Annotated in this window: 59 protein-coding genes and 2 pseudogenes; 43 read left to right on the top strand and 18 right to left on the bottom strand. The window is 62.3% G+C overall.

Going from position 1 to position 54,161, the window contains the following annotated elements:
• Positions 1–235 precede the first annotated feature (235 nt).
• Positions 236–400, bottom strand: a complete 165-nt coding sequence (locus PY310_RS18230) for a hypothetical protein (protein ID WP_275215890.1) — start codon at positions 398–400, stop codon at positions 236–238.
• Positions 348–818, bottom strand: coding sequence for a plasmid pRiA4b ORF-3 family protein (locus PY310_RS18225; protein WP_275215888.1), 471 nt, complete (start codon positions 816–818; stop codon positions 348–350). Before PY310_RS18225 ends, PY310_RS18230 begins: the two co-directional genes overlap by 53 nt.
• A gap of 191 nt (positions 819–1,009) precedes the next feature.
• On the opposite strand from PY310_RS18225, the gene PY310_RS18220 reads away from it, so the two are divergent.
• Complete coding sequence (locus tag PY310_RS18220) at positions 1,010–1,240, top strand: type II toxin-antitoxin system Phd/YefM family antitoxin (protein ID WP_275215887.1); 231 nt, start codon at positions 1,010–1,012, stop codon at positions 1,238–1,240.
• Complete coding sequence (locus PY310_RS18215; RefSeq protein WP_275215885.1) at positions 1,237–1,530, top strand: type II toxin-antitoxin system RelE family toxin; 294 nt, start codon at positions 1,237–1,239, stop codon at positions 1,528–1,530. Before PY310_RS18220 ends, PY310_RS18215 begins: the two co-directional genes overlap by 4 nt.
• 25 nt (positions 1,531–1,555) lie before the next feature.
• Here the strand turns inward: PY310_RS18215 and PY310_RS18210 are convergent.
• Positions 1,556–2,067, bottom strand: a pseudogene (locus PY310_RS18210) (plasmid pRiA4b ORF-3 family protein).
• Positions 2,037–2,204: an IS1096 element passenger TnpR family protein gene (locus tag PY310_RS18205; RefSeq protein WP_275215884.1), complete on the bottom strand. Its 168-nt coding sequence runs from the start codon at positions 2,202–2,204 to the stop codon at positions 2,037–2,039. The pseudogene PY310_RS18210 and the gene PY310_RS18205 overlap by 31 nt, the downstream one beginning before the upstream one ends.
• A gap of 289 nt (positions 2,205–2,493) precedes the next feature.
• Here PY310_RS18205 and PY310_RS21590 point away from each other — a divergent pair, with 289 nt between their 5' ends.
• The 3 genes from PY310_RS21590 to PY310_RS18195 all read left to right on the top strand — a co-directional run bounded on the left by PY310_RS21590 (position 2,494) and on the right by PY310_RS18195 (position 5,012).
• Positions 2,494–2,730, top strand: a complete 237-nt coding sequence (locus PY310_RS21590) for a DUF2188 domain-containing protein (protein ID WP_342755759.1) — start codon at positions 2,494–2,496, stop codon at positions 2,728–2,730.
• A 682-nt stretch (positions 2,731–3,412) separates the two neighbouring features.
• Positions 3,413–4,363, top strand: a complete 951-nt coding sequence (locus PY310_RS18200) for a manganese catalase family protein (RefSeq protein WP_275215883.1) — start codon at positions 3,413–3,415, stop codon at positions 4,361–4,363.
• A 370-nt stretch (positions 4,364–4,733) separates the two neighbouring features.
• On the top strand, positions 4,734–5,012 hold the full coding sequence (locus tag PY310_RS18195; protein ID WP_275215881.1) for a CBS domain-containing protein: 279 nt from the start codon (positions 4,734–4,736) through the stop codon (positions 5,010–5,012).
• 40 nt (positions 5,013–5,052) lie between these two features.
• On the opposite strand, the pseudogene PY310_RS21690 reads toward PY310_RS18195, so the two are convergent.
• A pseudogene (locus PY310_RS21690) lies at positions 5,053–5,703 on the bottom strand (transposase); the annotation flags it as partial.
• Positions 5,704–6,085: 382 nt separating this feature from the next.
• Between PY310_RS21690 and PY310_RS18185 the strand changes: the two are divergent.
• The 7 genes from PY310_RS18185 (at position 6,086) to PY310_RS18155 (ending at position 12,386) form a co-directional block, all read left to right on the top strand.
• Positions 6,086–7,315 carry an MFS transporter gene (locus PY310_RS18185; RefSeq protein WP_275215880.1) on the top strand — a complete coding sequence of 410 codons (1,230 nt, stop codon included), beginning with the start codon at positions 6,086–6,088 and terminating at the stop codon, positions 7,313–7,315.
• A 7-nt stretch (positions 7,316–7,322) separates the two neighbouring features.
• Positions 7,323–8,027, top strand: coding sequence for a FadR/GntR family transcriptional regulator (locus PY310_RS18180; RefSeq protein ID WP_275215879.1), 705 nt, complete (start codon positions 7,323–7,325; stop codon positions 8,025–8,027).
• A gap of 122 nt (positions 8,028–8,149) precedes the next feature.
• Entirely contained in the window at positions 8,150–8,347 is a 198-nt protein-coding gene (locus PY310_RS18175; protein WP_275215878.1) for a ferredoxin, read from the top strand.
• 2 nt (positions 8,348–8,349) lie between these two features.
• Positions 8,350–9,603, top strand: a complete 1,254-nt coding sequence (locus PY310_RS18170) for an NAD(P)/FAD-dependent oxidoreductase (protein WP_275215876.1) — start codon at positions 8,350–8,352, stop codon at positions 9,601–9,603.
• A 155-nt stretch (positions 9,604–9,758) separates the two neighbouring features.
• A complete protein-coding gene (locus PY310_RS18165) occupies positions 9,759–11,168 on the top strand; it encodes an aromatic ring-hydroxylating oxygenase subunit alpha (RefSeq protein WP_275215874.1) in 1,410 nt (469 codons plus the stop codon).
• The gene (locus PY310_RS18160) at positions 11,168–11,707 is read left to right on the top strand and encodes a 3-phenylpropionate/cinnamic acid dioxygenase subunit beta (RefSeq protein ID WP_011689767.1); all 540 of its coding nucleotides are present in this window, start codon (positions 11,168–11,170) and stop codon (positions 11,705–11,707) included. Before PY310_RS18165 ends, PY310_RS18160 begins: the two co-directional genes overlap by 1 nt.
• 91 nt (positions 11,708–11,798) lie before the next feature.
• Positions 11,799–12,386: a helix-turn-helix domain-containing protein gene (locus tag PY310_RS18155; RefSeq protein ID WP_275215873.1), complete on the top strand. Its 588-nt coding sequence runs from the start codon at positions 11,799–11,801 to the stop codon at positions 12,384–12,386.
• Between the two features lie 197 nt (positions 12,387–12,583).
• Here the strand turns inward: PY310_RS18155 and phtC (PY310_RS18150) are convergent, their stop codons facing one another.
• Both phtC (PY310_RS18150) and PY310_RS18145 read right to left on the bottom strand, forming a co-directional pair.
• A complete protein-coding gene (gene phtC / locus PY310_RS18150) occupies positions 12,584–13,303 on the bottom strand; it encodes a 3,4-dihydroxyphthalate decarboxylase (RefSeq protein ID WP_275215872.1) in 720 nt (239 codons plus the stop codon).
• Complete coding sequence (locus PY310_RS18145; protein ID WP_275215871.1) at positions 13,303–14,196, bottom strand: NAD(P)-dependent oxidoreductase; 894 nt, start codon at positions 14,194–14,196, stop codon at positions 13,303–13,305. The genes phtC (PY310_RS18150) and PY310_RS18145 overlap by 1 nt, the downstream gene beginning before the upstream one ends.
• A 257-nt stretch (positions 14,197–14,453) precedes the next feature.
• Between PY310_RS18145 and PY310_RS18140 the strand changes: the two genes are divergently transcribed.
• The 3 genes from PY310_RS18140 (at position 14,454) to PY310_RS18130 (ending at position 17,623) form a co-directional block, all read left to right on the top strand.
• Positions 14,454–15,965 (top strand): tripartite tricarboxylate transporter permease, encoded by a 1,512-nt coding sequence (locus tag PY310_RS18140; protein ID WP_275215870.1) that lies wholly within the window; start codon positions 14,454–14,456, stop codon positions 15,963–15,965.
• A complete protein-coding gene (locus PY310_RS18135; RefSeq protein WP_275215869.1) occupies positions 15,962–16,513 on the top strand; it encodes a tripartite tricarboxylate transporter TctB family protein in 552 nt (183 codons plus the stop codon). The genes PY310_RS18140 and PY310_RS18135 overlap by 4 nt, the downstream gene beginning before the upstream one ends.
• An 84-nt stretch (positions 16,514–16,597) precedes the next feature.
• Positions 16,598–17,623 carry a Bug family tripartite tricarboxylate transporter substrate binding protein gene (locus PY310_RS18130; RefSeq protein ID WP_275215868.1) on the top strand — a complete coding sequence of 342 codons (1,026 nt, stop codon included), beginning with the start codon at positions 16,598–16,600 and terminating at the stop codon, positions 17,621–17,623.
• Positions 17,624–17,683: 60 nt separating this feature from the next.
• Here the strand turns inward: PY310_RS18130 and PY310_RS18125 are convergent, their stop codons facing one another.
• Entirely contained in the window at positions 17,684–18,328 is a 645-nt protein-coding gene (locus tag PY310_RS18125; RefSeq protein WP_419095521.1) for a lipoyl protein ligase domain-containing protein, read from the bottom strand.
• A 536-nt stretch (positions 18,329–18,864) separates the two neighbouring features.
• Between PY310_RS18125 and PY310_RS18120 the strand changes: the two genes are divergently transcribed.
• From PY310_RS18120 to PY310_RS18035, 19 genes are all read left to right on the top strand, one after another.
• Positions 18,865–19,863, top strand: a complete 999-nt coding sequence (locus PY310_RS18120) for an ABC transporter substrate-binding protein (protein WP_275215865.1) — start codon at positions 18,865–18,867, stop codon at positions 19,861–19,863.
• Positions 19,860–20,687, top strand: coding sequence for an ABC transporter ATP-binding protein (locus tag PY310_RS18115; RefSeq protein ID WP_275215864.1), 828 nt, complete (start codon positions 19,860–19,862; stop codon positions 20,685–20,687). Before PY310_RS18120 ends, PY310_RS18115 begins: the two co-directional genes overlap by 4 nt.
• Positions 20,688–20,710: 23 nt before the next feature.
• Positions 20,711–21,484, top strand: coding sequence for an ABC transporter permease (locus PY310_RS18110; RefSeq protein ID WP_275215863.1), 774 nt, complete (start codon positions 20,711–20,713; stop codon positions 21,482–21,484).
• Positions 21,481–22,281, top strand: coding sequence for an ABC transporter permease (locus tag PY310_RS18105; protein ID WP_275215861.1), 801 nt, complete (start codon positions 21,481–21,483; stop codon positions 22,279–22,281). Before PY310_RS18110 ends, PY310_RS18105 begins: the two co-directional genes overlap by 4 nt.
• A gap of 70 nt (positions 22,282–22,351) precedes the next feature.
• Positions 22,352–23,008 (top strand): N-carbamoylsarcosine amidohydrolase, encoded by a 657-nt coding sequence (locus PY310_RS18100; protein WP_275215860.1) that lies wholly within the window; start codon positions 22,352–22,354, stop codon positions 23,006–23,008.
• A gap of 89 nt (positions 23,009–23,097) precedes the next feature.
• Complete coding sequence (locus PY310_RS18095) at positions 23,098–24,324, top strand: MFS transporter (RefSeq protein WP_275215859.1); 1,227 nt, start codon at positions 23,098–23,100, stop codon at positions 24,322–24,324.
• Entirely contained in the window at positions 24,314–25,177 is an 864-nt protein-coding gene (locus PY310_RS18090) for an aldo/keto reductase (RefSeq protein ID WP_275215858.1), read from the top strand. The genes PY310_RS18095 and PY310_RS18090 overlap by 11 nt, the downstream gene beginning before the upstream one ends.
• A 132-nt stretch (positions 25,178–25,309) precedes the next feature.
• On the top strand, positions 25,310–26,773 hold the full coding sequence (locus PY310_RS18085; RefSeq protein ID WP_275215856.1) for a Rieske 2Fe-2S domain-containing protein: 1,464 nt from the start codon (positions 25,310–25,312) through the stop codon (positions 26,771–26,773).
• Between the two features lie 3 nt (positions 26,774–26,776).
• Positions 26,777–27,376 (top strand): 3-phenylpropionate/cinnamic acid dioxygenase subunit beta, encoded by a 600-nt coding sequence (locus PY310_RS18080; RefSeq protein ID WP_275215855.1) that lies wholly within the window; start codon positions 26,777–26,779, stop codon positions 27,374–27,376.
• Entirely contained in the window at positions 27,373–27,711 is a 339-nt protein-coding gene (locus PY310_RS18075) for a hypothetical protein (RefSeq protein ID WP_275215854.1), read from the top strand. Before PY310_RS18080 ends, PY310_RS18075 begins: the two co-directional genes overlap by 4 nt.
• A 17-nt stretch (positions 27,712–27,728) precedes the next feature.
• A complete protein-coding gene (locus PY310_RS18070) occupies positions 27,729–27,923 on the top strand; it encodes a ferredoxin (protein WP_275215853.1) in 195 nt (64 codons plus the stop codon).
• Positions 27,924–29,156 (top strand): NAD(P)/FAD-dependent oxidoreductase, encoded by a 1,233-nt coding sequence (locus PY310_RS18065; protein WP_275215852.1) that lies wholly within the window; start codon positions 27,924–27,926, stop codon positions 29,154–29,156.
• Complete coding sequence (phtC, locus tag PY310_RS18060) at positions 29,156–29,902, top strand: 3,4-dihydroxyphthalate decarboxylase (RefSeq protein ID WP_275215851.1); 747 nt, start codon at positions 29,156–29,158, stop codon at positions 29,900–29,902. The genes PY310_RS18065 and phtC (PY310_RS18060) overlap by 1 nt, the downstream gene beginning before the upstream one ends.
• The gene (locus tag PY310_RS18055) at positions 29,899–30,750 is read left to right on the top strand and encodes an IclR family transcriptional regulator (protein ID WP_275215850.1); all 852 of its coding nucleotides are present in this window, start codon (positions 29,899–29,901) and stop codon (positions 30,748–30,750) included. The genes phtC (PY310_RS18060) and PY310_RS18055 overlap by 4 nt, the downstream gene beginning before the upstream one ends.
• A gap of 608 nt (positions 30,751–31,358) precedes the next feature.
• The gene (locus PY310_RS21685) at positions 31,359–32,024 is read left to right on the top strand and encodes an NUDIX hydrolase (protein WP_419095520.1); all 666 of its coding nucleotides are present in this window, start codon (positions 31,359–31,361) and stop codon (positions 32,022–32,024) included.
• Positions 32,021–32,446, top strand: a complete 426-nt coding sequence (locus PY310_RS18050; protein WP_275215848.1) for a DODA-type extradiol aromatic ring-opening family dioxygenase — start codon at positions 32,021–32,023, stop codon at positions 32,444–32,446. Before PY310_RS21685 ends, PY310_RS18050 begins: the two co-directional genes overlap by 4 nt.
• 25 nt (positions 32,447–32,471) lie before the next feature.
• Complete coding sequence (locus PY310_RS18045; protein ID WP_275215847.1) at positions 32,472–33,425, top strand: Gfo/Idh/MocA family oxidoreductase; 954 nt, start codon at positions 32,472–32,474, stop codon at positions 33,423–33,425.
• Between the two features lie 25 nt (positions 33,426–33,450).
• Positions 33,451–34,395, top strand: a complete 945-nt coding sequence (locus tag PY310_RS18040; protein ID WP_275215845.1) for an aldo/keto reductase — start codon at positions 33,451–33,453, stop codon at positions 34,393–34,395.
• Entirely contained in the window at positions 34,392–35,090 is a 699-nt protein-coding gene (locus PY310_RS18035; RefSeq protein WP_275215844.1) for a substrate-binding domain-containing protein, read from the top strand. Before PY310_RS18040 ends, PY310_RS18035 begins: the two co-directional genes overlap by 4 nt.
• A 607-nt stretch (positions 35,091–35,697) precedes the next feature.
• On the opposite strand, the gene PY310_RS18030 is transcribed toward PY310_RS18035, so the two are convergent.
• The gene (locus PY310_RS18030) at positions 35,698–36,786 is read right to left on the bottom strand and encodes a HigA family addiction module antitoxin (protein ID WP_214865491.1); all 1,089 of its coding nucleotides are present in this window, start codon (positions 36,784–36,786) and stop codon (positions 35,698–35,700) included.
• 13 nt (positions 36,787–36,799) lie between these two features.
• Positions 36,800–37,099, bottom strand: coding sequence for a type II toxin-antitoxin system RelE/ParE family toxin (locus PY310_RS18025; RefSeq protein WP_275215843.1), 300 nt, complete (start codon positions 37,097–37,099; stop codon positions 36,800–36,802).
• Between the two features lie 585 nt (positions 37,100–37,684).
• Between PY310_RS18025 and PY310_RS18020 the strand changes: the two genes are divergently transcribed.
• A complete protein-coding gene (locus PY310_RS18020; protein ID WP_275215842.1) occupies positions 37,685–37,966 on the top strand; it encodes a DUF3892 domain-containing protein in 282 nt (93 codons plus the stop codon).
• A 228-nt stretch (positions 37,967–38,194) separates the two neighbouring features.
• On the opposite strand, the gene PY310_RS18015 is transcribed toward PY310_RS18020, so the two are convergent.
• The 8 genes from PY310_RS18015 to PY310_RS17980 are packed head-to-tail and all read right to left on the bottom strand — an operon-like array spanning position 38,195 to position 46,463.
• Positions 38,195–38,617, bottom strand: a complete 423-nt coding sequence (locus tag PY310_RS18015) for a DUF4913 domain-containing protein (RefSeq protein WP_275215841.1) — start codon at positions 38,615–38,617, stop codon at positions 38,195–38,197.
• The gene (locus PY310_RS18010; RefSeq protein WP_275215839.1) at positions 38,610–40,379 is read right to left on the bottom strand and encodes a type IV secretory system conjugative DNA transfer family protein; all 1,770 of its coding nucleotides are present in this window, start codon (positions 40,377–40,379) and stop codon (positions 38,610–38,612) included. The genes PY310_RS18015 and PY310_RS18010 overlap by 8 nt, the downstream gene beginning before the upstream one ends.
• Positions 40,379–41,998, bottom strand: coding sequence for an ATP/GTP-binding protein (locus PY310_RS18005; protein ID WP_275215838.1), 1,620 nt, complete (start codon positions 41,996–41,998; stop codon positions 40,379–40,381). The genes PY310_RS18010 and PY310_RS18005 overlap by 1 nt, the downstream gene beginning before the upstream one ends.
• Positions 41,998–43,509 carry an SCO6880 family protein gene (locus PY310_RS18000; protein WP_275215837.1) on the bottom strand — a complete coding sequence of 504 codons (1,512 nt, stop codon included), beginning with the start codon at positions 43,507–43,509 and terminating at the stop codon, positions 41,998–42,000. Before PY310_RS18000 ends, PY310_RS18005 begins: the two co-directional genes overlap by 1 nt.
• 1 nt (position 43,510) lies before the next feature.
• Positions 43,511–44,827 carry a TrbL/VirB6 family protein gene (locus PY310_RS17995; protein ID WP_472925635.1) on the bottom strand — a complete coding sequence of 439 codons (1,317 nt, stop codon included), beginning with the start codon at positions 44,825–44,827 and terminating at the stop codon, positions 43,511–43,513.
• A 2-nt stretch (positions 44,828–44,829) separates the two neighbouring features.
• A complete protein-coding gene (locus PY310_RS17990; RefSeq protein WP_264963375.1) occupies positions 44,830–45,555 on the bottom strand; it encodes a DUF8175 domain-containg protein in 726 nt (241 codons plus the stop codon).
• An 11-nt stretch (positions 45,556–45,566) separates the two neighbouring features.
• Positions 45,567–45,854 carry a hypothetical protein gene (locus tag PY310_RS17985; RefSeq protein WP_264963376.1) on the bottom strand — a complete coding sequence of 96 codons (288 nt, stop codon included), beginning with the start codon at positions 45,852–45,854 and terminating at the stop codon, positions 45,567–45,569.
• Positions 45,855–45,869: 15 nt separating this feature from the next.
• Positions 45,870–46,463 carry a DUF6668 family protein gene (locus tag PY310_RS17980; RefSeq protein WP_275215834.1) on the bottom strand — a complete coding sequence of 198 codons (594 nt, stop codon included), beginning with the start codon at positions 46,461–46,463 and terminating at the stop codon, positions 45,870–45,872.
• A gap of 167 nt (positions 46,464–46,630) precedes the next feature.
• On the opposite strand from PY310_RS17980, the gene PY310_RS17975 reads away from it, so the two are divergent.
• The 8 genes from PY310_RS17975 (at position 46,631) to PY310_RS17940 (ending at position 53,910) form a co-directional block, all read left to right on the top strand.
• Positions 46,631–46,903, top strand: a complete 273-nt coding sequence (locus PY310_RS17975; RefSeq protein ID WP_275215833.1) for a helix-turn-helix domain-containing protein — start codon at positions 46,631–46,633, stop codon at positions 46,901–46,903.
• A gap of 36 nt (positions 46,904–46,939) precedes the next feature.
• Positions 46,940–48,022: a CHAP domain-containing protein gene (locus PY310_RS17970; RefSeq protein WP_275215832.1), complete on the top strand. Its 1,083-nt coding sequence runs from the start codon at positions 46,940–46,942 to the stop codon at positions 48,020–48,022.
• Positions 48,019–48,534, top strand: coding sequence for a hypothetical protein (locus tag PY310_RS17965; RefSeq protein ID WP_275215831.1), 516 nt, complete (start codon positions 48,019–48,021; stop codon positions 48,532–48,534). The genes PY310_RS17970 and PY310_RS17965 overlap by 4 nt, the downstream gene beginning before the upstream one ends.
• 6 nt (positions 48,535–48,540) lie before the next feature.
• On the top strand, positions 48,541–50,004 hold the full coding sequence (locus tag PY310_RS17960; protein ID WP_275215830.1) for a MinD/ParA family ATP-binding protein: 1,464 nt from the start codon (positions 48,541–48,543) through the stop codon (positions 50,002–50,004).
• A gap of 72 nt (positions 50,005–50,076) precedes the next feature.
• Positions 50,077–50,322 carry a hypothetical protein gene (locus tag PY310_RS17955; protein ID WP_264963381.1) on the top strand — a complete coding sequence of 82 codons (246 nt, stop codon included), beginning with the start codon at positions 50,077–50,079 and terminating at the stop codon, positions 50,320–50,322.
• A gap of 390 nt (positions 50,323–50,712) precedes the next feature.
• Positions 50,713–52,326 (top strand): hypothetical protein, encoded by a 1,614-nt coding sequence (locus PY310_RS17950; RefSeq protein WP_275215828.1) that lies wholly within the window; start codon positions 50,713–50,715, stop codon positions 52,324–52,326.
• A 631-nt stretch (positions 52,327–52,957) separates the two neighbouring features.
• Positions 52,958–53,590 (top strand): AAA family ATPase, encoded by a 633-nt coding sequence (locus PY310_RS17945; RefSeq protein WP_015062035.1) that lies wholly within the window; start codon positions 52,958–52,960, stop codon positions 53,588–53,590.
• Positions 53,590–53,910, top strand: coding sequence for a hypothetical protein (locus tag PY310_RS17940; RefSeq protein WP_015062076.1), 321 nt, complete (start codon positions 53,590–53,592; stop codon positions 53,908–53,910). The genes PY310_RS17945 and PY310_RS17940 overlap by 1 nt, the downstream gene beginning before the upstream one ends.
• Positions 53,911–54,161: the final 251 nt, after the last annotated feature.

Here is a 54,161-nt window from a genome sequence, read left to right as displayed (position 1 = left end):
GGGCCCGCCCGAACAGATCCCTGCCACGGCAGAGTAAACAAACCGGCTGGTCAGAGTCGTTTTTACGCCTGAACACGCCGTTATCAAGAGTGGACGTATTCGCAGAAAATGCGAACAACCTTTTTACGACTTGACATAATATTTATTATCGGCCCTTTAAATCAGGTAGGGGAGAACCGTAAAAGTGGCTCCTTCCTGCCTGCTATTCATGGAGTTTTCGGCGGCAGCCCCGGCGTCAGAACAACGTAGCCAGTGTCCGATTGACATCGGCAAGGTCCAGAAAAGCCGGGTCAAAACGTTCAGTAGAGCCGGTCATATCGGCCGCCCAAGCAGAGTATCCCGCCTGGTCAGGATGAGACGGATCGGCCAAGGCGTCCATGATGTCCTCGTACCCCGGCAACCCGCCCGAGTCTTCGAGCGGGCCGCGTCGCGCCGTCGAGCAGCCGGGCCGGCGGCGCCCCTTCGTCGGCCGGCCGTCGGGACACCAGTTCAAGCCGGTGAAGCCAGCTGTCGCCGAAGTCGTATTCGTAAAAGGCCACGGCGGAGCCCAGCGCGAACAGCTGCTCGAGGGAGAGATCCTCCTCAGGTCTGTCGTCCGGATCAAGGCACTCCTGTTTCGGGAGCCACTGCAGGTCATCGGGAATCTCGCCGTGGACAGCCCGCAGCCGCACAAAAGGCTCCAGGGCTGTGTACCTGTGCAGGTGCATGTCCTCCCAGCCAAAGGCCGTCTGCAGGACCCGGTGGACTTGATCCAGGGTCATGGTGCTTCGGATCTCGAGCTGGCGCCAAATCTCAGGGTCGCTGTCGACCAGCTCCACGCGGACCTCAAGGATCGAGTCCTGGGCACCCTCGTCCCAGCTTCAAATTTGTCCATGCCACCCATTTTTACAGGCCTCATGGCCCTACTAGTTCGACGGAGGTAACCTCTCCCCCGGCGCGCCCATAGCTTGACGAAATCTCCATTATCGCTAAAAGTCCGGCTAGTCACCGGCCAGAGTTGCTTTCGGCGTTGGTCGAGGAAGCTGACAAGACGCACGAGATCATTCAGATCACCCGGCACGGGCATCCGTCTGCCGTGTTAATGTCTGCCGATGACCTAGAGTCGCTGCAGGAAACGATCCATTGGCTGTCGCAGCCCGGGATCCGTGAGGACCTGGAACAGGCCCGGCGGGATATCGCGACCGGCGAGACTGTCAGCGGTGACGAGCTGCGTCGTGAGTTCGGGCTCCCGCCGAGGTGAATGAAGTCCCGTCGGCCGTTGCAGGGCCATGGAAAGTTGAAGTTACCAGCCCGGCGCTAAAAGGATTCCGGCGGTTGCCGGAGAAGGCTGCCGCCGCGATCGTCGAGTTCGCCACCGGCGTCCTGGCCGACAATCCCTACCGGCTCAGCAAACCATTGACCAACGAACTGCTGGGCCTGCGCACGGCCCGGCGGGGTGACTACCGGGTCCTCTTCACCCTCGACGTCGAAGTTCATGTTCTCTACGTGCACCGCATCGAGCACCGTTCAGACGTCTACAAACCGCGCTGATGCTGAGACCGGCGCGAGTTTCGTGTCAGGCGTCCTTGGAAGGTGTCCGCCCGGCCTTCAGGTGCACACTCCTTTCCCGATGCAGCGCTCCGAGCCTGGTGGCCAGCAAGCGGTTAATGGCCTCGAGGTCCAGAAAGGCAGGGTCAAAGGGCTCCGTTGACCCGGTTGCCTCTGCCACCCACACCGAGTATTCAGCGTGGTCCGGATGAGACGTGTCAGCCAAGGCGTCCATAATCTGCTCGTACCCCGGCAACCCTCCGGAGTCTTCCAGAGGTCCCCGCCGGGTGCCGTCGACAGTCGCGCCGGTGGACTGTCTTCATCCGCTGGCCGGCGGGAAACCAGTTCGAGCCCGTGAAGCCAACTGTCACCAAAGTCGTACTCGTAGAATGCTCCGCCTGAACCCAGCGCCAGCAGCTGATCCAGGGAGCAATCCTCCTCATCCCTGTCTACCGGGTCTTCGCACTCCTGCCCCGGGAAGCCACTGCAGGATATCCGGAAATTTGCAGTCAACGGGCCGCAGCAGCGCGAACGGACCACTTGGTGTGAACCTCTGCAGGGTGCGCATCCTCCCAGCCAAAGGCTGCCTGAAGCACCTGGTGTACCTGATCAAGAGTCATGGAGCTCCGAATCTCGAGCGAACGCCAGATCTCAGGCTCGCTGTCGACCAGCCCCACGCGCACGGCCGGAATCGTCTCCGCGCCAGCCTCCCGGGCGCCCTACCGAGGTTTGTCCACGCGGTCTATTCTTACAAGCCCTCTGTCGTCTTCGGCCATGTCAGAGTCGTCTCCCCTGTCCTAAACGTAGCTTTAGGACAGGCCGGATATCGGCGTTTAGTTCACATTCAGAAGAAACTGAGCTTCAGGCAGAGCCAGACTGCAGTCGCACTGTAGCCGCGTTTACCGGCAGCCCTGTCAGTCGCGTTTGATACGGTGCCTTCATCGGCTACGTCTGGGGGTGATTAATATGGCTGAACGAAATTCTTACCATGTGGTGCCGGGTGATGACGGGTGGAAGGCTGAGCGGGAAGGTTCCTCTCGTGCTTCCTCTGTTCACGACACTCAGGCTGGGGCAATTGATGCTGCTCGCGGTTACCTCTCCCGCTCTGGCGGTGGTGAGTTGAATGTCCATGGCAAGGACAACAAGATCAGGGCGAAGGACACGATTGCTCCTGGTAACGATCCCCGGAACACTCCAGGCTAAGCCGGATCTGCTGGTGACATTGGACGTACCTCGCCGACCCGGGAACGTCGGCGGGGTACGTCTGGCCATTCCAGCCACGCAGAGGTACTTGGTGAACTGGAAGCGGGCCGTGCTCCCGAACGCATTTGCCCTTCAGGTCAGTTAGCGAACAATTTGGGGGCAGCGCGGATCCCTCTCAGGCTTTGGTGGACGAAATCGCTGTTATCGGCTACCGGCCCGAACGCTCATTAGACGCGAGAATTCCGCATCTTCTTAGTCCGGGAATCCCATGATCCCGGCCTGTGGAGCGTGGATTAGTGGATAACCGTTCGACCTACACCCTCGGAAGGTATCCTGCAGCGCACTGCGGAGGGATTCTTCTTATTGGCAGCAGGGGAACTGCGCCCTGATGGCCGCAAGCTCCTTTCAGCGGTAGACAATTCGGCTTCACTTCAGGCGAAACCGGGACAAAAGACGCATACCGCCTCGGTGGTTTACCCCGCATGCCGTCTCGGCCGAACAACCGGGGATGCTTGCCAAACCGATACTAAGCATGCTTATGGTACGCATGGCGGTACCGGCTACGGGATCCAGATTTGCGTGCGGGTCCCGGACTGCCTCGACTTTTCTGCCGGCAAGTAACTCAAGTACCAACCAGGTCCGGAAATCGGCCCCGGCAAAGCACGGAGAAAGAGGACATCACATGTACCTGCATACTCAGCTTTTGATCAACGAAATCGCCGCCGATGAGCCGGACCCGGCAGCCGCGAACGCCTTGCAGGAAGGCCTGGGCGGCCAGTTCGGTGAAATGCGCACCATGATGCAGTACCTGTTCCAGAGCATGAACTTCCGCGGGGACCCGGCCTCCAAGCCCTACAAGGACCTCCTCCAGGGCGTGGGGACCGAAGAAATCAGCCACGTGGAACTCATCGGTACCACCATTGCCCAGCTCCTCGACGGGTCTCCACGCTATCAGGGGAAAAAGACCGATCCCGTGGACGAGCCCGGGGCCAAAGGCGCAACGCCGCTGAAGATTGCGCTGGACACCAGCAATATCCACCACTACCTGGTAGGCGCGCAGGGCGCGCTGCCCGTGGACGCCGCGGGCAACCCGTGGAGCGGATCCTACGTGTACAACAGCGGGAACCTGGTCCTGGACCTCCTCTACAACCTGATGCTTGAATCCACCGGACGCCTGCAGAAATGCAGGATCTACGAGATGACGGACAACAAGACGGCCCGCTCCACCATTGCCTACCTGATCGTCAGGGACCAAGCGCACGAGAATGCGTTTGCCAAAGCACTGGAAAGCCTGGGCGTGAACTGGGGCAAGGTCCTGCCCATTCCCAAGACCAACGCCGAGCAGTTCCCCGAAGTAAAGAAGCTGCTGGACCTGGGACTGCAGAGCGTCCAGTACACCTTCAGCGCAGATAATCTCAGCGAAGCCGGAAAACTCTACCGGGGCGCTTCCCCCTCAAATGACGGCACTGAGCTCACTACCGATGTTATGCCCGACGGGTTCCCCATGGGCATGTCCCCGGAACGAAAGGAAGAGTTCGCCCCAGGACTGGACCCGGAATTGCTCGCCCTTATTCAGGCCACAGCCGAAGTCGAACTCAAAGACGCGGACAACCCGACAGCGACCACGAGCTAGACCCCGCGGCCGCCGGCCCGCAAAACCCCCGTGCGGGCCGGCCATTGCTCTCGCCTTGTGCTGGCTTCGCGGCCAGTGAGACGAACGTGGGGGCCGCCGTTGTCATCGGCGCCATTGCCCATCGCGTCGTCACCCTCTTCGAAGACACAGCCTCAGCAGGCGACCGGGTTCGCGAGCCCCCGACCCGCCTCGCTGAGCGTGCCCGCCCTCATCATCATCACCTCATTACCGCGCTGGGCTTATTCCTCACCAAACCAACGCGCAGATGGCCCTCTACGAGCGTACGTCCGCAGCGACGCAACCCGGGCATCACGTCGCAGCACCTTGGTGCTGCTGCACCGCACGATCCGGTTTTTCGAAGCAGTCCGCGGTGGACGTCGTGACACCCACGTTACGTATGACGGCGGTCAACGCCGATGACACCGCAGAAGACATTGTCGCTCGCGCCACCACCACCGGCCATTCCCGTCATCTGACACTGAACGCAGTAGCTATGGCAGTCTTGGGCCTTTTGGAGGTCGAAGCCTCCAACGCCTACACGCTGGACGGGGTGGCGAACATTGTGGAGCAGTCCACCCGCGACGGGATGCTCACGGATACCAGCGGAACCCTGACCGCAGCCTTCGAGTTCGCGGCCAAACAGCTATAGCTTGGGGTGTGTCCGTCAACCTTGGATCTATGGTTGGCGCTTATTTGGTTCTTCCGTCGAAACTGATGGTGAAGGCATTCAGTACGGCTTCCACCGTGAGGCCCATTAGTGGCCTGCTTCTTGCCGGTCGGGTCCAGTGTCGGGTCGTCAGGTACAGGCATTTCAGGGCCGCCTGCTCGGTGGGAAATGTGTCCCCGGGCCCGAACGCCCCGCCTGTAGTGGGCGTTGATGAATTCATGGCGTTGGCTGCAGATGACCCGCCGGATTTTTATGTCGTAGTCCAGGAACGGCACGAACTCGCTCCAGGCGTTCTCCTACAGCCGGGTGGTCGCCGGGTAATGCTTGCCCCGCTTGCGCGAGAATTCGACGAAGCGTTCTTTCGCCGCGGCCTCGAAGGGTGCTGTGACCGGGCGGAGATCCCGGACAATTCGTCCCAGTACTGCCGCATGCCGGAAGGTGGTGCGGATCAGGTGCACGATGCCGGGCTGGCCCACCGCGAGGGACCAGACGGTGTTGATGGCCTCGGGAAGGCCCTTGAGCCCATCGCAGACCGTGATGCAGAGGTCCTCGACACCGCGGTTCTTGATTTCGGTCAGCCCGAGAGCCAGAACTTTGTCACTTCACCGCAGTCCCCGGCCCACAGCCCGAGGATGTCGCGTCCACCATCCTTCGAGGGGCGTATATCGACCCAACGGCAACGCGGATCGAGTTCATCTACAGTGATGCCGCCAGTCATGGGTGGAGTGTCATGGATCTTCCCTGCATCTTGACGCTCAACGAGAGCAGTCACCGGATCCACAACCCGCTGACCACGGACAAGGTCGCCGTCCTGGGCGAATCACACCAAATTCCGTTTCATCATGCGCCTGCAACGCGGGACCCTTGATCCCGCGTTGCAGGCGCGCCGTGCTTCTTCGGCCGCTCCAGTTCGGCGCCGCCGCAGCGCCGCTGCGAAAGGCGGGCGTAGTCGTTCTGGCACTGCAATCGGTCCAGGGCGCCACGGACCTTTCATCTATAAAGAGGAATACCAACAAATGGCCTTACCATTATAGTGGTCGGAAGGAGGAGGCTGCATGTCACGTACCGACGATTCTGTATCGCCCAGCGATCCGCGGCGCCTTCGTCGCGATCACCATCTCATACAGTCCGCGAATCTCGGATTCTCGATCGCGCAGGCAATGGCGGCCGTCGCCGTGCCAATCCTGGCCGTGTACGCGGGGCACCCCATCGAGCTGATCGGGATCATTGTCGCGGTCTCTGCGGTGTCGCAGACCGTCGCGCGCCTCGGTTTGGGCTCCCTGTTGAGCCGGCTGCCCACCAAGCACTTCATTGCCGCAGCTACGGTACTGCTGTCGGCATCCTGTTTCCTCCTCGGCTTCAGCACCGAGTTGTGGGCCTTCATCATTGCCCAGCTGCTGCAAGGAGCCGCGCGCGCGTATTTCTGGACCGGAAGCCAGACGCATGTTGTCCGCGCGTCCGAGTCCGCCGTCACCGCACTCTCCCGCCTGAACGTCATTCAGGGCGTAGGCCAGCTGATCGGACCGGCACTCGCGGGCTTCATTGGTGCCTGGTCCCTGCAGATGTCCCTCTTGGCAGCGGGCGCACTCGCGGCGATCGCGCTCGCGCCGGCGATCGCACTCGTCAGATTTGCCCCGTTCCCACAGCGGAGCCGCCACGGCACCGGGCGCCCTCGGCATATCTGGCGTCAGCCAGGTGTCGGCATGGCTGCCAGCATGGCGGCGGTCGCGGGTGCGTGGCGCGGCATCCTCAATTCCTACCTGCCCGTTATCCTGACGGCGGCCGGCCACAGCATTCCCGTCGCCGGCGCGCTGATGACGGTCGCCAATCTCGCGTCCCTTTGCGGCAGTGCGTTCTCGCGCCGCATCCATGCCGCGGGTCCGCGCGTCGCTAACGCGATCGGCACGGCGGGGGCAGGCCTCGGACTTGTGCTTGCGTCGTTGTTCCCGAATCCGATCTGGGTGGTCGCTGTGGGGCTCACCATCTCGGGCCTCGGTGCCGGGATTCTGCAGACGGTTGGTCCGGCATTGGCTGTGGATTCCATCAGCGACGAGGATCGTGGCCGTGCCATCGCATCCATCGGTACGTTCCGGTCAATATCGCTGTTCGTGTCCCCTCTGGCGACCGCAGGGCTCATCCTCATCGTTCCGAGCGCTGCTATCGCCGCGGGGATCGCCGGTATCATCATTTCTACGCCAACCCTGTCTACTCTGATCAGACGCAGAGGCCAGGCGAGGACGTCCCAGGAAGGCACCCATGACCACGACGAAGACTTTGCGAACTGACCGCCCCGTGAGAACGGTTTCCACCGATCTGTTCATCCCGATCGAGGCGCAGCGTTCCTCTCAGACGGTCGCAGACCGGATCCGGACCATGATCCAGGAGGGTGTGATTGCCGTTGGTGATCGCCTGCCATCCGAACGGGACCTGTGCGATCAGCTGGGTGTGAGCCGCGTCACGGTCCGTGAAGCGCTGCGAATCCTTGAGACGAACGGGCTGGTCACCGTCAAGGTCGGCGTGAGCGGCGGTGCGTTCGTCACAGTTCCAACGATCGACGTCGTGCGCGACAGCATAGGCGACCTTCTCGCACTCTCCGCTCTGACAGCGGCAGAGATCACGGAGGCGCGGACGCTTCTCGAACTGAGTGTGGTCGCGCTGGTGTGCGAGCGTGCAACGGATTCAGACATTGCGGAGCTCTACGCCATCTGCGACCGCACCCTCGCCGAGCGCGAGCGAGGCGACTACAACGTTCACACATCCCTGAGCTTCCACCTCCGTGTCGCCGCCGCTGCGCACAACCCCGCGGTCCTCATGCTGCTCACGTCGATCCAACAGCCGATCCTCCGGTCATTGCAGGACGCGGGTCACCACGACACCAGCGGCGTCGAGGAACACCGACGCTTCACCGATGCCATCGCCGCCCGCGACGTCGAGGCCGCGATCACCATCATGCGCGACCATCTCGGACGAACGGCGGCCCGTGTAGTCCGGGCCTAAGGCCCCACACGCCCCAGCCCTTGACAAACAAAGCGATATCAAGGAAGCTCGTTATCACAAATGGTCTAACCATTACGCGGTTGTAAACATTCCCGCGTGAAGATACGTCCCAGGAGTGATCAATGCGGATCGAAGCCAAGAGACATTTATGCCAGAGCTACGGCAACTGCGTAGCCGCCGACCCGGAGCACCTCGACCTCGACGACGAAGGGCTCGTCGTGGTCACTCGGGATTCCGTCGCGGACGGTGAGGTCGCAGCCGTCCAGGCGGGAATCCGCAGCTGCCCCGTGAACGCGCTCGTCCTCGTCGACGGGAAGTGACCGTGCCCACCCCCGCCGCTCCTCCGACGCGCATAGTCATCGTCGGCGGTTCCGTCGCTGGTGCACGCACCGCACAGGCACTACGCTCGCAGGGCTTCTCCGGCGAACTCATCGTCATCGAGCCCGAGGCCGGGGAGGCGTACGACCGCCCGCCACTGTCCAAGGAGTATCTGACCGGCGTCTGGTCCCGCGCGCAGCTCGACCTGATCACCGGTGGCTGGGCGTCCGTGGACGCAACGGTCATCCCGGCGCACGCCACAGCGCTGAATGTGCAGGAACGCCAGATCACGCTCTCCGACGGAGAAGTGATCGGCTACGACGCACTGGTGATCGCAACCGGTCTCTCGCCTCGGCGCCTGGTCGCGGATGACGGTGAACCGATCGGCCACGTTATCGCCACGGCGTCCGACGCTGATGCCCTTCGCGATCAGCTCCGCCATGGGGCCCACGTCGTCGCGGTAGGCGGCGGGTTCATCGCCGCCGAAGCAGCGTCCGTGGCCCGCGAGCTCAGCCTTCCGGTCACGATCATCACCCGCGGCGGCACACTGCTCGAGGGCAGCCTCGGTGCCGTCGTCGGTGCGCACATCGCGGCCACCCACCGCGATCGCGGCGTGGACCTGCGCACGGATGCACGCATCGCCTCGATCGCCCGTGAAGGCAGCGGCGCCGTGATCACACTGGACGGCGGGGAGCGGATCCACGCCGACGTCCTCGTCGCCGGCATCGGATCAGAGCCCAACACCTCCTGGCTCCGGGACTCGGGCATACGGGTCGACACCGGCGTCATCACGGACGCCCGGTGCCGAGCCTTCGGCGCGGCCGGGGTCTACGCCCTGGGGGACGTCGCTCACTTCTACGACGTCCACTCCGCCAAGCTCCGCCGGGTCGGCCACTGGACGAACGCTGCCGACCAGGCGACCGTCGTCGCCCACAACCTCCTGCACCCGCAGGATCCGATCGGATACCGCGAGGCCCCCTACTTCTGGTCGGACCAGTTCGGCGAGAAGATTCAGGTCGCCGGACACCCTGATCAGGACGCCCACGTGGAACTCCTGACACTGGACGGCCCCATCCCGCGTCGGATCGCGATCTACACGCACGGCGATGACGACGGTTGCGGCGCGGTCGTCACCTTCGGCTGGCCCCGCGGCATGGTCGCCGTGCGCCGCCTGATGCCGCTCGAACCGACGACCGCCGAAATGCTCGGCGAGCTCGAGAAACTCGCAGCGGGCGCACGCCTTGTCGCCGCCGTCTGAAGCCGGTCCTTTTCTTCCCGTTCCGTACACGAAAGTGAGTTTTCACGATGACCACAAACATCTGCTCCAGTTCAGAAACCTGTCCCACGTCAGAAACGTGTCCCACTACCGCATCTCAGACCGAGGACCCGCGCCGCGCCCGAGATCTGGTCGACTTGGAAACCGGACAGATCAGCCGCGAGGTCTTCTTCAACCAGGAGATCTTCGATCTCGAAATGCAGAATCTGTTCCCCCGTGCCTGGCTTTTCGTGGGCCATGCCTCGCAGATCCCCAATCCGGGCGACTACTTCTCGTCGTGGATGGGCAGCGACCCGGTCCTGCTCACACGCGACGTGGACGGCGGGATCTACGTGCTGCTGAACTCCTGCCGCCACCGCGGCATGCGTGTGTGCCGTTATGACGAGGGCAACACCATGCAGTTCACCTGCCCCTATCACGCATGGTCCTACTCGATGGACGGCAGCCTGGTTAACGTCCCAGGGGACCTCTTCGGCGTCCCGCACATGAAGGCCGCCTACAGCGGGAAGCTCGAGAAGCAGAACTGGGGCCTTGTGCGCTGCCCTAAGGTCTACAACTACAAGGGCCTCGTCTTCGCCAACTGGGACGAAAACGCGGAGGACTTCCTTGACTACGCCGGCGACTTCCACTGGTGGCTGGACAACCTTGCCGACGCCTTCGATGGCACCCCCGGCGACACCGAGGTCTTCCACGGTGTACTCAAGTGGCGCATCAAGTCGAACTGGAAGTTCGTTTCTGAAAACTTTCTCGGCGACACTTACCACGGCGCATCGACGCACGCCTCGGTCGAGGCCATCGGCATCGGCCCGGGCGGCCGCGGCAAGCGCCGCCACGGCGAACGTCAGGACGAGGGCGGCCACTCGACCGGCCGTATGAAGACCTCGTTCCGCAACGGTCATGGCGCCAGTGACAACCTCGCCTATGAAATCGCCTATCCCCAGTTCGTTGAGCCGGAGATGAACGAGTACTTTGACCAGGCCTGGGCGACCCGCAAGGAGCGCCTGGACGCGGAGGGCCGCCTCCTCGGCGGTCGCGGGCCGGCCACGATGTTCCCGAACATGTCATTCGCGGCCGGCTTCCCGCGGAGCATCCTCGTGGCGCATCCGATCAGCCCCACCGAGACCGAGGTGTGGCGCTGGTTCCTCACCGATAAGAAGGCCCCCGAGCACGTGCGTGAGTGGCTGCGCCAGTACTACATGCGCTATGGCGGCCCTGCGGGCATGACCGAGCAGGACGACATGGAGAACTGGGACTACGCTACCCAGGCGTCCAAGGGCGTTGTCGCCCAGCGGTACCCGTACAACTATCAGCAGGGTCTCGGCACCGAGCAGCTCTCTGAGCTCGATCGTGCGGTGCATTCCAACCACGCGATCTCCGGTGAGGTGAACGCCCGGGCCTTCTACCGCCGCTGGTCGGAGTTCGTCGACAACCTCAGCTGGGACGAGCTCCTCGAGATCGCGAAGTCGGACGACCGGATTGACGCGATTATTCGCCGTCAAGAGGAAGACGCGGTTGCGGAAGCCGCCGCAGGGAAGGTGAACCACTGATGTCGACGCCGGACTACTCGAAGGGACAGGACCGCTGGGCGCTGCTGCAGGAGGTCTCCGAGTTTCTGTTCATCGAAGCGGACCTCCTGGACGAGCGCCGCTATAACGAGTGGCTGGATCTGCTCGCAGACGATTACCAGTACAGCGTTCCGCTGCGTATGAACGTCGAATATGCCGAGGCGGACACCCGCGGCGAGACGAAGGCCGGGTCCGAGGTCTGCTGGTTCGATGAGCCGAAATCTACTGTCGAGCTGCGCGTGATGCAGCTCGCCACCGGCGTGCACTGGGCCGAGGAACCCGTCTCCCGGGTCTCGCACCTGGTGACGAACGTCCGCATCGAGGAAGTTACCTGGCCCGAGGTCAAGCTCTCGAGCCGATTCCTCGTTTACCGTAACCGCGTGGCCGACGAGACCGACTTCTTCGTCGGCCGCCGCAAGGACACCCTCCGCAAGACGGATGACGGGTGGAAGGTCGCTAACCGCTACCTGCTGCTGGACCAGACAGTGCTACTCGCGAAGAACCTTTCCGTCTTCCTCTGATGATGGGCGCCGTCCCAGACGACGGCTCCCTCCCTCGTTCCCGCCCTGCTGAAAGTGCTCTCCCCGGCACCTTCCGCAGGGCGGGAACCTTTTGCTGAGAGAAGACTGCAGTATACGGCTGCCGAAACTCCGTCTCCTCCTGATGTTCAAAGAGCGGCAGTTCCTCCGCTTACCCGACGCCGCGCACGAGCTCGGCGTCTCGGCATCCACCGCCCATCGCTCCCTCGCGATGCTGCGGTCCTACGGCTTCATCCGGCAGGAGCCCGGGGTCCGGACGTGCGTCCCGGGCTCGGTGCTTCTGGACTTGGGCCCGTCTGCCGTGTGGAATATGGATGTTGGCTCGCTGGCACGTCCCATTCTCGCGGATCTGGCCCTAAGACTGGACGAGTCCGTCCACCTCGCCGTCCTCGAAGGCGACAACGTCCGCGACGTGTACAGCGTCGAGGGACCGCGAGCAACTGCGAATAGCGGATCGCGCAGGTCAGGTGTTCCCTGCGCATACCCGCGTCATGGGGGCGCGATGCCTGCAGATCTCCCACCCGACCACCTCGCGGGGACGCTTGCGCGGGCTCGCTGCCCAGGACGTCGATATCGCCGCCCTCGAAGTGCAGCTTGCTCAGATCCGCCAGCTGGGCTGCGCTCAACGCTCGTCCGGATGGCGTCACGTCCTTGGCGATGACCGTCCAGGATCCGCGTGGCGCAACGATCGCCGCGATCAATGCCGCCGGCCCATCGACCCGTATGGCTCAGCAGGGGCAGAAGCAGATCGCTCGCCGGCTTCACCCTGCGGCCGCGCAGTACGCGCTGCGCCCAAATGAATGTCGATGCCCGCCCGGCAGGGGTGCCGGGCGGGCATCGACCGTGTTCACGTAGCGCTCAGCGTACAGCGAGTCCGGCGTGTCCAAGCCGCGCTCGGTGGTAGTTCCAGACGAAGCCGTCGTTGAACGTTGAGCCGAGATCGGGCATCACCGCCATATCAGCTTCCGGGACCTCGTAGCTCACTGTTCCCATCGAGCTCGCGTTCACAAGCATCCGCGCCAGGATCTCCACATTCAGCGCGCGTACGACGGCCTGCTCGACCGTCGCGCCCACCGTCACGATCCCGTGTCCGCGCAGAACCAGCGCCGGTGCCGTGCCGAGGGCGGATGCGACTTCCCGTCCAAGCTCGGCCGTGTTGATCAGTAGGCTGCGCGGATAGGTCGGGATCCCCTCAGCGGCCATGCGCATTGCCGGGATGTTGTACGCGCCGACCACGGGTAGCAGGGCGAGACCGGCGAGGTCGGCCGCGATGACCGCAGGAGCGTGCGCGTGCACCACCGCCTGCGCGTCAGGGCGCGCCGCCAGCACCTCAGCATGGATCGGAAGTTCATTCGGCGCCTGGAATCCCCCCTCAAGCGCGCGCTCGGGGACGACCTCGTGGATGTCCCCCGGCTGGGTGAACAGCAGCCCGCTCTCCTGTGGCCCGCGACAGCGGATCGCGATGCCGGCCTCGGTCCGCAGGCTTACGTGGCCGAGGACATCCTCCGCTAACCCGGCGTGGGCGATAATTCGGCAGGCCTCGGCGAGTAGCTCTCGTGCCGATGCGTCGAACGCCATCAGCTCTCCCGCACGGTCGTACGCAACTGTGTCAGAAGTTCCGTGCTCTCGGGGTAGGGACGCTTCGCGTAGTCTCCTTCCGCGGCGGCTCCGAAGAATTCCGCGGCGGCCGACAGCGTTGCGCTTGTAACACCGAGCGAGTCGGCGAGAGCGGTGGCCAGCTTCATGTCCTTGGCGATCGTCGTTGCGGGCGCATGCTTTGCAACCGCTCGCTTGTTTCCGCTGTAGTACTCAACGACGCCCTTGAACCCGCCGACGACACCGCTTGACCGCTCGAGCGCATCGATCACCTTCGCGACGTCAAGACCAGCCTGCTGGGCGATGACGAGGGCCTCGGCCACAGCGAGATGGGTCGCGTACTTCACGTGCTGGTGCACGAGTTTGGTGGCGAAGCCATCCCCCAGGGCGCCCGCGTAGAGCAGCGTCCCGGCGACGTCCTGCACGATTGACTCCGCGCCGCCGAGTACCCCCGCCTCGCCGCCAATCATGACGGTGAGGTTCGGGGCCGTGCCGGACACCGGCGCATCGACGTAGCGGGCACCGTTGCCAAGCGCCGCGACACGCTGCGCGACGTCCTGCGCGAGTTCCGGGTCTCCCGTCGTCATATCCACGATCAGCGCACCCGCACGAAGCCCGGCAAGCACTCCGGCCTCCTCGTCATAGAGCACCTCACGCACTGCCGTGGGATTCGGCAGGGCAAGGAAAATTACATGGCTCTGTTCTGCGAGTTGGCGGGGACTCACCGACGGAGTGGCCCCGATCATCGCCGTTGTCGCGACGCGATCCGTATGCCGGTCCCATACCGCCACCGAATGGTCGGCCGCGATGAGACTCGCGGCGAGGGCCTTGCCCATCCCTCCGAGTCCGACTACTCCCACGTGATGTGGATCCATAACTTTCACCTTTCATGCACCATTGCCTGGAATGCACCGCTGCCGCAACCTGATTCAGGCATCTTCGTCCCGGGCGGCATCTGCTTCTCGCGGAGCGATATCGCCTCACAAACATATTGGTTAGTCCATTGACATGGCAAGACCAATGGCCATAAGCTCCTGAAGATAAGTTTTCCGGACCGCGAAAACCCCTTGCCCTGCTTTGAGTACGGGCGTTACAGGGATCGACCTGGCAAGGACGCCAGAAAGGAGCGCCAATGCTTGACGCAATCTGGAGCGCGCTCGGCGAGGCCCTCAGCCCGATGTCGCTAATCATGCTGCTTATCGGCGTTGTGATCGGCTTCCTCGTCGGCATCCTCCCGGGCATCGGCGGTGCGGTCACGCTCGCCCTGCTCATCCCCGTGACCTTCGGCATGGATCCGGTGCCGGCCTTCTCGCTTCTGCTGGGCATGTACGTCGTCTCCGCGATCGCCGGCGACTTCACCTCAATCCTGTTCGGGATCCCGGGTGAGCCAACGGCAGCAGCCATGGTGCTCGACGGCTATCCGCTTAATAAGAAGGGGCAGGCCGGGCGCGCGCTTGGCGCCTCCCTGTCCAGCTCGGCGATTGGGTCGATCTTCGGTGCGGTCCTGCTCATGGCGCTGATCCCGGTGATGCGGCCGCTCATCTTGAGCATCAGCGCGCCCGAACTGTTCGCCGCGGCCGTGCTCGGCCTGACGTTCATCGCGTCGCTCTCCGGCGGTATCATCCACAAGGGCCTGGTCATGGCCACGATCGGCGTGCTCCTCTCGCTCGTCGGGCTCGATCCGAACCTCGGCATCGAGCGGTACACCTTCGGAAGCCTGCACCTCTGGGAGGGCATCGGCATTGTCCCCGTCGTCGTCGGTCTCCTCGGCGGTGCCGAAGTGCTGCAGTCCATGCTCGACAAAGACGGTGACACCAAGACTGCTGTGCCGCCACACCTTGGCGGCATCCTCGTCGGCGTCAAGGACTCCTTCCGCCACTGGTCGTTGATGCTGCGCACCAGTGCCATCGGTGCCGTCCTGGGAATGATGCCCGGTCTCGGAGGATCGGTGTCCCAGTTCATCGCCTACGGCCACGCCAAGCAAACCTCGAAGCATCCCGAGGAGTTCGGCAACGGTTCGATCGAGGGCGTGATCGCCGCAGGTGCGACCACGACAGCGAAGGACGGGGGCCACCTCGTACCGACGATCGCCTTCGGCGTGCCGTCGGGCGCGAGCATGGCGGTGCTACTCGGCGCGTTCCTGATCCTCGGCCTGAATCCTGGCCCCGAGATGCTGGGCGAGCACCTCAACGTCACGCTCTCGCTCGTGTGGATCATTGTGCTGAGCACGATCGCGGCTGTCATCCTCGGCTACCTTCTGATCCGCCCCCTTGCCAAGCTCACCTCGGTGACCGGAAGGCTGCTCGTACCGTTTCTCATCACGATGCTCACCATCGGCGCATTCTCGAACACCAGCTCGCTCGACGACGTCTGGATCATGCTAGTCTTCCTCGCCATCGGCGTGATGTGCAGCCGCTTCAAGTGGCCCCGCATCCCGCTGCTGCTTGGCCTGGTGCTCGGCGAAATCCTCGAGCGGTACTTCACCGTCAGCTACGCGCTGTTCCAGTTCAACTGGCTCAGCCGGCCCGGCGTGATCGTCATCGAGATCATCATCGCCGGCATGATTCTGTTCACCGCGGTCCGCACCGCTCGCAAAAAGCGCGCCGATAAGCGCGAGCTCCTGGCCACCGGAGGTCTCGTATGAGCACCGAAATGATCCACTCCATCGACGGCGACGGCGAGGGCGGCTCGCGGGGGCGCCACGTGCACAAGCCCGATCTGATCATCACATCCGTGCTGCTCGTCGTGTTCGTCGCGGCGTTCCTGATGGCCACGGGCTGGAGGGACCTCGCCGCCTACTTCCCTCTCGGCGTCAGCGGCGTGGGTGTGGTTGCCAGCGCCTCCCTACTCTTACGGGTGCTGTTCTTCCCGCCCAAGCCGGCCGCCCCGAAGACCAACGTGCCCGAGGCCGCCAAGTCGGTGGCCGAGCAGGAGTACGAGTTCTTCAAGAACCTCTCGACGCGGGACTGGGTCACCTCGCTCGGCTGGCTCGGCGGCTTCTTTGTCGCACTGTCGGTCTTCGGTATCTACCTCGCCATGGTCGCCTTCACCGTAGGTTACCTGCGCTTCCAAACCGCCAAGTCGTGGTGGTTCGCCGCCATCTACGCGGCCCTGCTCGGCGGCGTCATCTACGTGGTCTTCGCGATCGCCCTCAAACTGCCGCTGCCGGGCGGGCTGCTCGGCCTCGCCTGATCGCCCGTTCCCCTACTCTCCTTCCCGCGTCACCGCCCGGCCGCCTATGGTCCGGGCGCACCAAAATCGAAAGGACCCGTCCCAATGCGTAAGCTCGCACTCGGCCTCGCTGCCCTCGCCCTCGCCGGCGGCGCACTAACAGGCTGCTCGTCGGCAGGTGCCACCGGCGCGTCAACCTCCCCGGAGGACGCCGCGGCCAAACTGAAAAACCAGACGATCACGCTGGTCGTCCCGTTCGACCCGGGCGGGGGCTACGACGCCTACGCCCGCATGCTGGCCCCGAAGCTTGCCGACGAGCTCGGCGCCACAGTAATTGTCGAGAACAAGCCCGGCGCGGGCGGCATCCTCGCCACGAACGAGTCCGTGCACGCCAAGCCGGACGGGAAAACCCTCGTGCTGCTGAACGGCCCCGGCCACCTCGGTGCTGCGATCGCTAAGACCAACGGCGTCCGGTACGACGCGAAGACAATGAGTTACATCGGCCAAATCAGCTCCGAACCCGACGTGCTCGCCACCAGCAAGTCCTCCAGCATCGCGTCAGTGGACGACATCTCCGGCAAACGCTTCGCGGCCACCGGCCCCGGCTCAAACGAGTACATCGACGCCGTAGTCCTGAACCAGCTCCTTGGCATGGACAACCAGGTCGTGACCGGTTTCAAGTCCAGCAACGAGGCCAGCCTCAACGTTATCCAGGGCAACGTCGAGCTGCATTCGCGCTCGTTCGGCAGCCAGCAGCCAGGTATCAATGCCGGCGATCTTAAACCGATCCTCGTCATCGGCGAGAACACCGGCGAGAAGGAGATCAAGGATGTCGACAACCTCCTCGACGTGGTGAAGGGCGACCAGAAGGAACTCGCAACGCTGCACACGAAGCTCATTTCCAGCGGCCGCCTCCTCGCGGCCCCCCCAGGAATGGACCCGGGCACGCTGCAGACAATCCGCGACGCCTTCGAGAAGGTCATGACCGACAAGGCCTTCATCAAGGCTGCCGCCGACACCAAGCGGCCGGTCCACTATACGAGCGGCGACGACGTGCAGAAGCTCGTCAACGACGTGATGGGCTCACCACAGGAGTACGTCGACCTCATCACGAAGGCCTACACGGGCTGACCACCGACGTTCAACAGGGTGTGTCCCAGAAACCCTCCTGGGACACACCCCGTCTTTGCGTCAGGACCGAGGTAAGGCCGACCCGGATGCCGGCGAGATGACCTTTGCCCGGAAGAGCGTGCGCGCCATGCGCGCGAAACGATCGATAACGAGCGGCAAGGGCAAGCCCGATTGGCTACGGACGTTCTCCGCCGACACCGGATCGGTCCCCACGCAATCACCCGCATCCATTGCATAATCGACGATGCCCTGCGCGAGGATGACGCCGTCCTGCTTGAGGACCGCGCAAGCGCCGACCACGCCCATCGGTGTCCAAATCGTTCCGCCTGCCTGCAGGCTCACCTGCATTCCCAGCTGGCGCAACGAGGCGAGCACCCATTCGGACGCGGCTTCGAGCGCGTCCTCCGTTCCGCTGATCCCGAGCGTTTCCCTGGTGGCGATGGTCGACCAAAGGATGACCGCGGGGCCGGCAGCGAGCCACTGCCCACCGGGCGTGGGGCGCGCAACAACGGGCACGTCCTCTCGCGGCGCTGTGCGAGATGCTTCCTCCGTGACCAGCACGACGGTCCGGTCCGGCTGCCAGAGACGCATCACCGCCTCCCGTCGTCCCGCAGAGACGTCCGAAACGAGGCGGAGGTCGCGGGCGACGCCATCGAGGGGAGCTCGCGGCTCCGGCTCCACGTGAAGCTCCCAGCACGGACGCATGCTTCCATCATACGGGGCCTGGTTCGGACGAACGGGCGGCGGAAGTCAGTGACAATCTCAATGAACGGTCGAAACACTACCGGATCCTCGGCTCCCCCGATCCTTGGTCCCCGTCATGTCCAAGTTTTCCGACCCGTTCGCTGGGGAAGGGGCCAACCCAGGCGTGTGAAGCGTTCCCCGATCGCCGGCGAGCCGGTCTTCTAGGACGACCGCGGTCCAGTCCGATACTTGGACGAGGGACTATCGGGCCTGGAGGGTGAGCCCTGCGGGCTTTCGAACCACTACCGTTTGCTGGCCCCTGACCATTCCTTTGCAGCCACATCACCGCCTTTGATTGTCGGCGCTTGAACACCCACCGTCCCGTTGTCGCAACGGCAGAGCGGGCATCGAAGCCATTAGAACGACATCAGGGGGCGATCAAAGAACAAAGGCCCAGCGATGCCCTCTGCTCTACAGAACTTTTATCTGGACAGCAGTAAAGTGATGTGTTTCACTTGAACAACCACGGATCTGACACGAAGATGAGGGAGAGCCGAATGAGTTTTGAACCAATGGGACGCCGCGGATTTATCAAGATCACAGCGGCAGCTGGCGGGACGTTATTTCTGGGAGGCCTCACGGGGTGCGGCCAGGACAGCGGCGGTGGAGGTAAGAAGGGATATTCCGGCGACGTTGCTATTACTGGTCTGGCCAGTCTTATTCATTCCGCCCCCTTCTTTATCGCCCAGGCGGAGGGCTACTACGAGGAAGAGGGGCTGACCCTTGAGCATATTCAGTTCCCAGGGGGGCTTGACACTGTTCGAGGAATCGAATCGGGCATAGGTTTCGGTACGTCGTCCACTATTCCGGTGTTTATCGCGGCCGAGAAGGGCATGGACGTAAAAATCTTCGGCAATGTTTATACGGCGGCTTCTGTTGACTTCATTGCGTTGCCCGACTCTCCCGTCACTTCCATTGAGGATGTCAGGGGCAAGAAAGTGGCAGTCAGCACGCCAGGATCAAACTCCTCGTATTTCGCAGACCGCACGCTGCGGGCCGCTGGCATCATCCCGGGCAAGGACGTTGAACTTATCAGCGTCGGCTCAGCGAGCGATTCGTGGACCGCCGTCTCCCAGAAAGTTGTTGACGTAGCGTGGACGGCTTCGCCGCTTTCCGAGAAAATCGCCTCTGAAAGCGGAGCGAAGGTGATCTGGCGTTCCCGCGACTACGTAACGGACTGGTCGGACACCTGCCTCGTGGCGACAGGATCCTTCATCGATGAAAATACCGAGGCGTTGAAGGGCTGGGGCCGTGCGCTCAAGAAGGCGATGGACCTGATTACCAACGACCTCGAAAAGGCCGCCGACGCCTACGGGAAGGCAATCAAATACGAGCCCAAGGTGGCTCTTGAGGCGCTGAAGAACTCGCAGAACTTCTACAGCCTGGACTTCACCGATGCCCAGCTGGCCGCCGTCGTCGCCGCCGGTAAAGAACAAGGCCAGATCACCAAAGAACCGGACATGAACGCCATCGTTATGAGGAACTTCCTTTCATGAGCCAGATATCCCCGATCGATTCAGTAGGACACGACAGTGACGTCGTTTTCGACAATATCGGAATGACTTTCGGTACCGCGACGGGAGTCACCCACGCAGTCGCTAACGTTTCGGGTGCCATACCGGAAGGCAAATTCGTTTCCGTTATCGGCCCGAGCGGCTGCGGAAAAAGCACTTTGCTTGACATGGTCGGCGGCCTGCTGAAGCCTACGCAGGGTTCGGTCAGCATCAACGGTGAAAGCGTGACCGGCCCCCGGCGGGACACTGCCATGGTGTTTCAAGAGGACTCCACCCTGCACTGGCGCACGGTACTGGACAATGTTGCCTTCGGCCTCGAGGTCAAAGGCGTTCCGAAAGCTGAGCGCCATGAGAGAGCGCGCCGAATGATTGAACTTGTCGGGCTCACCGGTTTCGAGGACCACCGCCCCGCCCAGCTTTCCGGAGGAATGAAGCAACGTGTTGCGATCGCACGGGCATTGGCCATGGAGCCGCGCGTCCTGCTCATGGATGAACCTTTTGGCGCCTTGGACCAGCAGACCCGGCAGTTCATCGGCCGGGAACTGCTCCGTATCTGGGAAAAGACACGCAATAGAGTCCTTTTCATCACCCACGATATCCAGGAAGCCGTGTACCTTTCCGACGAGGTTTGGGTCATGTCAGCCAGGCCCTCCGTTGTCAAAGAGGTGGTAACCATTGATCTGCCCCGGCCCCGACCGGAGGGAACCCACGCGTTGCCAAGGTTCCGTGAGTTGGAAGACCACCTCTGGGCGCTGGTAAAGGTTGAGGCGGAGAAAACGTTGGGACCAGGGGCGCGGCTGGCGTGAGCGTTCTGGAGAAGACCCCGGCCGTGCCGGCCAAGCAAAAGGCCGCTGTGGTACCGCGTTCATCGCTGGTCCGTTGGGCAATCATTGTGACGCTTGTGGTTGTCCTTGAGCTCACTACCAGAACCGGCATGATCAGCCGGTCCCTCATGGTGCCGCCATCGGAGATTCTGGCCCGGCTGGCCTCGATCGTCCCGACGGAACAGTTTGGCCAGGACGCAGCCCGAACCCTTACCACCATTCTGGTGGCGTTCACCATCGGACTTGTGCTGGGAGTCCCGCTCGGGGTTTTCTTGTGGCGGGTACCGGCTGCAGGGCGCATCCTTGAGCCCTTCATCGTCACGGGCTATGCAATGCCCACTTTGTTGTTTTATCCGGTTCTTTTGGCCGTGATGGGACTCAACGCGGGACCGATCATCGTTATAGCCGCATCGATGTCCCTGATTCCAATTGCGCTGACCACGATGGTTGCCCTGAACGCCATCAAGCCTATTCTTCACAAGCTCGCCAATTCGGTCAGCGCCTCCCCGCGGCAGTACTACTTGAAAGTTCTTTTTCCGGCGGCGACGCCGCTTATTTTCCCGGGCGTGAAGCTCGGATTTATCTACGCCGTCATCGGCACCGTTGCCATGGAGTTCATCCTCGCGTCCCAAGGAGTCGGCTTCCGCGCCGGCTTCTACTACCGGGAACTGAACACAGCAGACATGTGGGCCTATATCGCTGTTGTCATCGTTCTCAGCGTATTGGTCAACAGCGTGCTTACCTGGCTGGAGAAACGCATCAGAAGGGACATGCTGTGAGTACCGATGTAACGATTCCTTCGTTGCCGACAGTCACCACTCAACAGAGTGCGAACAGATCCAGGGTCATCCGGGACAACGTGTGGCGTGCTGCCGTGTTGGTGGCCTTGGTGCTCCTGTGGGCGCTGCTATCTTCCATGAGTGACCTCGTCGCTTCGCCCTCTGACTCGCTTAACGCGCTGGCGAAGCGCTTCGCCGATGGCTCCATTTACCGGCACCTCAATGCGACCTTGCAGGCGGTGGCTATCGGTTTCCTCATCGCCGCTGCCATAGGCTTTCCACTGGGCTATGCCATTGGGCGGAGTAAGTTTCTCGGTGCCGTCTTCGATCCCATAGTCGCAGGCGCCTTCGCCATCCCGCGCGTAATCTTTTTTCCCATCCTTCTCCAGATTTTCGGAGTGGGTGTGGGAGCGCAGTCGGCGATGGCCGCGTTGGCAGCGGTATTCCCCATCATGGTCTCAACGACCGCAGGCGTCCGTGCCATTAACCCGCTCCTGCCCAAGCTGGCACGCTCGCTGAGCCTGTCCCCGCTGCAGACCGTGACCAAGATATACGTTCCGGCCATGGCACCCTCGCTCATGGTTGGCATCCGTATTGGCTTCAGTATCGCGTTCATCAACGTGATCATCGCCGAATTCTTCGCTGCGCGGGCCGGTCTCGGGCTTTTGGCGCTGCGGGCCTACGGCATGCTGGACCTGCCTACCATGTACGGCATCATCGTGCTCCTCGCTGCAATCGCACTGGCCGGGAACCTCGCCCTGTGGGCAGTCGAACGGCGGCTGGGCAACAAGGTCTAGCCCCCAGGGGGCCTGCACGCCCGCTTGCCTGCGTGTCTGAGTACTGAAACGCTCTAAGAAAGGGGAAAGCATGTCTGCGACTGCTGCCCGAGAGGAATACCAGAGGTTAATGTCCCAATTCAAGGAAAAGGGACTGGGCGGAAGGATCGGCTTCGGGAGCCGACCGGCGCTTTTGGTGATTGACATGATCCGCGGATTCACGGATTCGAGATCCCCATTGGCAGGGGATCTTGACGAACAGCTTGAAGCGACTCAGGAACTTCTCGCCAGGGCTCGGGCCGCGACCGTCCCGGTGATCTTTTCGACAGTTGCTTACGATGCGGACCTGCAGGAAGCCGGCAAGTGGATCCAAAAAATTCCGTCCAATAGCTGGTTGGTTGAGGGAAGCGAATGGGTGGAGCTTGACGATAGGCTCGAGCGTCAAAGCACTGAAATGTTGCTCGTGAAAAAGTATGCATCCTGCTTTTTTGGTACGGACCTTGCCGCGCGACTTGTGTCCAGGGGTATCGATACGTTGCTCATTGTTGGCTGTACCACCAGCGGATGCGTCCGGGCTACCGCCGTGGATTCATGTTCCTACGGATTCCACACCATCGTTGTTGAGGAGGGCGTCGGAGACCGGGCCGAACTGCCGCACCTCGCCAGCCTTTTCGACATTGACAACAAATACGGCGATGTTGTCGGGCTGGAAGAAGCAAACACCTATCTCGAACATGTCCGCGGGTAAGCCCGGCACGGCGAAGAAATCGCCGTGCCGGCTCTCTACCCGAACTCCGACCCAAGGGCGACGTGCCATCATCCTGCTAAGGCCAGACCGTGGGCCTGTCAGGCGCTGACAGAATCCTGAGCATTGCCGCGACGGTATTGTTCTCGTTCGCCCTCGGAACCCTGGCAGTGGTGGTGCCAATATTGGCCATTGCCGTGGGTTACAGCGCGGTCGAAGTCGGAATGATGGTTGCACTTGCAGCAGTCTCGCAGTTGGTGACCCGGATCTTCCTGGGCGCACTGATGCGCAGGGTTCCCGACAAAGCCCTCCTCGTGGGAGCAGCGCTCATGATTGCCGTGTCGTGCGCTCTGATCGCAGTCTCAGATGCATTGGCAATTTTCGTAGTATCCCAGCTGGTCCAAGGCTCGGCTCGAGCCTTGTTCTGGACCAGCAGCCAGACGCACGCCGTCCGCATGTCGACCTCGTCTGTCAAGGGACTGACTGACGTGAATCTCGCCGCAGGGGTGGGAGCACTGCTGGGGCCTGCGCTTGCAGGTTATCTGTGGGAACTTTCGGCACCGCTGCCGCTGATCGTGGGTGCAGTGGCTGGATCGGCGGCCGTCATCCCTGCAGCCCTTCTGACCAGGCTTCCTGTGTTCGCTCCGGAGCATGCCACAGGCGGAATAATGGCGCGAGGCCTCTGGCGGCGGCCTGGCGTCGATGCCGCGTGCTGGATGAACGCTGGAGCGGGCGCCTGGAAGAGCCTCTTGGATTCCTACGTTCCCATCGTGCTCTCCCTTGCCGGACAACCCGTCGCCGTCATCGGCATCCTGGTAGCCATACCCAACGCTGCCGTTCTGGCCGGAAGTGCATCTGCGAGCTGGCTGCGCAGGCGGGGAAACAGGATGTCCCTTCTCACAGGCCTCTTGGCCACGGGGGCGGGCTTGGCCGCGGCGGGGCCACTGGCTGGTGCCGCAGTTGCCGCCGCCGCCGCCCTTGCTGTTTCCGGCGTTGGTGCCGGGATCCTTCAGACTGTCGGACCGGCGATAGCTGCAGATGAAGTGCATCCGGAAGAACGCGGGGATGCTCTCGCCCTGACTGGCACGGTACGGGCTTCAGCGCTCTTCCTGACACCGTTTGTGATGGCACTGCTGGTCAGCGTGGTCCCTGTTGCCGCAGCGCTGGTCACGGCCGGCGTCCTCATGACCCTTCCAGCAGCTGGAAGTATCCGCAGAAAAGATCCAGCGCAGATCGCGCCAACAGAATCAGGTCCAGGCAGGCCGTTCCAACAAACTCAGCTTGAAGCTCCCGAGAAAAAGGTGCCCGATGACAACTGAAACGACTGATACCACTGCTTCGGACATTCCCCGGCTGAAATTGCCGCACGGACACACCATTCCCCGGCTTGGCCTGGGAACCTGGCCGATGCTGGACGACGAGTGCGAAACTGCGGTACGTTTCGCGCTGCAGAGCGGTTACCGCCTGGTCGACACTGCGTTCCAGTACAGAAACGAAGAAGCGGTCGGCCGGGGGATCCGCACCGCCGGCGTCCCCCGATCCGAATTATTTATTTCCAGCAAGTTCAACAAAGAGTCCCACAGCATCGATGGAGTGCAGCGCGCCTACGACGAGAGCCTGCGCAAACTCGGCCTTGACCATCTGGACATGTTCATGTGTCACTGGCCGGTTCCGGCCTTGGGCAAGTACGTGGACGCCTGGAAGGGCCTTGTGAAGTTGCTGGAGGAGGGCCGTGTAAAAGCCATTGGAGTTTCAAATTTCAAACCCGCCCACCTGAAGGACATTATCGATGCAACGGGAGTAGTGCCGGACGTAAACCAGATCCAACTGAGCCCCGACCTTGCCCGGACTGAGCCGCGCGCTGTCCACAGGTTATTGGGAATAGTCACCGAAGCCTGGAGTCCTATCGGTCGGTCCTCCGGTCTGCGGGCGAATCCGCTGATCATCGAGATCGCTCAGCGCCTGGACAAATCTCCAGCCCAAGTCCTGCTGCGGTGGCATGTCCAACAGGACATCGTCCCCATCCCGCAAGCATCCGACCCTCTGTGGCTCAAAGAAAACCTATCCGTTTTCGACTTCTCGCTCACCGCGGGAGAGATGGCCTCGATTCGGAAGTTGGACAGGGGCGAAGAGGCCGCCCGTGATTCTGACTCACCCGAAAATGGCCATTGACTCGGCCTATGCTCCTCCCCCTGAAGTGACAGGGGTTGACGAACGTCACATTTTCAGTCATTCTCTTGAATACAGAAATATTCTCTGCAACACAGAGAAGTCAGCATGCGGGCCCAACGAAGGAGACCTTTCATGACAGATCAGACCAGCGTCATCCAGGACGTGCAACGAGGCATGATTCCTGCACACATCTACAACGACAAGGAGATCTTCGAACTCGAAAAGGAGCGCCTCTTCGGACGGAGCTGGCTCTTCGTCGCCCATGAGTCGGAGGTGCCAGAAGCCGGCGACTACGTGGTGCGCCGCGTGCTGGAAGACTCATTCATCATTTCCCGCGATGAAAAGGGCGAAATCCGCGCCCTCTTCAATATGTGCCTGCACCGCGGAATGCAGGTCTGCCGCGCCGAGATGGGAAACGCCTCGCATTTCCGTTGCCCCTACCACGGCTGGTCCTACCGCAATGACGGACGCATTGTGGGCCTGCCGTTCCATAAGGAGGCCTACGGCGGCGAAGAGGGCTTCAAGAAAAAAGGGCAGACCCTGCTTCCCGCCCCGTCCCTCGGCGTATATAACGGGCTGATTTTCATTAGCCTTGATCCGGACGCGGAACCCCTCGAGGACTTCCTGGGCGACTTCAAGTTCTACATGGACTACTACACCAAGCAAAGTGCTGACGGCATTGAACTCCGCGGCCCTCAGCGGTGGCGGGTCAAGGCGAACTGGAAGATCGGTGCCGAAAACTTCGCCGGCGACATGTACCACACGCCCCAAACGCACACGTCGGTGGTCGAAATTGGCCTCTTCCGCGAGCCAAAGGCGGAGAAGCGCAAGGACGGAACAACATACTGGGCCGGTAACGGCGGCGGAACCACCTACAAGCTTCCCGAAGGCACCTTGGAAGACCGGCTGCGCTACGTCGGTTACCCGGACGACATGATCGCACGGATGAAGGAACAGTGGAGCCAGGAGCAGCTTGATGTCGTGGGCAAGGACGGGTTCATGGTGTCGGCCGCCTCGGTCTTCCCAAACATGAGCTTCGTCCATAACTGGCCCCGTGTAGAAGAAGACTCCGACGAAGTTCTCCCATTTATCTCCATCCGCCAATGGCAGCCCATCAGCGAAGACGAGACCGAGATCGTTTCCTGGTTCGCCGTGGACAAGAACGCCTCTGAGGAATTCAAGGCGCTTTCGTACAAGGCCTATCTCATGTGCTTCGGCAGCGGCGGCATGTTCGAACAGGATGACGTTGAAAACTGGGTCTCGCTGACCAGCACGGCGGGTGGCCCGATGGCCCGACGCCTGCTGCTCAACAGCCGCATGGGCATGCTGGAAAACGGGCAGAACGTTGTAGAACCGCTGACCTCCGATGAGTATTCAGGGCCAGGTTCCACCCGGATCGGCTACAGCGAATACAACCAGCGTGAACTGCTGCGGCGGTGGGCCGACCACCTTGAACGGCCGATGGAGAAGGCGGCCCAACTGCACGTCGGCACCGACCCGATTCAGGCACCCCCGGCCGACGGGGCGGACCCTTCACTGGCCACCGCCGGAAGCACCGTTGTCCCGGCCGCCCAGATCATCACAAAGGAGGCCTAAGCCATGAGTGTTGAAGCCGACCCCAACGGCAAGACCCTTTCCGAACAGTCCGTTCTGGGCGGCCATGCCCCCCGCACACAGAGAACAGGAGAATCCCTCCCGTTCGACGACGCGCTCCACCTTCAGGCGCACCGCTGGCTGGTTGATGAAGCCTATCTCCTGGACGCCCAGGACTACGACGCCTGGATGGCACGAATCGCTGAAGACGTGCACTACCTCATGCCCGTCCGGGTAACGACCGCCCTCGGCGCCGGATACACCACGTCCCCCGGCATGGCCCACCTCGACGAAAACAGGTACTCGCTCAGCCGACGGGTAGCGCGTTTCGCCACCGAGCATGCCTGGACAGAAGACCCGCCCTCACGGTTGCGCCATTACGTCACGAACGTTCGAACATTCCGCACAGACAATCCCGACGAAATCATCGTGGATTCGGCAGTCCTGCTCTTCCGCAGCAGGGGTGACGTTCGTGAAGCCGCCACGGTGTCCGCCGGCCGGGAAGACCTTCTGCGCCGTACCGGAACAGGATGGGAACTTGCCCGCCGAACCATCATGGTGGACGAATCGGTTATCCGCATGCAGAACCTGGCCATATTCCTATGAAAATCGGATGGGAAGGCGAGGAAGAAGACCGCCTTGCCGCCATTCGCGCGGCAGAGGAACGCCTCCGGCTGGAAGCACACACCACCGGCGCCCCGATCGTCATTGCCAATGAGTTTTCCGAAGTGCACATCAGCAGGGTGGAGACACGCAACGGTTCCCGGCTGATGATCACCTCCCCACGCTCCGGCCAGTGGGTCTCCTTGTGCCCCCTGGAACTCGAGTCACTGACCTGGCAGGCACCGGCAACGTTCTCCGCCATGATCGGAAACCCCTTCGGTCCGCTCATCACCGAGGATGAACGGCCGCCCCAATTCAAGAAGAACAGCAACACTTAGGCCAAGGAGCTTTGAACATGCCTGTCGTAAAAGCAGACCTAGAAGCCTGCCAAGGGTACGCCAACTGCGTTGTCGGGGCGACCGACTACTTCGATCTGGACGATGACGGGATCGTAGTCCTCCTCAAGACCGAAGTACCGGAGGCTGACCGAGCCCGCGTCGTCGAGGCAGCCCGCAGCTGCCCCGTTTCCGCCCTGATAGTGGAGGACTAATTGGATACAGTAACTATCATCGTCGGTTCCTCCATCGGGGGCGTGCGCACCGCACAGTCCCTACGCCTGGAGGGATACAAAGGACGCATCGTCCTCGTCGGCGAAGAAACAGAACTGCCCTACGACAAACCACCCTTGTCCAAGGCCGTCCTAGCGGGTACAGCGACCGAAGACTCCGTCTGCTTGCTGAACCGCGACCAGGCGCAGGAACTGGGAATAGAGCTCGAGCTTGGACATGCCGCTGCCGGGATCGACGTCGCAAGAAACCTGCTCCAGCTGCAGGGCCGTGAAGCTCTGCGCTTCGATAACCTGGTCATAGCCACAGGCGCCTTTGCCCGGCCCTCCCCCTGGGGACACCGGCCCGGCATCCATGTTCTTCGTACCCTCGACGACGCCCGCAGCCTGCGCGCAGATCTTGCAAAGGGGGGGCAGCTGGCTGTCATCGGCGCGGGTTTCATCGGCGCAGAAGCCGCGGCGACAGCCCGAGGACTCGGTCTGGAAGTAACAGTCATTGACCCCCTCCCCGTCCCCATGAGCCGCATCTTCAACGCGGAAGTCGGACAGTGGTTCGGAGACCTTCACCGCAGCAACGGCGTGACGACGATCTTTGGTACCGGGGTCGAGGCCATCGACGGCGAACAGGGCTCCTTCACCCTGCGGCTCACCAACGGCCAGAACCTGGAAGCGGCAACAGTCCTCGTCGGAATCGGCGCCGTTCCCAATGATGCCTGGCTCGGTTCTTCCGGTCTGCTCGTGGACAACGGACTTGTGCTCGACGAATACTGCCGTACGGTGGACGCCCCGCACATCTACGGTGTCGGCGACGTTGCACGGTGGCGGCACCAAAAACACGGCGAGGATATCCGGATTGAGCACTGGACGAACGCCGTCGAGCAGGCAGCGTGCGTGGCTTACAACATCACCCATCCGGAGAACCCCCGCGCCTACACCCCGGTCGAATACGTCTGGAGCGACCAACACGACTGGAAGATCCAGGTCGTAGGCAGGGTAGGCGGAAACGCCGAACACGTTACCATCGGGCATCCCGAAGTTCACGGCCGCTTTGCGGCCCTCTACACAGTCGACGGTACCAACCTGAGCGGTGCAGCGATCGTAAACTGGCCAAAGGCCCTTCTGGCATGCCGCCGGGGCATGGGGACGGGAATCACGGTCCAAGAACTACGGGAAAAACTAGAACCGATGCTGGACCACCAGCCGCTGACGGCGTCGTGATGGGACAAACTCAGCCGCCCCTGGCACACGCAGCGGAAAGGGAAGCCATTGCATTGGCCTGCCGTGTTCTGGCGCACCGCGGCCTGGCAGACGGAATCCTTGGCCATATCAGCCTACGAATGGGCGAGAACAGCCTGCTCGTTCGATGCAGGGGCCCCCGGGAGCGAGGACTGGCATTCACCGAAGCCAGCGACATCCGCCTGGTAGACATCGACGGCAACCCTGCTGCCGAGAGCGAGCTGGAGGGAGGCTACGCCGTCCCGAACGAACTTCCGCTGCACACCGAACTGTTACGGCAACGCGCAGACACTAACGCGGTCGTCCACGCGCATCCCCCACGTGTTGTCGCCGCGGACCTTGCAGGGCTTGGCATCCGCCCGATCGTCGGAGCCTTCGATATTCCCGGCACCCGCCTGGCAGCAGGCGGGGTACCCGTATACCCGCGAGGAGTGCTGGTCAGGAACCGCCAGCTTGCGGCTGAAATGCTCGACGCCATGGGCGACCGTCCTATAGTGCTGCTCCGCGGCCATGGGCTGACCAGCGCCGCCGAGACTGTGGAGCAAGCAGTGCTCCAGGCGATCAGCGTAGATACCCTTGCTGGGTTGTCACTCCAGGTGACGGCATCCGGGGGAGAGCTCGCAGACCTTCCGGACTCGGACATGGCTGAACTTCCTGACCTTGGTGGATCGTTCAACACCCAAACGGCCTGGAGACACGAACTCGCCAGGCTGAAGGCCGCCGAGTGAAGCTAGCCACCAAAGGAAAACAGAGACCCGCACCCGCGCTGGATACGATGTCAGGCATGCAGTCAACAAATAAAGACACCGAGTCCAGAAACGGTCCGCCCCCGCAGTACCGTATCGAATCTGTTGACAATGCATTGCGACTGCTCCTGCTATTCGAAACCCAACCCAGCATCCGGTTGACAGATGCGAGTAACTATCTGGGAGTCGCATCCTCGACGGCGCACCGGCTTATGGGGATGTTGCTCTACCGGGGCTTCGTGCGGCAAAATCCGGCTACTCGCGCCTATGAGCCGGGCCAGGCGCTCAGCTCAATTGCTTTCGCCATCAGGCGCCAAGTGGACATAAGGACCCTCGCCCGCCCTGTCCTTGAACAGCTGTTCCAACAAACAGGGGAAACGGTCCACTTCGCCCGGCTCGAGAGGACAGATGCACAATTCATCGATGCCATCGAAAGCTCAAGGGCCGTGAGGGTAGGTTCCCGACAAGGCCTCACGTTACCGGCGAATTGCACTGCTACAGGAAAAGCGATGCTGAGCCGGCTCACCCAGGAGCAGCTACATGCGCTCTACCCGAAGAAGGAACTCCCAGGCCTGACCGCAAATTCAATCACGTCGCGGGTTGACCTTGAAGCCGAACTTAAGGAGATTCGCCGCATTGGTTACGCGACAAGCAGGGAAGAAAGCGAAGACGGGGTGACCTCGGTCGCCGTATCCATTGCAGGGCCGAGCGGCACGCTTTACGGAATAAACGTTTCGGTGCCCGCCCATCGCATGTCCGACAAGCTGCGAGCCGAACTCGGAGAAATGCTTCGCACCTCCGCTGAGGACCTTCAAGGACTGCTGCTTTAGCCTCACAGCGCGGTGGCGCCCTTGGTTCCTGGTTCGTTGACGGGATCGCTCTCCTTGCCTTCCATAGCGTGGGGGTCCATCCAAGATCTGGGTGACGGTGGAGCCGACTAGTGGCTGATTTCTGCCGCCCCGGGGGCATCGACGCCGTACGCGAGACCTGGCTTTACGAGGATCCGGCATTGGACTGTGCCATACGCCGGGTCACGGCGGCACTGTAACTGGTGCCGCCCGTGGCAGCCATACGCTTACTGGGAGATCGTTTTCTCGACGTTGCTCGGTAGGTGGCCTCACGGGCGTCGGGGAGGTCATTGGGGCCTTCGGGCCAGGGACGTCGCCGCGGTCCAGAATTCAGCCGGCCACGCGGCCGATGGGGGCAGGCCCCTTCTCTGCGGCCGGGTCGTGCATCGGAGCGCCTCCGGCTCAGGCTCCCGACCAGCTCGTCAGCCGTAAGCAACCAGCCGAAGATCAGTGTGGCTGAAACGACCACTTCATGAACATGGTTACCTCGAGAAAGATTGTAGGCGGAAAACCGTTTGCGTTCTTCGCTAGCGTGCTGCCGTCCGCCCGGGACCCAGACCTGTCGCCGGAGTTAGCGCATCACCGCGTTGATGCGCAGACATAGCGGGTATTGCCTCTGGCGGTCGTTGCCTGCATGTTGCAACCAGAGCATGATGCATACGGAGGATGCTAAACACCATCTGATTCCAATCTGGCTCTTGGAGGGGCGAATGCAGGAACCGCGGCAGGCCTCAGTCGCCATACCTTTCTACAGGGACGAAAGAGCGGAACTCCGCCTAGTACTGATCAAACGATCAAAACATGGACAACATGGACAACATGGACAACAAATATCTTTGCCCGGAGGTAACCGGGAACCAAACGATCAAGGGCCCTGGGCCACTGCACTTCGAGAATCTACAGAAGAGCTTGGACTGCATTCCGAACAGATTGTTTTTCTCGCTCAACTCAACCAGATTGACACTCGCACAACCTGTTATCGAGTTCCGCCTTTCGTAGTCCAGTTCAAGGGAATCACATCGGGTTTTTTCTGGATGCCGCAAATAGCGGAAGTGGAGGAGGTGGTAGATGTATCGGTGAATGTGCTGGCGTCCGATGCTGCAGCAGGAGAAGAAGAACTCTACTTCCAAGGCTGGGACACTCCCAAGAAAGTCCCCGTTAGAAGGGCTCACGGTCATACAATTTGGGGCCTCACTCTCCGAATACTTGAACCTGTATTGCCTCAGGCCCTGGCAGGAAAATGGCCCATAACGTGACTCTGATTAGCTTCACACGCCGTGCGTGCCCGTCCGGACGTCGCTGTTACGAACTCGGGCGTGCGCTCCGCCGTGCGCTGGACAAGTGGGACGGTGAGCCGCTCAAAGTTCAAATTTGGGGAACCGGCGGCATGAGCCACCAGCTGCAGGGCCCGCGCGCTGGCCTCATTAACGAGGAGTGGGACAACGCATTCCTGGACCACCTCATCGCAGACCCCGTGGGCCTGACAGAATGGCAGCACATGGAGTACGTCGACGAGGCCGGCTCCGAGGGCATCGAGCTGGTCGACTGGCTCATCGCGCGCGGTGCGATGGATGATCAGTTCGGAGGCGAGAGCCCCGAGGTGAATCACCGCTTTTACCACGTGCCCGCGTCGAACACCGCCGTCGGCCACCTTGTTCTCACGAACCCGACCGACTGACCGCATCCGCGACAAAGGAGCCCCCATGACTGAGAAGATCCGTGTGGCCGTCGTCGGCGCCGCAGGCGCCTTCGGCATGAAACATCTGGACGGCCTGATGAACATCCCCGATGCCGAGGTGACCGTCGTCAGCGGCACGCGGCTCGAACCGACCCAGGCAGTTGCCGAGAAGTACGGCGTCGAGAACGCCGTTGTCGGCCTGGACGCCGTGCTCGAGCGCGACGACGTCGACGCGGTGATCCTTGCGACGCCCACGGGGCTCCACGCGTCTCAGACCCAGGCGGTGCTCGCCGCCGGCAAGCACGTGCAGGTCGAGATTCCGTTGGCCGACTCGATCGTGGCCGCCGAGGCAGCGCTCCAGGCGGCTGAATCATCCAATCGCGTCGCAATGGTAGGCCACACCCGCCGCTTCAACCCCTCGCACCAGCTGGTACATAACCGGATCGCGTCAGGGGATTTCCACGTGCAGCAAATGGACGTGCAGACGTACTTCTTCCGCCGCACCAACACGAACGCGAAGGGCGAGGCCCGGTCCTGGACCGATCACCTGCTATGGCATCATGCCGCGCACACCGTCGACTTGTTCGCCTACCAGGCAGGCAAGATCGTGCAGGCGAACGCGATCCAGGGCCCGATCCACCCTGAACTCGGCATCGCGATGGACATGTCGATCCAGCTCAAGAGCGAGTCGGGCGCGATCTGTACACTGTCGCTGTCGTTCAACAACAACGGGCCGTTCGGCACGTTCTTCCGCTACATCGGCGATACCGAGACCTACATCGCGCGTTACGACGATCTCTACAACGGCCGTGAGGAGTCGATAGACGTGTCGCATGTCGCCGTCAGCATGAACGGTATTGAGCTGCAGGATCGTGAATTCATTTCGGCTATCCGCGAGGGACGCGAGCCGAACTCCTCGCTTCGCCACGTGATCGACTGCTACCGAGTGCTCGGCTCGCTTGAGAAGCAGCTGTCGTGAGGCTACCCCCACCGGCCTGGGCTGTATGTCGCTGAGCCACGCGTACGGCGTCCCCCCGTCGCGTGACGAGGGGCTGACGATGCTGCGCGCAGCTCTCGATGAAGGCATCGGGATGCTCGACACGGCAACACTGTACGGCGGCGGGCGCAACGAAGAGCTTGTAGGTGCTGCGATCGCGGGGCGCCGTGACGAGGTCTTCCTGGCGAGCAAGTGCGGGATGGCGTCCGTCGACGGCGTGAAAGTCATCGATGGACGCCCCGATACGCTGCGCGTACAGGTCGATGCTTCGCTGAGCCGCCTTGGCGTCGACTACATCGACCTGTACTACCTTCACCGGTGGGACAAGAAGGTGCCGATCGGCGATAGCGTCGGCGCGCTGGCCGAGATGGTCGCCGCGGGCAAGATCGGCGCAATCGGCCTGTCCGAGGTGTCGGTCGGGCGACTGCGCGAGGCGCAGGCAATCACCCCTATCGCAGCCGTGCAGAACGAGTACTCGCTGTGGAGTCGCAATGCCGAGCTTGGCATGCTCGACGCCACTCGCGAGGACGGCGTGACTCTGGTTGCGTTTTCGCCGGTCGCAAGGGGTTTCCTCGCCGATGCGATCAAGGACCCAGCTGAGCTGTCCCCGAACGACATCCGCCGCAGTATGCCGCGCTTCCAGACTGAGCACTGGGGTGCAAATGTGACGTTGCTGGCCTCTTGGCGAGAGCTGGCTGCGGAGGCCGGTTGCACCCCAGCACAGCTCGCGCTGGCCTGGTTGATCTCCCGCGGCGATCACGTCGTGCCGATCCCGGGAACAACGAGCGTCGCGCACCTGCGTGAGAACATGGCGGCGGTCGACATCTCTGTCGACGGCGCGCTGTTGACGCGGGCCGGCGAGCTGATTGGCACGGCCACCATCTCTGGCGCGCGATATGCGCCAGCATCTGCTGCCGAAGTAGACGCCGAGACTTTCGAGGATGCCGCATGAGGGCGATCTCGTCGATGGCCATCCGCCACGTTCTCGCCGACCTCGCTGAAGCTGCCGTCGCGGCGGGCCTACCGCTTCTGCAGCTCGAATCCGTAGGCGGAGTGGACGCCGCCCAGCGGGTGATCGCCGGCGAGTCGTTCGACCTTGTGTTCCTCGCCGAGGACGCTCTCCAACGCCTCGCTGCCGAGCGTCACGTCGACCAAGCATCCATCGCCCCGATCGTACTGTCGGATGTCGCCGTAGGCGTGGCCGCACGCAACGCCGATGCAGCCGCATGCTCCACAGGGACGGCCTTTGCGAATGCCGACGAGCTTCGCAGCGCCCTGCGCGCGGCATTCCGCATCGGATATTCCACCGGACCGAGCGGCACTGAGCTGTTGCGAATGATCGACCACTGGGGTATGACCGATGAAGTCAGCGACCGGCTTGTGCAGGCCCGTCCAGGCGTGCCCGTGGCGCGCCTGCTCGCCGATGGTGAGGTCGATCTCGGCCTGCAGCAGCTCAGCGAACTGGTCGGGCAGCCCGGCGTGTGCATCCTCGGCCTCCTCCCGGCCGACTGCGCGATCAGCACGGTCTTCGCGGGTGCTGTCGCGACAACCTCCAACAACGCGGCTCGTGCCGCGGAGATGTTGGCTTTCTTCCGCTCCGACCTCGCGGCATCCATCAAGTCGTTGCACAGTTTTCGCGCGCCCTGAGGCCCTGCCGTGACATCTTGACTGATACAGGTCCTGCAGACATTTATACAGATGCGAGGCGCGCCGACGACCGTGGAGAAGGAACGGGCGAAGCGCGGTCCTGCTCTCCACTTCGCACCGCGGTCCACGGTGAGCTGGGTCAAACGCCTGAGCTCGTTCGGCCCACCGTATGAGCCCGTAAGTTCCGAGACGGCCCGGGCAGGCTGTACGTCCAGGCCCAGCACTTCACGGTCGACTGGTTGCCGGGCGCCCGCATGCGCTGTGCTCAGAGGACCTGTCTTCCCTAGGATCAGTGCATATCCGATTCGAACTATTCGAGCTTCTGAACAATGGGGTAGGACCGGTCAGATCAAAGTTGCGTCGATCGGCCCCGTAAGCAGATGGAAACTTGAAACCCGAAACCTGGTTAGTGTGCCGAGTTCACGTCCAGTAAGAGAACACCCCAACCTGACGTCAGGCAGCAAGGAAAAGAGCGTCAGGTTAGGGTCCTGAAGTGAGTTCCCGCATGGGTCCCCTCCGCAGTCTTAGATCCAAATCTGACAACAGCCACAAATAGAAACTTGTTGAAGTGGTCAGTTTCAGAGGTGCTTTTGATGTCACCTGGGAGTCAGCAGGAGTGACTCCAGCGCTCTAAGTGAGAGCTAACGGTTGGCGCCCCTTTTGCCAATGCAGTCCGGTAATCGAGAGCCTTATCGCGTTGCAGTCTCCCAAGTACAACCACTGAATGCACTCCTATTCGCTGTGCAGTCGACTCAATCCACCCCCTACGAACGGCCGTCGGCGGGACTGGGAGGCCCCCCGGTATCTGCCATTCACCTGCCTTTTCGTCGGCAGCTAGCTCGGCCGGCTCAGTCGAAGAGTCTTCGTCAATCACGAGACGCTCGGGCGTCACATGTCCCAGGAGGACATGCGCCACTTCGTGGAGAAGCGTGAATAGAACTACATCTAGTCGCTTACCTCTTCCCGACAATGCAATTACTGGCTTCTCAGCGTTTTCGTCCAAAAGGAAGGACGCGCCGTTCAGCTTGCTTCCAGGGAACGCTTCGACATAGACAAGACGCACTCCTACAGCAGCAAATTCAGCAGGGAGCTTCGAAAAGTTTTCCGGATTTGCTACCAAGCGCGAGAGGCGCTCCGCTAGTTCCGTGAGGCCCACTGGGTCGTAGCTACTAACCTGAAGATCCTGCGCACGCTTGCGGGCGCACGCGAGCCATGCTTTTTGGGTTGGTGTTGGTTCTTCATCCTGATTGGAGCGTCGGGCTGCGGCCAGAAACCGCGGTGTGTCTTCAATGTGTTCGATTTGGAACAGCTTGATCAGCTCGTCTTTTTGCTCTGTCAGTGACTGGCCAGTCAGGATTCCTCTTTTGAGAAGTAGCGATACTGGAGCCAATTCGTTCATCCTGGCCCGCAGCTTGACCTCGTCTAAGTCCTTGCGGGTTGCCTCATTCCGGGACTGGCTCCAGAGGAGATATGAATTCTGCAGGTTCAGCCAGTACTCCGGACCAGTACCAAGAGCTGCGCCGATCTGAGCTGCAGATTCACGAGTTATTTCCTTCTTCCCGGCGATTATCTCCGAAACGAACTGCGCCGGGCGCCCAAGGATCTGTGCAAAGTCGCTCTGGGACCAATGACGTGCTTCAAGCTCCTCGGTTAGAAAATCCCCGGGAGGGAAAGCTTCAGCGAGCTCGGGGGCCATGGAAATCAGTCCTTCAGTGGTAGTCAACGGCTTCAATGACGATGGCTATGCGCCCGCCATCCTGAGTTTGGAACCGCAGAATAAGCCTGTATTGGGTATCGATCCGGATCGACCACGTCCCAACACGGTTACCTTTTAGCTTCTCAAGGTGGAGGGACTTCAGCGCTCTCAAATCCTGATCTGTGACCGCCGCGTGCAGCTGCTGGATTCGTCGTCGGTATGCCCGGGTGACGTTTGGAGCCCAACGTGATGTGCGATGGTCTGGCTCGTAGGCGAGTTTCCGGAGATCCTCATCCTCGTAGTCCACCTGCATTCTGTAAGCCGTCCTTCACCCCTGATGTGAACAACACGCTACAGGAAATGCTCAACCTCGTATGAAAACTATACCGCAGAACTCGCAACCTGTCTTCACCCTTGCACCGAAAGGCCGAGACGATTACAGTGGAAGCGTCGGCAGCTCCGATACAAAAAAGGGCGGACCCGTTCCAGCGGGCCCGCCCAGCAACTCGAGGTCAGGACCGCAAGTTCCATGGTTAGTGGTACTAGCGATTCTAACGGAGCCACAGGCGCCCCCGAATGGGCGCCCTCCCCCTCGGATGAGTGTTCTGAGGAGGACACCATGGCACGATCAGTTAGCCGCAGCGCGCGAACCGGACGTTTTGTAACCAAAGCGACTGCCGCCAGATCTCCCCGGACGACAACCACTGAACGGGTTGGTGCCGGGACCGGAAATAGCCGAAGTGTTAATCGTTCGGCATCAACGGGACGGTTCGTCACTGATGCGACAGTTCGGCGTAACCCCGGCGGGACCATAACGCAGCAGGTCTGATCTCCCTCAGCAAGGAGATCAGGGTAACGCGGGAACACGTAGAGGCAGTCAAATAACTAGGAGTAATCCATGGCGGTAAGAATTACCCACGTGCGCGTTGAAGGATTCCCAGAGGATCATCAACACATCACGAGCTACAAGTGGGTCAATGACGCGGATAACGGCAGCGGAACCAGCACGAAGCCTGCAATGGTCGAATTTATCGATGTAAAGAAGGGCCGGGCGTACGTAGGATCTGGCTCCTCAAGAGTGGAGGTCGGCGTAGTTCGGCCCCAATCTGCAGCTCCGTATCTTCGGACCTATGCTGATCAGCAATGGACTAACAACCTTCTGTCGTTGCCCAGATTCTAAGGTTCATTGGCAGCCAACACCCCTGGGGAAACTCCCTGGGGGTCTTGGCGTTGGAGTGACACTGAGCTCGCTGCCCACAGCCGGGGACAATCCTGATGGGTTATCCACCGCTACTGCTGCTGAGGGAGCTTTCCCGATGGCTCCCGATTTCCAGCCGTGGATAAACCCGGATTGACCCCAGCTATGGACAGCGCGTGGTCACCTTGGCGTTGGCTGACAGTACACGGTCTAAAACAGCCCTGGGGGTGCTTCCTCGCAGGGTAGAGGGGCAAGTTTGGCCCGGTGGCCGTCGTCCGGGGTGCAGCCCTTGAAGGGCCCATCAGTGGAGAGCAGGACGGACATGTGGTGGTCTGCGTGATCCCTCCACCACACGCTCATGCCTGTGGTGCCGTCCCGGCGCAGGAATTCCCATGCTCGCCAGAGCGCTTCGAGGCGGCTGATCGCTTCGGCGTGCTTCCACCACTGCGGGCACCAGGTCACGCCGCCCTGGACATTGAGTTGCCGGCGGTAGCTGGTGGCCAGCTTGTTGCTGACGAACTCGGCCACATTCGGGTAGAACAATGCCGGGGCGTCCGCGTCCTCCTCGGCTGCTTCCGTGGGGGCTGCGGTGTCCTCCAGTTCGTCGTCCCACTCCCCCAGGCCCTCACTCATGAGTGGCACCCGCGGAGATCCACCGGTTCCCGGCCGCGGCCGCCGGCTTGTTCGCTGGGTCATGTGCGTTGATGGAGGCACGCACCGCGTCAGCCTGCGATCCGCTCATCCAGGGCACCGTCTCCAGCAATGCCGCCGGGGCGCCGGAGGCGAACATTATGGCCCGGCCGCGCGGGAACGCGGCCAAGTCCGCCACATCCAGGGTGCGTTCTTTACGGTCGTCGTCGTGGCTGTAGGAGGTGCCTTGTTTGGAGCGGCTTCTGGTCATGTTGGAGTACCGGTACTCCCCCACGAGCTGCGCGAGCTCGTTCAGGAATTCGGCTTCGGCGACACCGCCGCCGTAGACCTTGATGTTGGAGGCGCTCCAGAGCTTGCGCATCCCGTCCCGGCCCCACACTTCAACACCCTGGGACCAGGACTGGAGGATGGTCATCAGGACGATGCCGCGTGAACCGTAGTGGCTGTAGAGGTTCGGCAGCTCGCGCCACCGGCAGACGTTTGCTGCTTCGTCCAGAACGCCGACCATGGGTGTGGCCAGCCTGCCGCCGGGCGAGTGGACGGCGAGTTCTTCGGCGGCCTCGACCGTGGCCACGGTCAGTGCCGTCACCAGCGGGCCGGCGGTGCCTTTGCCTTCCTTGGACAGGCTGTACAGGGTCCCCTTGGACCGGACGAACTCTGCTGGATCGAACTGGGGCCGCTGGTCGTCGTCGCCCTGGGGTGTCACCCATCGGGCGACTTGCCGGTTGGTGAGGCAGGAGGCCATTTGCAGCGCCGTGCCGTACACGCCGCCGCGTTGCTTCTCGGGAGCGTTGATGACACCGCCGACGGCGTTGGAAGTCTGCAGGAACCCGTGGGCTTTGAGGATGTCCACTGCTTCGTCGTCGGAGGGACGGGTCAGCCAGGTGTGGACCTGCGTGATCGGCAGGCCGTCGAGGGCCGCGGCGAGCAGGAGCCCGGCAAGGAGATCCTGGCCCGCGGGATCAAAGTAGGCGTCCGTCTTGGCATCCGGGCCGCGGGAACCGGCCGCGAAGTGGTCTGCCAGGCGTGCAGCCTTCACTTCGTCCGTGACATAGGACAGGGGGTTCCACCACCAAGTGGGTTCCTCGAGGGCGACGGACTGCGGGTCGAAGACCCAGACCGGGCCCTCGGCGGCACGGACATCGCGGGTTCCGTCGACGATGTCCCGCTTGTTCGAGGTCACCAAAGCGGCGCCCGGGGTGGCAAGGATCGCCGGGATCGCCCTTGACGTGGTCTTGCCCGTCCGGGGTCCCCAGATGTCGATGTGCATGTCTTCCCAGGATCCGTAGACCATCTGCCCGCCCAGAACCGTCTTGCCGACCGGGACGCCCGGTGAGCCCTTCACTCCCAGACGTTCGGCGGTGGCCGTAGCCCCGCGCAGGCTCAGGGCCCGCAGGTCCCGGCCCTTGGCCATGTGCTGGGCCGCGGCGTCCACACGAGAACGCTTGGACCGTTTCCGCAGCACCGCACGGACCACCAGAACGGCCACAACGATGATGAGGACGCCGAAGCCGATCAGTACCCAGGTCGCGGCCGCGGGCCACGTGACCTTCTGCGAGAGCAGGCCGAAGGCCAGTTCAAACGGGTTTGCCGGCAGTTTCTGGCCGTCATTAGACAGGAGCGACCCGAGGTGCACGGCACCGGCCACCGAGCCGACACCGAGCACCACGGTGGTGATGAAGACCCAGAGCAGGATGGTCTCGGTATCCATCCGGGAGCGTTTGCCGCTGCTTGGTGCACCCATCAGTTCTCCCCTTCCGCGCTCCGAAGTTTCGTCCAGCGCTTGTTTGTATCGTGGAGCGATTTTTCGACGCTGGTTAGCTTCAAGGCCACGGGGATTCCGGGGCGGCCGCCGACTTTGAAGAGGAATTTGCCCAGGCCCGGGCGGACGCGTTTGCGGGATCCGCCGACGTCGGTCCATGAGCCGGGGTCTGCCCATGAGATGAGGCGGGCTTGTTCGGCACGGGAGAGGGTGACGGCTTTGTTGAGTTTTTCCATTTCGGCTCCGGGCAGCGCGCCGCAGACGACCATGCCGGAGCGTTCGACGAATCCGCGCGCTTTCATCCGTTCGGATTCGGTGGGCAGGGCTTCGAGGTCGCTCATGGTGTGCGTGATCATGGCCTGCCCGACGCCTTCGGTCCGGTTCAGACGGGTCAGCGAGTCAACCCGGTCGACCATGCCTTCACCGGAGCGCAGGGCCCGCCAGAGTTCGTCCATGACGACAAAGTAGTTCCGCCGCGGTTCCAGGCCGGCGTCTGCCAGGGTGTGGGCGACCTGGACGGTGGCGAACCCGGTTGACCAGCACGCCAGCAGGCAGGCCGCTTGGATGTCGCGCTGCGTGTCGGAGATTCCTGAGAGGTCGAAAACCACGGGTTTGGTCAGGTCCATCGGCTGGTCGGTGGGCTGGGAGAACATGTCCGAGAACCGGCCTGAGCCGTCGAGGGAGTACAGCGATTGGCGCAGCTGGTCGGTAGCGTCGAGGTAGCGGCTCATGTCGCCGCGGTCGAGGGCGATGGCGCGCAGCTCGTCGGGGGCGTCTTTGATGACCTCGATCAGGTCCCCGATCAGGGGAACACGGTCCAGGCGCTCGTCCAGGATGTGCAGGGCCCGGTCAATCAGGGATTCCTCGTGGGCGCTGGGTTTGGCGTTGCGCACGATGGTGATCAGCGCCGTGATCATGTTCAGGCGCCGGTTGTGCGAGTCGGCCATCAGCTGTTCGGCCAGCTTCTCTGCCTTCACTGCTGCAGCGAGCAGCGGCGCGGCCGCGGCCTGGTCGCCATCTGGATCGTTCAGGGTCCGGTTCGCGTTGGCCCGGTGTTCCGCGGCCGAGGCGAGCAGCCTGACGGCGGCGCCGGTGGCTTCACCGGGGTCCAGGACGTTCAGGTGGCCGCGCCCGGGGCCCAGACTGATGACCTGCCCGCCGAGAGCTTCGATCAGGTCAACGTAGTCCGGCTTCAGGTCACCGAGGATCAACGGGTTGATGCTCCGGCCTGCCAGGCCTAGGACGATGTGCCGGACCAGGGTGGATTTGCCGTAGTGCGGCAGGCCAAGGACGAACATGGAGGGGTTGTTGATCATGCCGTGCATGAACCAGCTGATGGGATCGGCGCTGAAGGGTGCTCCGGTGTCGGTGTGAACGCCGATGGGGACTCCCAGGATCGGGGTTCCGGACCCGCCCACGAACGGCCAGAGACCGCAGACCTGGACGGAGGTTCCGCGCCATTCGTCGGCTGCAGTGACGTAGACGGCTTCGCCCTGTCCGCGGCCGCGCCAGCCCCGAAGGCCCGGGCGGCGGGTGACCGCTGTGGCGAGCTTCGTGGTTGGGGCCTGTGTGCGCTGGTGTTTGGTCAAGTTGGCGAACATCACATGGCCTCGCGGATCTCTTCGGGAACCTTCAGGTGCTTGGGCAGGACCAGTCCCAGTGGCAGGGACGCGGCGAAGGCAGAATCCTGTGAGCCGTAAGCGCGCCGTAACAACAGGCGCGCCGACGGACCGAGGTTGCCTTCCACGACGGCCACGGCGTCCTCAAGGTCACGGGAGGACAGCACCGTAGCCGTGACGACCATGCCGAAGTTGACCAGCCCGGCACCCTTGGCTTCCTCCGCTGCGGTGGCCTGCGCCGCGCGGGCGTCGACCAGGGCGCGGGCTGTGGGCCGGTTGGTGGAGGAGGCCCGGGTCAGGGCGCTGGTTTGGTCTGACTCCACGATGGCGGCTGCGCGGCCTGCTTCGATCGGCCGGTACAGCAAGGTGACCCGCTTGCGGGCAATCTCCCCGTGCGGTGCGACCAAGCGGGCCAGAGCCGAGGCCAGGATGTGTCCGCGGGGTGCGCCCGTCATGGTCCAGGACACCGAGTGCCCGGAATCGTGGCGGTAGCCGTCCCAGCCCGCTTGGTGGGCGGACGGTCCAACGTCGCCCCAGTCCAGGTCCACAGGTGTGCCCTGGTAGTGGGCTTCGTCAATGAGCCGTGCCGCTGCAGGGTCGTACGCGACCCGCACGACCTCACACAGTTCCTGGGCATTCAACGGTGCACACGCCCCGGCGCCGGTGGATTCCAGCCGCTCGGTCAGGCTGGGAAGCCGCGAAGCGAGATCCCGAGCGATCTCTTCGGCGGTGCGCCGCTTGCCGCCGGCCCGGGCAGCGGCACTGAACGTCAGCGCGACCCAAGCACGGATCGTGGCCGAACCCTGCGGGTAAGTCGCCAGGGCCTCCCGGAGCATGGCCTTGGCAATGTCAGGGGCGTCATCATGGATGTTCGATTCAACTTCCCGCCGCAGCCGCGCCCCGGAATCGGGCGCGGTTTCGACCGTGACCGATGCGGCGACGACGGCTGGCTCGTTCGACAACGAGGCCAGCCATCCGCCCCAGTTCGCCACCCAAGCATCAATCTGTTCGGGATCAACCAGAGACGCCCCGTCGGGCTGGGTGCCAAAGACAACGGTGTAGTGGGCGGTGGAGGGAAGGTGGATCAGTGCAAAGGGGCGGCCATAGGAATCGGTGAACTCGTAAAGCTTGGAACCGGCGGAGATCCCAGGCAGCTGGAACTCGCCCCAGGGCGTCAGTCCCAGCGGACCGGAGCGATAGATATTGGCCTTCCTGCGCCGCGCCGAGCGGAACGCCAACCGGGCGAAGGCCCGCTCCCCCACGGACTTGTTGTGCTTGTCGGTCACAGAGACGACGGCCAAAGCCACCCCAAGAATGAACAGGGCAACGAGCCCGGCGAACCAGCCGCCGACAAAGAGACAAATCACCGTGATGATGAGGCCAACAAACAAACCGGCTGTTGCCAGCCCACCCAGGGTGCCAATGCCCGCTTTGCGCGGACGCCGCCAGTTGCCGTAGGTCGGTTCCCTGTATGTGTTCTCGATTGCAGCCATCTCAGGCACCCCCCGTGGATTCTTCGCTCATGTCTTTGATGGCCCCGGAAGCGGCCTGGCCTGCTTCAGCGCCCTTCTGTGCTGCCAGTACGGCGACACCGGCGGCGCCTCCGGCCGCAGCGCCACCGCTGGCGGTCGCTCCGCTGCCTGAGGCAGTACTACCGGCACCGGGAGATGTTCCCGCGCCAGTGGCCCCACGCTGGATGCCGGTCTTGCCTGCCGTGCCGGACGTTCCTGCCGTTCCCTGGCTGCCAGTGCCGGAGGGGCCCTGCGATCCAGGGCCTTGGCTCGAGGTGCTGTTGGTTGTCGTCGAGCTGGTGGATGATCCGCCGCCTCGCCCGGCGCTGCCCATGCTGATCGCGCCGGACGCCAGTGCGCCGACCGCTCCCGCAGCCAGAGCTCCACCGCCGCCAGCGACAGCACCAACCATCGGGGTGACGAACCGCATGAGGGCCGGCATGGCGAACAGGGCAATGATCATCAGAGCCAGCCCGGTGACCGTTGCCAGGAGCGCGGAGCCGAAGTCCTTGCCGTCACCAACGTTCCCGAAGATCTTGCTGCCGCTGAGCTGGAAGGCGGTCGCGTAAATAATGGCGGCCGCGGGCTTGTAGAGAATGAAGGCGATCAGCCATGCCGTGCACTTCTGGAACCACCCCTTGCCAGCTTCGGTGTTGGTGAAAGCTGCAGCCGTAGGGAAGATCCCCGTCAGGATGACGAGCAGGCCACCGCGGATGATCATGAGCACGATCTGCATGACGGAGGCCAGAATCGCGACCAGCCCTAGGAGAATGATCATGATCGACCCGAGCGGGCTGGTGGCCGAAAGCGCCAACAAGGCTGTGATGTTCTCGTTGAACGAGGTGCCGTTCGTGGAGTTAGTGATGATCCAAGCCGAGAACTGATCAGCGGCAACCGTCAGCAGTCCCACTGCTGCGACACCAGCGCCGGAGACGACGATCAGGGTCGCCAGCGAACGCACCAGATCCCGCAACGGTGCACCCCTGCGCTCAATCGTCATCTTGGCGGCACCCACGAGGACGGACAGCACAGCCAAGGAAGCCGTCCAGAAATAGAGACTGTTCTGCAGAAACAACACCGGATCACTCGCAGTCGACCCACCCGGGGCTGCGGTTAGAGCGGGAGTTCCCACATTCACCCAAAACGTCCCAAGCGTCTTGACGACGTTTCCCACAGCGTCTGCGACTGCCTGAGCCATGTTCTTGACCGCGTCATTGGCACGATCATTCGCCCAGTCTGAAACGACGCATCCAACTTCCCACGGTTTGCAGGGCTGCCCGTTCTCGTTGGCCGGAAACAAAGTTAGACCCCCGCCCAACTAATGAAGCTGTTCAAATCAGAGAGCTGTCGTGCTTCTGCCATGCCAGTGGCGGGCAGAACCCATTTCCAATCGCCGCCTTGCCACTGCATTGCCACGGGCACTGACCCGACGCTGCCGTTTGCTGCTGTGAGGCCGTATTCAATGACGGCGCGGTCGCCGGTGTAGTCCACGACCTTGTAGCCCGCGATCTGAAACGGTGCCGTCGTCGGGGCGCTGGTCGGTGGCTCCGACAGCATCTTGTCTCGTTCCGGTCCCTCGACCACGAGATGCTGGGCCAACAGGTCGGGACGTCCAGAACTCCCGAGAACAATCATGTTTGCCCCGGCGTAGAGCGCCCCGGTGGGTGAGTGTGCAAAGCAGGAGCGGAGTCCATTGGTTTCGGTCTTGCCGGGGCCGAATTGCGTCGGCGATGTTGGTGCGGCGATCTTGCCGACCAATTCCCATTTGGTATCGGCGGGTGCGGCGGCCGGCTTGGCCTGGTCACCGGATGGCAGGCCGCACACGCTGGACGCCGACGCCGCGGTCGGTTGGCCGCTGCTGGTGCTTGTGTTGATGGTGCTCGGTTCAGGGGACGCCGTTTCCCCACCTCTGGGAACCAGGGCGAGGATGATCCCGAGCGCGACAATGATCGCCACGACAACGGCCGAGATGATGAACTTAGGTTTGGTCAGCGGATTCTGGTCTTCGTTCACTGTCGGTTCAGTCATGGCAAAGCTCCTTAGACCAGGGCGCCAACGACGCCGCCAGCGGAGGCTGCGAGGATGCAGCCGCCGAGGACCCATGCCAGCCGGCCGGCGTGCTCGCCGCCCTCGCCGCGTCGGTTGTTGATCATCATCGTTCCGGCTGTGATCAGGATGCCGGCCACGGCCAGGCCGAAGACGATCCAGGCGACCCACTTGAGGATCGTCAGCAACCCTTCAGCGCCGGGAGGGGCCTCGCCGGTGCCCGGGTTCGGTATCTCGGTGATGGCAAAGCTTGACCATTCGAGGGCCTTGGAGAACAACATTGGGTTTTCTTCTTTCTACTTGGCCGGGAGACCGGCAGTGGCAGCGACGGCGAGGCGTATCTGCTCGAGGACGGTGCGGGCTTCTTTGGGAAGTTCCTCGGTGGCGACGTCATGGCCGTAACGCCATCCGTCGACCCACGGGAAATGCCACAGGTGGGGCACTCCCCCACCGACGACGCGGGCGAAGTCGCGGATCTCTTTGGGGAGCCGTCCGGGAGCGTCAGCCATGACCATGAGGCCGGCGACGTGGATCCCGGGAAGTGAGCCCGAAGCCCATTCCGTTGCCGCCAGCCGTGCTGCGCGAAGGCCTGGGATATTGGACCGTGCAACGAGGACGATCACGGATCCGGCTGCCGTCAAGGGCCAGTGATGCTCGGCGGCTTTGGTGCTCTTGTCCAGGCGTGCAAGGGACGTTTCGCCCGCGCCGCCGTGGACGCCAAGCCACCAAAAATCCGGTTCCTTCCCCGCAGCGTTCCTTCGGGGAAGCCGGTCCGCGTGGTCCGGTTGCGGAACGCTCAGTTGCGGCCTCGTCGCCCCCGTTGGGATGAAAGGCGGCTCTTCCGGGAAGGCAAGAACGGGTTCGTCGATAGTTCCTGCGCCGAGCGTCACCCAGCGATTCTTTGAGACCGGCATTTCACATCCCCTACTAATGTCCGCAAAGATCGTATCGGTACCATCCGACACGAAAGGCCAAAGGTGACCGCAAACAACAGCTTTAGTACCTTTCAGTCACGTCTAGTACATCACAGTACCAATTTGTGGTCTACGATGGCTCTATGCGGTGGGACGGACTGAGCGTGGACCCCAAGTACCTGGAAGCACTCTTCGCCAAGTACCCGGAGCGTCTCACGCCTCAGGACCTCGAAGAGATCTTCGGGTTGTCCCGAAACACCGTCTACCGCTGGCTCCAAACCGGAGTGATTCCTGCTTACCAAGTCGAGAAGACATGGTTGATCGCCAGAGATCAAGTCAAGGACTGGGTCTGGGAGAACCGGAACACGCTCAGGAAGGGCCAGACACCAGAAGCGAACGACGAGGACCAGCCCTAGGGCGAAGCAGCTGACGAGCAGATGTGAGGGGGACACATGCAAACACGAACGAGCGCGCCTGCGCTGGTCGCCGGCGCCGTCCTTGCACCCGTCGGCTTGGTTCTGTCCATCATCCTGTTCGGCGGGGGCTCCCAGGCCGCGGCCGACGTCTGTTCACCGACCGGGTCCAGCGTCAGCGTTGATGCAAGCCAGCTGCCCAAGGTCGCTGTCGCCGGCTACGAAGGAGAACAGCTGAAAAACGCTGCCCTGATCATCAACGCAGGCAAAGCCCTCGGCCTGTCGGCCCGGGGGCAGACGATCGGTGTCATGACGGCCATGGGCGAATCCGGGCTCCGGGTCCTGGACTACGGCGACGGCCCGGGCCCTGACTCCCGGGGATTGTTCCAGCAGCGCGACAACGGTGCGTGGGGGTCCTACCCGGACCGCATGAACCCTACGACTTCAGCCACAAAGTTCTTTACCGCCCTGCAGAAGGTCAGCGGGTGGGAACAGCTCGAACCCACCACGGTCGCGCACCGGGTCCAGCGCAACGCCGACCCGTTCCACTACCAGTCCTACTGGGCGGCGGCCGTCGAGGTCGTCGCCGCCCTGGCCGACGTAAAGATCACCGATGCCGGCGGGGAAAGCTCCTGCGGCATCCCCGGCCATTCCGGCAAGGACGATGACCTGCCGTGGCGCACGGCCAAGATCTACGAGCCCTCCCCGCTGGGCATGTACAACCGCGAATGCGTGGACTTCGCCCTCTGGCGTGTCAACCAGCAACTGGGCAGCACCACCGCCCCCTACAAGGTCCTGAACGGCACCTTCCGGCCTGACGGTGCGGTGCTCGGCTCTGCCCTTACCTGGAAAGACGGCTGGGATGCCAAGGGCTGGCCCACCGGTGGAACACCCCGTGTCGGCGCTGTCGTTTGGTACTCCCCCGGCACCGGGGGCGCCGACGGCACCTACGGCCACGTCGCCGTCGTCAAAGCCGTCAATCGTGACGGCAGCTTCGTGGAAGAGGGCTACAACGGCAACCCTGCCCCGAATGACCACACCTATTACACCCGCACCGTAGAGAACAGCACTCCCAGCGCCTTTCTCTACCTGCCCGGCAGCGACTCACTGGAGGAACCATGAAACGCGCCCTGACAGCCCTCGCGGCCCTGCTCGTGTGCACGGCCTGCGCGCCGGTATCCAGCTCAACACCCGCGGAACCATCGCCCAGTGCTTCCGCCGCCACCTCCGCCACGCTCAGCGCGGGCGGCAAGCCCCAAGCTCCCGGTGGCACAGCACCGGCTACCCTGGGCATCGCCTGGGACGAGGCAAGCAAAACAGCCGCGCTGGACACCGCGACCAAGGCCATGACGCTCTATGCCCGACCAGCAGTCACCGACAAGGTCTGGATCCAGGAACTCGGCCAGCTCCTGACCCCCCAAGCAACCGCCGATTACCAATACGTTGACCCGGCCAACATCCCGGTCACCAGGATCACCGGAGCGGGCCAGCTCAGGATCGAAGAGAGCAACGGTTTTGGCTGCCATGTCGTCTTTCCCACCGATGCCGGCGACTACGACGTGCAGCTGCTCCGCAGCGCAGCCGACAAACCCTGGCAGGTCAACCGTTTCACACCCCCGAACGGCACAAAGTAAGGACAGATGATGGAAACACAAGCACTCGACTTCCCCAAGATCAACGCCGTTCTACGCAGCAACGGAACCGGCGAAGTCACCATCAACGGAACCTCCCACGCTATCGAGGCCGCCGACGAAGCCGCCGTCCTTAGCGATGCATTACGAATCATCACCGAAACCGCGGCTCAGCTCGGCCGACCCGTCCGCGTCAGCACCACCGACCCGGACGGGCAGGGCCTCATCATCGTCTCCCCCGAAGGCGTCGTCAGCGAGGCCGCACCGATCAAGCCCACCCCGCGGCGGGAGCAGGACCCTCTGCCGGACACAGCAGCCCCTTCGCCCGAGACGGCCAAGGCCACGACCAAGGCCGCGCCGGCTCCCACGCCAGCTTCGGTCCCCGATGCCTCTCCGGCCGAAGAAGTACCGGCACAAGCTGTCGACGCTGCGCCGGTGACCTTCGGTGCAGCCGTCACGCCCGCGGCCGCCCAGGGGCCCGCACCGGCCGCCAAAGCAGCCGCTGCGGAGCCTGCCACCCGGCGCAGCCTCAAAGACACCTCATTCCTCATCAGCGCGCCCGTGCTCCAGCCGGCCACGCGCGGCTGGCGCGGCGTTCTCAGCCGCCTGGGCTTCCGGATGGACCCCTCACCCGAAGAGTTGGCCGAACGCGAAGACATCCGCACAGTGAGCCAGCACTGGCCCGGCCCCCGCACCGTCGCTGTCGTCAACCGCAAAGGCGGAGCGAACAAAACCCCCACCGTCGTCATGCTTTCGGCAATCCTGGCCCGCTACAGCGGCGCGGCGACCGTGGCGTGGGATAACAACGAATCACAGGGCACGCTCGGCTGGCGCACCGAAAAGGGCGGCCATAACATCAGCGTCCTGGATCTCATCGACTCATCAAAGGCGCTGCTCTCCCCCAGCGCCCAAGCAGCCGAGATCGCCCAGTTCGTCCACCACCAGACGTCCGACAAGTTCGACGTCCTGCGCTCAGACGAGAACGAGGAGGGCGACCATGAAGTGACCGCAGAGGAGGTGGATATCGCCCACCAGGTACTCACCCGCTACTACCGGCTCATCGTCATGGACTCCGGAAACACGGCCCGCGCGGCCAACTGGCGGCGAATGATCCACCACACCAATCAGCTCGTGGTCCCCGTGACAGCCATCGAAGACCGCGCCGAGGCCGCGCGCCTGACCCTCCAAACGCTGGAATCCCGCGGCGGACACGATGCCGAGCTGGCCCGCAACGCCGTCGTCATCGTGTCCGAGTCCACCGACGCCAAACGCAGCATGAGCGGCGATGCGCTCAAGCGCGCCAAGGATGAAGCCCGGCGGATCGCAGACGGCTTCGCCCCCCATGTACGAGCCGTAGTCCGAATCCCCTACGACCCCGCCCTGGTCAACGGCCCCATCCGCTACGACGCCCTCCAACCCGCCACCCAACGCGCGTGGCTCGCCGCAGCCGCCGCGGTGGCCAAAGGCTTCTGACCTCGTCTAATGGAAACGACACGCCGAACGGGCCGCGCAGTTAACGGTACCGGTACCTATAGGCTCGGGCTTATGAGTACAGCCATCCACAGACGCGTACGGGGTACAGGGGCCGGCAACGTCGTCCTCAAAGTTGACGTTGCTGCCGATGCTAAAGCTCTGGTGGAACGTCTTGCCACCCACATGGGGCTCTCCAAAGGACAGGCAGCCGAACGCCTCCTGATGAGCATCCGGCTGGATGCTCGCGGGTTGCCTATTTGGCCTGACATAGACGACCACCAGGAACAAGGAGCCCTGCCTATCGATAAGGCTTCCTAACGGAAGAAGGCCCCTCCTAAAAGGAGGGACCTTCCTAATCCTTCGCTCAGATCCCTCATCCGCCAAGATCCGGATCCGAGCTGTTACAACACCCACGCTGTGGGTGCCATTTGTGTTACCTCGAAAGGAACTACTGTCCTTATGGTACCGGAACCGGTATTGACGTCAACGCATGCCCTTGTGAGTGTCGCTCCACGTCCCAAGCCGGAAGATGCATGGGGTCTTGCTCCGCTGATTGCTGGCGCGCCTTCGTACCGGTTGGGGCGGTGGATTGGGCAGAGGTTTCAATATCCTCGGCCGAAAAATGCGCCGAAGATCACTCCGTCTTTGCCGGGACATCCTGCTGCTGTAATGGTGCACGGCACGGATGGCCGAGTCTCCACGCTGTGCTTGGACTTTGATACCTCGAAGGCGCTGAAGGGCGTGGTGGACTCGGACGCGGTCCGGGTGGGCCAATTGTTGTCGGCGTGCGGCATGAGGTTCGTGGAGGATTTCTCCCCCAGCGGTGGACGACACCTGTACGTGCCGCTGCACGACCGGATGGACGCAGCCGAGGCCCGGGAGCTGGTCGAAGCGCTAGCCCTTATGGCCACCAGTCTTGACCCGAGCCCCCACCAGAACATCACAGACGGGTGCATCCGTGTCCCAGGAACGATCCACAAGTCCGGTGGCCACCAAACCCTCATCACTCCCCTGTCCCAGGCGTACGACATCCTGCGCCGCCGCAACCCAGCACGGGGCTTAGTGCAGCTGCGTACGGCGTTGGCGCCGGAACTGGCCCGCAAACGCGCACTCAAGGCCCGCGAAGCGAAGACCGTAGCCGCTCAACGGACCGGCGGGCTGCCGGCGCTCTCACTGAGATCCAGTAGTGAGACCCCGCTGCGACGGGTCGCACGAACCGGTTTGTACGACACGGCTAAGTACAAGGGCCCGTCCGAGGCCCGAATGGCCGTGCTGAACCACTTCAGTGCCTGTGGCTGGTCCCTGCAGCACGTAGAAAACGAACTCGTCGGCCAGTTCCCGGGCCTAGCTGCCCTCTACGGATCTGCAGAACGCCAGGCAAGGCTCCTTCCGTACGAGTGGGCCAAAGCCCAGGCCTTCACCGGTGCAGCTTCGAGCGCCCGAAAACCGCTCCCCCGTAATCTCGGGGAAAGGAGTGCACTTATTAACAACACAAGCGCCACTTTAACCACCGGGGGGGCAAGCAAACCCAGCAGTGCTGCCGTACACCAACTCGTGAACGACTTGGAAAATGTTCTGTACGCAGTCCTTGACCACAGACTCCAAAAACGCGGTCGAGAAGGCCTCAGCCTCCGTCTACTGATCCGCGGATTGTTGGGATACATGCGGGCTAGAGAAACAGACATCCTGGATGTCGGTTGCCGCACTCTTGCTGTCGCGATGGGGAAACACCACGTCACCATCGCCAGGCTGCTGCCCGTCTTGGTTCAAGCTTCTGATGGGATCCTCACTAAGATCGCCGACGCACGTCAGAAGGCGGCCGATGTTTACCTCATTCAACTCCCTGAGCACTACCAACAACTTGCACGGGAACTAACGTGGCGGAAAGGAAAAATTCATGCCGTCCGCCCCGTGTTTCGGGCCCTGGGAGACGTGGCTGCCCTTGCCTATGAGGCAATTGAACGTGGGCGCCACTCCCCCACCACCGCGGAAGTGGCCCGCAACAGTGGTGTCAGCCGCAACGCCTGCTCGGCCGCATTGGCTGAGATGGAGACACTCGGCATGATCCAGCGCCACGGTAGAACGTGGAAAACCACTTCAGTGAACCTCCGCATGCTCGCCGCCAGGCTCGGAGTGCTCGACGACTACCTTGACCACATCCGGCGGAATCGTCACGAACGCGCGATCTGGCATGCCTACCTCGATAGGTTCAAGACACTCCAGCTTGCGATCGATGAGGTCGATTTGTTTGATTCTGAAAGGGATGAGTATTGGCTACCCCCGGATGATGCGGCAGTGTGGCGAATAGATCAGCCCGCATAGGTCTCTGGTGCAGTTGATTTCGCTGGCAGCTACCAAAATGCTAGTGAATCGGTAGTGCCTTAGTAGCGTTTCGCTAGCACAGCGTTTCGAGTTGGTCCCACATCCCTGCTGAGCGTGGGTGACGATTGCGTGGAGCTTATGCTCGCGTCCAGCAGTTTGAGGTTGATCCTCAGCCACGGTCGTGTAGTAGTTCGATAGCACTTTGAAACTGCTCCGATAATTTGGGCTGTGCATTGGTACGCCGCCCACGTACTGATACTACTTTCATAGTGCTATCGAATAAGTAGTGTTTCGCTAGCAAACTTGCTCCTTTGGCAGTCATCAGCTGCCCCTCAGTTTCACAATCACTATCAAATCAATAGTGATTCAATAGCAATTTAGTAGCGAGCAGTATTCCATATGACGCGCATGACTCCAGTCAGGGAGGTGAGTACTTGGGCTTGCTGGCGGCCTGGTCCCTCAGCGCCCATCGCTATCAATCGGATAGTGATGTGATAGCAATTGAAACTGCTATCACCCTATCCGAGGATCTTCTCTCGATCCGGCCCATTTGCTACTGCTTTCATAGTGCTATCAAACAGGTAGCGTGTCGCTAGCCTTTTGCTATCAACCTCGGCATTAGGTTGGAGGCATGATCATTGTTGTGGGTAGCGAAAAGGGCGGCGTCGGCAAGTCCACGGTTGTAACCAACCTTGCTGTTGAGCTGGCGAAGCGGGGGATGCGCATAGCGGTCGTGGACGGCGACCGGCAGCGGTCCACTGCTCGTTGGGCAGTAGACCGCGAAGAGGCCGGGCATGAACCTCGCATCTTTGTAGTGGAGAAACTTGGGAGCCTGCACGAGACGCTGCGTGAACTGGATACGAGCTATGACGTTGTCCTTGTCGATGTGGCAGGGAAGGACAGCAAGGAGATGCGCACAGCCATGACTGCGGCCCATCAGTTGTTGATCCTGACGCAATCGAGTCAATTTGATCTCGATACACTCGCGACTGTCGATAGGTTGATTGAAACTGCCCGTGACTTCAATCCCTCCCTTCGAGTCAGAGGGGCTCTTACACGGGTATCAACCAACGCGTTCGAATCTGAAAGTGGCGACGCCAGGGATTATCTTTCCGACTATCCGAGTATCGAACCACTGCGAACCGTTCTGTATGAGCGCAAGGCTTATCGAGACGTGGTGGGGGAGGGGCTCGGAGTTGTTGAGTGGAAGAACCCTAAGGCGGCGAGGGAAATCCGTGGGCTGGTAGAGGAGTTGATGGGGTAGTGGCAATCAAGAAGCGGTCCGCGTCCGAGAAAGCTAGGGACGAGGCTATCGAGGCGTTTGGCAATGCCGCTGAACCACTACTGACCTCGCCGGCTGTCAGCGCTGAGCGCGGAATTCCAGCCAGGCCCAGTGTCACGCCCACACTTAGTGATTCGAGGGACAAGGGGACTGCCAGAACGATGTTGCTTCGTTTTGACGAGGACCGTGAACTCATGGACTTACTTGCGGACGTGGCGAAGCTCGAAGGCCGAAAGAAGCATCCGATGGCATTGCGCGCTCTTAGGATCGGTCTCGAGCAGGTCCGCGACAGTTACGAGTAAGTAAGCCACCTGGATCTATGAAGTTGCTATCAAGTTGATAGCAACTTCATAGCAGTCACAGGATAGTTGGCCTGCGGTATCAAGCGCGTATTGGAGCGCATCCAGAAGGCGCGTCAAAAACGACCGATATCTTTAGCCCTTCAGCTGCTGTCTGTCATGTAGCCCACGGGGGTTTGGGGCTCTGGTTGCTTCGTTGTGGATGGGTTAGCGTCTTGTCCGTCCACGAGGCAGCTGACGGGAGCGGCGATGCG

It is taken from the genome of Pseudarthrobacter naphthalenicus (assembly GCF_029076445.1).
In the GTDB taxonomy this organism is placed as follows: domain Bacteria; phylum Actinomycetota; class Actinomycetes; order Actinomycetales; family Micrococcaceae; genus Arthrobacter; species Arthrobacter naphthalenicus.
The sequence above is the reverse complement of the archived record's forward strand: the minus strand, read 5'-3'. Positions and strand labels throughout refer to the sequence as shown.

Excerpts from the sequence above, each read along its gene's own strand:
- PY310_RS17955 (WP_264963381.1), top strand. The coding sequence starts at position 50,077 with ATGAGTACAGCCATCCACAGACGCGTACGGGGTACAGGGGCCGGCAAC.
- PY310_RS18085 (WP_275215856.1), top strand. The coding sequence starts at position 25,310 with ATGACAGATCAGACCAGCGTCATCCAGGACGTGCAACGAGGCATGATT.
- PY310_RS18005 (WP_275215838.1), bottom strand. The coding sequence starts at position 41,998 with ATGTTCGCCAACTTGACCAAACACCAGCGCACACAGGCCCCAACCACG.
- PY310_RS18185 (WP_275215880.1), top strand. The coding sequence starts at position 6,086 with ATGTCACGTACCGACGATTCTGTATCGCCCAGCGATCCGCGGCGCCTT.
- PY310_RS18100 (WP_275215860.1), top strand. The coding sequence starts at position 22,352 with ATGTCTGCGACTGCTGCCCGAGAGGAATACCAGAGGTTAATGTCCCAA.
- PY310_RS18025 (WP_275215843.1), bottom strand. The coding sequence starts at position 37,099 with ATGCAGGTGGACTACGAGGATGAGGATCTCCGGAAACTCGCCTACGAG.
- PY310_RS18135 (WP_275215869.1), top strand. The coding sequence starts at position 15,962 with ATGAGCACCGAAATGATCCACTCCATCGACGGCGACGGCGAGGGCGGC.
- PY310_RS18040 (WP_275215845.1), top strand. The coding sequence starts at position 33,451 with ATGTCGCTGAGCCACGCGTACGGCGTCCCCCCGTCGCGTGACGAGGGG.
- PY310_RS18010 (WP_275215839.1), bottom strand. The coding sequence starts at position 40,379 with ATGGGTGCACCAAGCAGCGGCAAACGCTCCCGGATGGATACCGAGACC.
- PY310_RS18045 (WP_275215847.1), top strand. The coding sequence starts at position 32,472 with ATGACTGAGAAGATCCGTGTGGCCGTCGTCGGCGCCGCAGGCGCCTTC.
- PY310_RS18125 (WP_419095521.1), bottom strand. The coding sequence starts at position 18,328 with ATGCGTCCGTGCTGGGAGCTTCACGTGGAGCCGGAGCCGCGAGCTCCC.
- PY310_RS18020 (WP_275215842.1), top strand. The coding sequence starts at position 37,685 with ATGGCGGTAAGAATTACCCACGTGCGCGTTGAAGGATTCCCAGAGGAT.
- PY310_RS18090 (WP_275215858.1), top strand. The coding sequence starts at position 24,314 with ATGACAACTGAAACGACTGATACCACTGCTTCGGACATTCCCCGGCTG.
- phtC (WP_275215872.1), bottom strand. The coding sequence starts at position 13,303 with ATGGCGTTCGACGCATCGGCACGAGAGCTACTCGCCGAGGCCTGCCGA.
- PY310_RS18015 (WP_275215841.1), bottom strand. The coding sequence starts at position 38,617 with ATGAGTGAGGGCCTGGGGGAGTGGGACGACGAACTGGAGGACACCGCA.
- PY310_RS21590 (WP_342755759.1), top strand. The coding sequence starts at position 2,494 with ATGGCTGAACGAAATTCTTACCATGTGGTGCCGGGTGATGACGGGTGG.
- PY310_RS18160 (WP_011689767.1), top strand. The coding sequence starts at position 11,168 with ATGTCGACGCCGGACTACTCGAAGGGACAGGACCGCTGGGCGCTGCTG.
- PY310_RS17985 (WP_264963376.1), bottom strand. The coding sequence starts at position 45,854 with ATGTTGTTCTCCAAGGCCCTCGAATGGTCAAGCTTTGCCATCACCGAG.
- PY310_RS18130 (WP_275215868.1), top strand. The coding sequence starts at position 16,598 with ATGCGTAAGCTCGCACTCGGCCTCGCTGCCCTCGCCCTCGCCGGCGGC.
- PY310_RS18200 (WP_275215883.1), top strand. The coding sequence starts at position 3,413 with ATGTACCTGCATACTCAGCTTTTGATCAACGAAATCGCCGCCGATGAG.
- PY310_RS17990 (WP_264963375.1), bottom strand. The coding sequence starts at position 45,555 with ATGACTGAACCGACAGTGAACGAAGACCAGAATCCGCTGACCAAACCT.
- PY310_RS18070 (WP_275215853.1), top strand. The coding sequence starts at position 27,729 with ATGCCTGTCGTAAAAGCAGACCTAGAAGCCTGCCAAGGGTACGCCAAC.
- PY310_RS18120 (WP_275215865.1), top strand. The coding sequence starts at position 18,865 with ATGAGTTTTGAACCAATGGGACGCCGCGGATTTATCAAGATCACAGCG.
- PY310_RS17945 (WP_015062035.1), top strand. The coding sequence starts at position 52,958 with ATGATCATTGTTGTGGGTAGCGAAAAGGGCGGCGTCGGCAAGTCCACG.
- PY310_RS18035 (WP_275215844.1), top strand. The coding sequence starts at position 34,392 with ATGAGGGCGATCTCGTCGATGGCCATCCGCCACGTTCTCGCCGACCTC.
- PY310_RS18140 (WP_275215870.1), top strand. The coding sequence starts at position 14,454 with ATGCTTGACGCAATCTGGAGCGCGCTCGGCGAGGCCCTCAGCCCGATG.
- PY310_RS18075 (WP_275215854.1), top strand. The coding sequence starts at position 27,373 with ATGAAAATCGGATGGGAAGGCGAGGAAGAAGACCGCCTTGCCGCCATT.
- PY310_RS17960 (WP_275215830.1), top strand. The coding sequence starts at position 48,541 with ATGATGGAAACACAAGCACTCGACTTCCCCAAGATCAACGCCGTTCTA.
- PY310_RS17975 (WP_275215833.1), top strand. The coding sequence starts at position 46,631 with ATGCGGTGGGACGGACTGAGCGTGGACCCCAAGTACCTGGAAGCACTC.
- PY310_RS18000 (WP_275215837.1), bottom strand. The coding sequence starts at position 43,509 with ATGGCTGCAATCGAGAACACATACAGGGAACCGACCTACGGCAACTGG.
- PY310_RS18030 (WP_214865491.1), bottom strand. The coding sequence starts at position 36,786 with ATGGCCCCCGAGCTCGCTGAAGCTTTCCCTCCCGGGGATTTTCTAACC.
- PY310_RS18080 (WP_275215855.1), top strand. The coding sequence starts at position 26,777 with ATGAGTGTTGAAGCCGACCCCAACGGCAAGACCCTTTCCGAACAGTCC.
- PY310_RS17965 (WP_275215831.1), top strand. The coding sequence starts at position 48,019 with ATGAAACGCGCCCTGACAGCCCTCGCGGCCCTGCTCGTGTGCACGGCC.
- PY310_RS18115 (WP_275215864.1), top strand. The coding sequence starts at position 19,860 with ATGAGCCAGATATCCCCGATCGATTCAGTAGGACACGACAGTGACGTC.
- PY310_RS21685 (WP_419095520.1), top strand. The coding sequence starts at position 31,359 with ATGCGCAGACATAGCGGGTATTGCCTCTGGCGGTCGTTGCCTGCATGT.
- phtC (WP_275215851.1), top strand. The coding sequence starts at position 29,156 with ATGGGACAAACTCAGCCGCCCCTGGCACACGCAGCGGAAAGGGAAGCC.
- PY310_RS18145 (WP_275215871.1), bottom strand. The coding sequence starts at position 14,196 with ATGGATCCACATCACGTGGGAGTAGTCGGACTCGGAGGGATGGGCAAG.
- PY310_RS17970 (WP_275215832.1), top strand. The coding sequence starts at position 46,940 with ATGCAAACACGAACGAGCGCGCCTGCGCTGGTCGCCGGCGCCGTCCTT.
- PY310_RS18175 (WP_275215878.1), top strand. The coding sequence starts at position 8,150 with ATGCGGATCGAAGCCAAGAGACATTTATGCCAGAGCTACGGCAACTGC.